Source organism: Bradyrhizobium sp. 1(2017) (genome assembly GCF_011602485.2).
GTDB lineage: Bacteria > Pseudomonadota > Alphaproteobacteria > Rhizobiales > Xanthobacteraceae > Bradyrhizobium.
On record NZ_CP050022.2, the window covers coordinates 2383123 to 2440793 of the forward strand.

The window sequence follows — 57671 nt, forward strand, 5'->3', positions numbered from 1 at the left end:
CTCGTCAGCATGGCGGGAGCAGTCTGATGGCGATGACCGCGACCGCCGGCCACGCGCACGCCGATCCCCATCACATCGGGCTCGTCATCGAGCATCCCGGACCCGCGTCGAAGCGGACCGTGACCGCCTACGGCTTCTGGATCTTCCTGCTCTCCGACATCGTGATGTTCTCCTGCTTCTTTGCAGCCTATGCGGTGCTGGTCGGCCAGACCGCCGGCGGTCCGAAGGCAGCGGAGATCTTCGAGCCGAGATACGTCGCGATCGAGACGGTCTGCTTGTTGCTGTCGAGCTTCACCTGCGGGATGGCCAGCATCGCGGCCGATGTGCGCAACCGGTTCTGGTTCTATCTCGGCATGACCGTGACTTGCGTGCTCGGGCTTATATTCCTCGTCCTCGAGTTCCGCGAATTCGCCAATCTCGTCGCGCGCGGCTACGGCCCGACGCGCAGCGCGTTCCTGACCGCGTTCTTCTCGCTGGTCGGTTGCCACGGTCTGCATGTCTCCGCCGGCGTGCTGTGGCTCCTCACCATGATGGCCCAGGTCTACGCAAAGGGCTTTCGTGCCGATATCCTGCGCCGGATGCTGTGCTTTGCGCTGTTCTGGCACGCGCTCGACATCATCTGGGTCGCGGTGTTCTCCGTCGTCTATCTGCTTGGGAGTGCGGTATGAGCGATCAGACCCATGCGCGGACCGACCACGACCTCGCACCAGGCGAGGAAGAGCAGCACAGCGTCGGCAGCCGCATTCTCGGCTATGTCGTCGGCCTCGTCCTGGCGCTACTGCTCACGGCGACGTCGTTCTTCATCGCCGGAACGGATCTGGTCTGGCAGCCATCGATCCCCGTTGCGTTGATCGTGCTGGCGATCGCGCAGATGGGCGTGCATCTGGTGTTTTTCCTGCACATCACGACCGGCCCTGACAACACCAACAACGTGCTGGCGCTCGCCTTCGGCCTCCTGGTGGTGTTCCTCGTGGTCGGTGGCACGGTCTGGATCATGGCGCACCTGAACGCCAACATGCCGCCGATGGACCACATCATGCGGATGCAGTGATAGGACCCGCACAAAAAAGAAGAGCCGCTTGTGGTGACAAGCGGCCCAAGTCTAGGGAGGAAACGCCCGAGCAAGGCAATCGGGCCGAAGCCGGATTGCTGCCAAGGAACACGCTCGCGCAAGACGCTTGCGTATGTTCATTAGGTGCAGCAACTCCCGATTCGGTTCAATTCCGGATCAATACGGTCTCGGTCTACCACTCACGGGTGTGTGAACGATTTTTTCACTTTGGCCGGCGGCAGTTATAGGCCTTGCGGAAGCCGGCGGCCTGGGCGTCGTCCTCCGAGCAGAACCAGCGGTCCGGCTTGGTGGTCGCCGGATAGCTTGGGCAGCCCCTGAGATGATAGATGCCGATATTGCCGGTGACGCGCGCGCGCACCGCGAGCTTGCCCTTGATGCTGCAACTCGGCGGCATGGTCAGTTCTTCCGGAAACAGCACGGCGCGGATTTCCTTGTCGCGGTCCGGGCGGCAGGCGGCGCCCAGAAGCGCGCCGTCCTTCTTGCCGCTACGGAAATCTTGCGGTGCAACAAAGCAACCCTTCCAGATTCCGGCCGCCGCCGTCTTGGCCTCAGTGGCCGCCGGCTTGAGGTTGGCCTTGACCGGCTCGCGCGCGAGGGCAAAGCCGAGCCTGATCAGCTGCTCGTTCAAGCTGGCCTTGTCGCCCTCGGCCGTGCAGATGGCGCGATGCCGCTTGCCAAAACTCTTCTCCGGCCCGACATCGTCGCAGCGCACCGTCCGTTTGCCGATCAGCTTCGTGAGCTGGTCGCGGGCGTCGATGCCGCAAGCCCAGGAATCGGCGTGATCGTCGATGCAGACCTGGTCCAGCTCCGGCGCGTCGACGCCGTCGAGCCGGTAGGTGACGTCGCCAACCTGGATGGCGTTGCCGTCACGGACCGTCGCGGCGCCGGTCAGCGCGGAGACCGGCCCGGACGAGGCCAGAAATCCGGACGACGCAAACAACGAAACGAGCGCAAAAGCGCGGGCGGCGGCAAAGAAATTCTGGAAGGACATACGGTCTCGCTATCGATGGCTCGTGCGCCCTGTTCCTAGCACCCGGATGTGGCAGATACCAATGGTCTGCGCCCTGCGAAGTGGGACATTCCGGCCTCGCGGCTTTACTCAGCCGTTGCTCTGATCCTATCGTTCACCGGCCTCGGCGGACCGCGAAAGGCCGAATCGCCCGGAAAGCGGCGAGGGGGAGGAAAAGGTTTGCGATGAAAGACCCCGTGGACGTCCTGATCATCGGCGCCGGCGCTTCTGGCGCGGCGGTGGCGTGGTCGCTGGCCGAAACCAAGATGCACATTCTCTGCCTTGAGCAGGGCGGCTGGATGAACCCGGCGGAATATCCCAGCACCGGCCGCGACTGGGAGGCCAAGTTCTACGGCGAGTGGTCGTCGAGCCCCAACGTTCGCGGACGTCCCGAGGACTACCCGATCAACGACGACAACTCGCCGATCAAGGTGGTCAATTACAATGCGGTCGGCGGCTCGACGGTGATGTACACCGCGCACTGGCCGCGGCTGCATCCCTCCGATTTCAAGGTGAAGACGCTCGACGGCGTCGCCGACGACTGGCCGATCGACTACGACGCGCTGACTCCGTTTTTCGAAGAGAACGACCGGATGATGGGCACCTCAGGCCTGTCAGGCGATCCGCTCTCGCCGCTGACGCATCCGCCGATGCCGCAGCAGCCGCTCGGATTGTCCGGCGCCATCATCGCCAAGGCGATGAACACGCTCGGCTGGCATTGGTGGCCGTCGGACACGACGGTCGCGACCATGGACTATGAAGGCCGGGCGCGCTGCATCAATCTCGGCCATTGCACGCCGGCCTGCGCGCAAGGCGCAAAGTCCTCGACCGACATCACCTATTGGCCGCATGCGGTGCGCGCCGGTGTCGAACTGCGCACCCATTGCCGGGTGCGCGAGATCACCACCGACGAGAACGGCATGGCCTCGGGCGTGGTCTATTACGACAGGGACGGCGTCGAGCAGTTTCAGCCGGCGCATGTCGTCATCATCGCCTGCAATGGCGTCGGCACGCCGCGGCTGCTGCTGAATTCGGCGTCCTCGCGCTTTCCGAACGGGCTTGCCAATTCGTCCGGCCTCGTCGGCAAGAACCTGATGTTCCACCCCTATGCGCAGATCTACGGCTACGTGAAGGAGCCGACTGACAGCAACCGCGCGCCGCCGACCTGCCTGTGGAGCAAGGAGTGGTACGACACGGACCTATCGCGCGGGTTTGTACGCGGCTTCGGGGTCCAGTTCGTGCGCGGGGCAGGGCCGGTGTTCGAGGCCGTCGTCAGCGAGCAGAAAGGCATTCTGCCGTGGGGAGAAGATCATCACCGCGCCTTCCGCAAGCTCAACGGCCATCGGCTCGGATTCTCCGCGATCTGCGAGGACCTGCCGGAGGAGCACAATCGCGTCACGCTTGATCCCGTGCTGAAGGACAGCCACGGCATTCCCGCGCCGAAGATCAACTATACGATCAGCGAGAATAGCCAGAGGATGATGGATTATGCGCTGGCGCGCGGCCGAGAGATTCTGGAGACCGCCGGCGCGACCGACATCTGCGTCAACTCGCCGATCCCCTGGGGCGGCTGGCATCTGCTCGGCACCGCGCGGATGGGCACCGATCCCGAACGCTCCGTCGTCAACGAATGGGGCCGTACCCACGACGTGAAGAACCTCTTCATCGTCGACGGCAGCATCTTCGTCACCTCCGGCGGGGTGAACCCGACCTCCACCATCCAGGCCCTCGCGCTCTACATCGCCGATCAGATGAAGCAGCGCCTCGCCAATTTGTTCGATTGAGGCCGTGATGTCCGCAGACACTCAACTGACGCGCGTGCAGCGCGACGATCTCCGCACCATCGCCGCGATGATCGTTCCCGCCAGCGACGAGTACAAGGTGCCCGGCGCCGACGATCCCGCGATCCAGGCCGACATGCTGGCAACGCTCGGCCGCGATACCAAACTGGTCGCGGCGGCGCTGGATCATCTGGCGCGGCTCGCCGGAGCGCCGCTCGCCGAGCTCGATGCCGTCAGGCGCGAAGCGGTTGCGCTGGAGTTTCGCAAGCACGGCGGTGCAGCTGCCGTAACGCTCGTCCGCGTCGTGCTGCAATGCTACTACCGCGACGACCGCGTGCTGGGCTCGCTGGGGATCGAGCTGCGCGCGCCATTCCCGAAGGGCCATGTGCTGCCGGACGGCGATTGGTCGCTGCTGGATCCGGTGAAGGCAAGGGCAGGCACGCTGCGGCGGGCGCCCTAACCACTTGGGCAGTTCAATACCCGGTAGTCCAGCCCTGCGCCCCAAGCGGGCCACTTGCGCCGGCAGGAACAGGCCACCATCTGTGTGAGCCTCAAGGACTCTTGCCATGCTGGACCTCACTTCAGATATCGCCGATGACGCGTCGTCATCGCGAACGACGGCGTCTGTCCCGGCCGATGACCGGGCCCTGCTGGATGCCTATTCCAATGCCGTGATCGGCGTGACCGACCGCGTCGGACCTGCGGTTGTGCGCGTCGAGACCGGGCCGAAAGTGCCGAACGGCCGCGAGCGCGGCGGGCTCGGCTCCGGCATCGTGATCTCGCCGGATGGACTCGTGCTCACCAACAGCCATGTGGTCGGCTCCTCCAGGGAGATCCGGCTGCGCGACGTCGAGGGCCATGTCGGCGACGCCCAGGTGCTCGGCGTCGATCCCGACACGGACCTTGCGCTGCTGCGCGCCAACGGCGTTCGCCATCTGCCCTATGCCGCGCTCGGCAATTCCAAAACTTTAAGGCGCGGCCAACTCGTGATCGCGATCGGCAATCCGCTCGGCTTCGAGTCGACTGTGACCGCCGGCGTGGTCTCGGCACTCGGGCGCTCGATCCGCTCGGTCAGCGGGCGCACCATTGAGGACGTGATCCAGACCGATGCCGCGCTCAATCCCGGCAATTCCGGCGGCCCGCTGGTGTCGTCGAATGCCGAGGTGATCGGCATCAACACTGCCATCATCAACGGCGCGCAGGGCATCTGCTTTGCCGTCGCCAGCAACACTGCGCAATTCGTGCTGGCGGAGATCATCCGCCACGGTTATGTCCGCCGCGCCTATATCGGCGTCGCCGGACAGACCGCACCGGTTCCGCGGCGGCATGCCGTGCTGGCCGGGGTCGAGAACAAGATGGGCGCGCTTCTGATGCAGATCGAGCCGGATGGGCCGGCGGCCAAGGCCGGCCTGCTGCCCGGCGACGTCGTGATCAGGCTCGACGGCATCGAGATCAACGGTGTCGATGATTTGATCCGCGTGCTCGACCGCGACCGGATCGGCCGGCGGCTCGCCATGGACGTGCTCCGGCTCGGCCGCCTCCGAGCGATCGACATCGACCCGGTCGAGCGCAAGCCACAGCGCTAGCGCTCGACGGTCGCGGCGGGGTATGACGGTGTCATGCCTCGCCTTCGAAAGCCTGCCGCATGATGCCGGCGCACGAGACCTACGACGTCATTGTCATCGGCGCCGGTGCCGGTGGCATGACGGCGGCGGCTGTGGCCGCCGCCGAAGGTCTGCGCGTGCTGATGATCGAGAAGACCGCTTTCGTCGGCGGCACCACCGCATGGTCGGGCGGCATGGTCTGGATCCCCGCCAATGCCAAAATGAAAGAGGCGGGGCTGTCCGACAGCATCACGGATGCCGTGCAATATCTGTCGAGCACGGTCCCCGAGCCCGCCAATGCAGGCCTTCGTGCCGCCTTCCTCGCGCGCGGGCCGGAGGCGATCTCGTATCTCGAGGCCAACACCGAGTTACGGCTCCAGCCGGTGAGGGCCTATCCGGATTATTATCCGGAGCGGCTTGGTGCGACGGCCGGCGGCCGCGTGCTGGAGCCGGTGGCGTATGATGGCAAGCGGCTGCGCAAGGCCTTTGGGCGTCTGCGGCCCCCACTGCCTGAATTCACGCTGTTCGGCGGGATGATGGTCAATCGTCTTGACATCCCGCACTTGCGCCGGGCCGGAAAATCGCTGCGATCGACGTTGCGAACCGCGCGTCTCATGTCCGCCTATGCATGGCAGCGCCTGCGTGCGCCGCGCGGCACGACGCTGCATCTCGGCAATGCGCTCGCTGCGCGGCTCTATGCCTCGCTGCTGGCGCGGCAGGTCGAGATCCTCTTCAGCGCCGATGTCGAGGACTTGTCGATGCGAGGCGATCGCGTCGCCGGTGTGGTGATCCGCCATGGCTCCCGCGACCGCCTGATCGCGTCGCGGCGCGGCGTGGTGCTCGCCACCGGCGGCTTCTCGCACGATGCGAGCCTGCGCAAACGCTACTTCCCGGCCGGCGCCGGGCTTATCTCGGCGACCAGCACATCTGGCACGGGCGACGGGCTCCGGCTCGCCGCGACGGCCGGTGCTGCGCTCGATACGGACGCGACGAGCCCGGCCTATTGGGTGCCTGCCTCGCTGTTTCGCCGCGCCGACGGCAGCCGTGGCGTGTTCCCGCACACGGTGACGGACCGCGCCAAGCCAGGGGTGATCGCCGTCAATAAAGCGGGCCGGCGCTTCGTCAACGAAGCGCTATCCTACCATGAGTTCGTGCTGGCGATGTTGCGCGACGGCAATGGCGAGCCGGACCGGCCGTTCTACCTGATCTGCGACCGCGCGTTCCTCTGGTGCTATGGCCTCGGCCGCATCAAGCCGTTCACGCGCAACTATCGGCGCTATGTCGCGAGTGGTGAGCTGGTCGAGGCGCCCGACATTGCGCAGCTTGCGGCGAGGATCGGCGTCAAGCCGTCCACACTCGCGGCGACGGTCGCGACCTACAATGTCGATGCCAAAGAGGGCCGCGATGGCGAATTCGGCCGCGGCAGCACCGTCTACCAGTGCCACCTCGGTGATGCCGCTCACAAGCCCAATCCCTGTGTTGCGCCGATCCTTCGCGCGCCGTTCTTCGCCATGCGCATCCATCCGGCCGATCTTGGCACGGCGATCGGCATGAAGGTCGATGCCCAGGCGCGTGTGCTGCGCGCGGACGGCACGCCGATCGCAGGCCTCTATGCCTGCGGCAACGATATGGTCTCGATCATGAACGGCAATTACCCGGGGCCGGGCATCACGCTCGGGCCGGCGCTGACGTTCGGGTACATCGCGGGAAGGCATCTGGCGGAGGGGAGCGCGGCGACGACGACGAGCGCTGCGGAGGTCTCCGCCTAACCGTAGTCTCCGCTACATCCACGTCATTGCGAGCGCAGCGAAGCAATCCAGAAGTCCCTCCGCGGAGATGGTCTGGATTGCTTCGTCGCTTTGCTCCTCGCAATGACGAGTGGTGAGAGCCTTGCGTCCCTAACGGTTATTCCGCAGCCGCCGCAAAACGGCTGTTCTCGAGCTCCGCTTCCAGCCGCGCCGTTTCGGCGGATGCCAGCTTGATATTGGTTTCCTTGACATGGCCGAAGCCACGGATGGTCTCCGGCACGCGCGCCAGCCTTGCCAGCAGCGGGATCTGCTCGGCTTTCAGCCCGGCCATCCGCTGATCGATCATGCCGAGATAATCCTGGATCAGCTTGCGCTCGGTCCGGCGCTCCTCGGTGCGGCCGAACGGATCGAGCGCGCTGCCGCGCAGGAATTTGAGCCTGGCGAGAACGCGGAAGGCGTGGATCATCCAGCCGCCAAACTCCTGCTTCTGGAGCCGGCCCGTCGCCTTGTCGCGCTTCGCGAAGATCGGCGGCGCGAGGTGGTACTTCAGCGTGAAGTCGCCGTCGAACTTCTCCGACACTTTTGTCGCAAAGCTGCCGTCGGTATAGAGCCGTGCGACCTCGTACTCATCCTTGTAGGACATCAGCTTGAACAGGTTCTTCGCGATCGCCTCGGTCAGCTCCGTGGACGTGGGCGAAACTGCGCTCTCCGCCTTGCGCACCCTGGCGATGGCTGCGAGGTAGCGGTCGGCGTAGGCCTTGTCCTGATAGCCGGTCAGGAATTCCGCGCGGGTCGCGATGACGTCGTCGAGCGACTTGGTCGGCGCGGCAGCCCTGGTCTTGAACTGGAGCACGCTGCGCACCCGCGACATGTCGTGGGCGGCAAGGCGGCCCCAGGTGAAGGCGAGCTTGTTCATCTCGATCGCGGCGCCGTTGATCTCGATGGCGCGGAGCAGAGCTTCGAGCGACAGCGGGATCGCGCCCTTCTGGAAGGCAAAGCCGAGCATGAAGGGATTGGTGGCGATGCTGTCGCCCATCAGCGCCGCGGCAATGCCCGTGGCGTCGATGATGTCGAGGTTCTTGTCGCCGATGGCGTCGCGCAGCACGGTCTGCATCGTGCCCATCTCGAAATCGAGATCGGGATTTTGCACGAAGCTCGCGGTCGGCTGCAGATCGGCGTTGATATAGGCCCTGGTCACGCCGCGTTCGGCGCGGCTGAGCGCGGTCGGGCCGACCGAGACGATCATGTCGCAGCCGAGGATGACATCGGCGCCGCCGGTGGTAATGCGGACCGCGGAGATGTCCTCCGGCTTCGGAGCGATGCGGACATGGCTCATCACCGCGCCGTTCTTCTGCGACAGGCCGGTGAAATCGAGCGCCGAGCAGCCGCGGCCGTCGACATGGGCGGCCATGCCGAGCAGGGCGCCGATGGTGATGACGCCGGTGCCGCCGATGCCGGTGACGAGGATGTTGTAAGGGCCCTCAAGCTCGCGCGCCGGGGGCAGCGGCAGGTCGGCGAAGAGTTGGCCTGAATCCACCGCCGACGTCTTCATACGCTTCAGTGAACCGCCATGGACGGTCACAAAACTCGGGCAAAACCCTTCGACGCAGGAAAAGTCCTTGTTGCAGTTCGACTGGTCGATCTGGCGCTTGCGGCCGAACTCGGTCTCCAGTGGCTGCACCGAGACGCAGTTCGAGGCCTGCGAGCAATCGCCGCAGCCTTCGCAGACGAGCTCGTTGATGAAGGCGCGCTTGGCGGGATCCGGATAGAGCCCGCGCTTGCGCCGGCGGCGCTTTTCCGCAGCGCAGGTCTGGTCATAGATGACGACGGTGAGGCCCTTGATCTCGCGCAGCTCGCGCTGCACGGCGTCGAGCTCGCGGCGGTGATGGATCGTGGCGCCTTGCGGGAAGTAGTTGCCTTGCGGGTACTTGCTCGGATCGTCCGAGACAATCGCGAGCCGCTTGACGCCCTCGGCCCAGACCTGATGCGCGATCTGCGCGACGTTGAAGGCGCCTTCGGCCGGCTGGCCGCCGGTCATGGCGACGGCGTCGTTGTAGAGGATCTTGTAGGTGATGTTGATGCCGGCGGCGGAAGCGGCGCGGAGCGCCAGAAGCCCGGAGTGGGTGTAGGTGCCGTCGCCGAGATTCTGGAAGATGTGGGTCTCGCTGGTGAAGGGCGACTGGCCGATCCAGTTCACGCCCTCGGCGCCCATATGCGAGATCAAATCGGTGCGGCGGGTCGGCATGCTCAGGGCCATGCCGTGACAGCCGATACCGGCCATGGCGCGGCTGCCCTCGGGCACCCGCGTCGAGGTGTTGTGCGGGCAGCCGGAGCAGAAGAACGGCGTGCGCGCCAGCTTGATCGGTGCGCTGGCGGTGGCGGGTTGGTCGAAGGCCTCGAGCCGCGCCAGCCGCTGCTCCAGCACCGGACTGTGATGGCCGAGCTTGCGCAGTCGTGCCACCAGGGCGGAGGCGACGATGGTCGGCGTCAACTCGCCCTCGCTCGGCAAGAGCGGCGCGCCGCGCTCGTCGCGCTTGCCGGTGACGGTCGGGCGCCTCGAGGCATCGATGTTGTAGAGAATGCGCATCAGCTGGTCTTCGATGAAGCCGCGCTTCTCCTCGACCACCAGCACGTCCTGAAGACCTTCGGCGAACCGTTTCGCCCCGCTTTCCTCCAGCGGCCAGGTCATCGCGACCTTGTAGATGCGCAGGCCGAGGTCCTGCGCGTCCTTGTCGGTGATGCCCAAATCGGCCAGCGCCTGGCGCAGGTCGAGATAGGCTTTGCCGGTCGCGACGATGCCGAGCCGCGCTGGCTTTGAATCGAGCACGATGCGGTCGAGCTGGTTGGCGCGGGCGAAGGCCTGCACCGCGTCCATCTTCGGCCCGAACAGGCGCCTTTCGGCCTCCAGCGGTGGATCCGGCCAGCGGATGTTGAGGCCGCCGGGCGGCATCTCGAAATCGTCGGGCAGCCTGATCTGGATGCGTTCGGGATCGCTGTAGATCGATGCCGAGCTCTCCACGGTCTCGCTGATGGCCTTGAAGCCTACCCAGCAGCCGGAGAAGCGCGACAGCGCAAAGCCGTAAAGGCCCAGGTCGAGATAGTCCTGCAGCGTCGCCGGATTGATCACCGGGATCAGCGCCGCCGCGAACACCTGCTCGCTCTGATGCGCCAGCGTCGAGGACTGGCAGCCATGGTCGTCGCCGGCCAGCGCCAGCACGCCGCCATTGAGCGAGGTTCCGGCCGCATTGGCATGCTTGAGCGCATCGACCGAACGATCGACGCCGGGACCCTTGCCGTACCAGATGCCGAATACGCCATCGACCTTGGCGCCGGGAAACAGGCCGACCTGCTGGCTGCCCCAGACGGCGGTCGCAGCCAGATCCTCGTTGAGGCCGGGGACGAAGGCGATGTCGTGCTGCTGGAGATGCGACTTCGCGCGCCACAACGCGTGATCGTACATGCCGAGCGGGGAACCGCGATAGCCCGAGATGAAGCCGCCTGTGTTGAGTCCCTGGAGCCGGTCGCGTTCGCGCTGCAACATGGGCAGTCGAACCAGAGCCTGGGTGCCGGACAGGAAGATCCGCTTCGATTCGAGCCGGTATTTGTCGTCCAGCTCGACCTGCATCAGCGTCATTTCGGAAGTCCTTGGCTCTCGGGGTTTGCGCGGCGGAAAGGGATTGCGGCTGCGCGACGCGAATTGTGACAGTCAAAAGCATGCACCGGCGAAGTCAATATCGCTGGCCGCATCCGTGGCGCTCCTGCTAGTCATGGCTTCCAGTGGAGAACATCATGGCTGCAAGCGCATTCGACACCGAGATCACGGAGACGGCCGAGGCCCTGATCGGCCCGTGGCGCCAACCGCGTCAGATGCTGCAGGCGCAAACCTACGACGCGCACGCCTCGATCCATGACGATGCCACCGCGCAGAAGCTCGGCTTCAAGGGCGGCACCATCGAGGGTCCCACGCATTTCAGCCAGTTCGCACCGCTCGGCGAACGGCTGTGGGGGCGCGCCTGGTTCGAGACGGGGTGTCTCTCCGCGCATTACCGCAGCGTCTGTTATGAGGGAGAGGAGGTGCAGGCGATCCTGTCGAAGCCTCTGCCCGGCACGAGCCAGTGCCAGATCCAGATGGTGAAGCGCGACGGCACCGAGGTGCTGCGCGGCACCGCCTCGGTCGGCGAGCCGCACGCAGCGACGGCGCTCGAAACGCGCCTCGGCGAGCTCAAGCCGCTCACTGACCCCGTGATCCTGCGCGATGTGAAGGTGGCGCAGACGAGCAAGCGGCAGCCGGTGCGGATGGCGTTCGACCAGACCATGGGCGATCTCTATCCGTTCTCCCTCCGGCAGAAGCTTACCGTGATCACCGAAAACTCGCCGTACTATTCCGGCGCCGACAATCCCTGGCACAAGCCCATCATCCCGACGGAAATGCTGAGCGTGCTGTTCCAGTATCGCTCCAAGGACGATCCGCTGCCGGCCAGGGGCCCGGCAGTCGGCCTGTTCGCCGACCAGGAGATCAGGCTGGTGAAGGGGCCGCTCTTGGTCGACGAAGACTACGAGGTCGAGCGCGAGGTGGTCGCGCTTTCCGGCAGCCGCCGTACCGAAAGCGCCTGGGTCAAGACGCGCGTGTTCGACAAGGCGAATACGGTGGTCGCGACCATGCTGCTCAACATGGCGACGCTGAAGGAGTCGTACGCGCCGTATGAAGAGGAGTATCGGCGGTTGTATGGGGCGGGACGGTAGCGGCGAGCAGGACAGAGCATTGTCCTGAATGGCACGGCGCTTGCAGACATTCCGGCCACAGAGTTTCTCGCGGGGGGCATCATGCTGAACTCAGCCAAGCCGGCATCGGGCGTCATCAGCGCCGAGCCCGAGCCGATCAGGCTCGATTGGTCCGCCACGGCCCTTCTCATCATCGACATGCAGCGCGACTTCATGGAGCCCGGCGGTTTCGGTGAGACGCTGGGCAACGACGTCAGCCAGCTCGCGCGTGCGGTGAAGCCGATCGGCGCGGTGCTGAAGGTGGCGCGCGACACCGGCATGCTGGTGATCCACACCCGCGAAGGTCATCTACCCGATCTCTCCGACGCGCCGCCGGCGAAGGTCGAGCGCGGCGCGCCGTCCTTGCGCATCGGCGATCCCGGCCCGATGGGCCGTATCCTCATTCGCGGCGAGGCCGGCCACGACATCATTCCCGAGCTCTATCCGCTCGACAGCGAGGTCGTCATCGACAAGCCGGGCAAGGGCGCGTTCTACGCCACCGAGCTCGGCGACGTCCTGGAGAAATATGGCATCGAGAACCTGCTGGTGTGCGGCGTCACCACGGAGGTCTGCGTCAACACCACCGTGCGCGAGGCCAATGACCGCGGCTATCGTTGCGTCGTCATCGCCGATGGCTGCGCATCCTACTTCCCCGAATTCCACGAGATGGGCCTGAGAATGATCAAGGCGCAGGGCGGCATCTTCGGCTGGGTCGCCGACTCGGCCGCAGTCCTGGACGCAATGACCACTTCGACGGGTTAGACGACAGCCGGCCCAAGCCGTGATCGTTACGGGCGCACCGCCGGCGTCTCCATCGGCAGGCCGCGCGCCCGCGACATTAAATAGAGCTCGAGCGCGACCAGCTCGGGCGAACCGTAGTCATAGGCCTGGGCGCGCACGCCGGTCATGCAGCTGCGCAGCCGCCGCTCCAGCGATCCCAGCGTCTGCCATTCCAGCCGATAGAGCGGATAGCCGGTCGGCTGTCCCTGCGTGATCGGCGCGCCCGCGAGGCGCTTGTCGAAATTGTCGTCGTGGCAATTGGTGCAGGCAAGATTGAGCTGCCCCTCGCGCTGCATGAACAGGTCGCGCCCCTGCTCGACGAAGGGTCTTAGCTGCGGATCGTTGCCGGCGCTGATCGGAACGCCGCGCGATTGATGGGCGACGAAAGCGGACAGCGCCAGGAGGTCGCGGCTCTCATAGGGCAGCGGCGTTGCCTGCTGATGATCGGCGCGGCAGAGATTGATGCGCTGGTCGAGCGTGACAGGGCGCGCAAGCGGCTTGTCGAAGGCGGGATAGCGCGCCGCGACGCCCTTCATGCTGCTGCTTGCATCGCCATGGCAGTCGGCGCAGGACTTCTCCGCACTGCCGGTCTTCGTCCCCCACAGCGCCGCGCCGTCGAGCACGAACAGCATGCCCGGATTGGACGTGTCGTCATCCTGCATCGCGCGCGTGTCAGGCCCCATGAAGGAATAGCCGGACCGACGTGCATCGGGCGGGATTTCACCGGCGAGCAGGGCAGGGGCAGCGGCGATGACTGTTGCCGCCGCTATCGCGCGCCAAAAACTCATTCGACAATGATCGATGCCGACGCGGTGGACGAATAGCCGTTGTCGCCGATCCATTCGAACTCGAACTTGCCGCTCTCCTTGGCCACCGTGAAGAAGGAGAGATAAGGATTGGCCGCAATTGCCGGAAACAGGTCGACGCGAAACACCTCGGCGCCGTTGTAGCGACAGGTGAAACTCGTGATGATGTCGCGCGGCACCAGCTTGCCGTCCGCGGTGTGGCGGAAGCCGGTCTCCATGATGTGCGATGTCAGTGTGCGGATCTCGATGACGTCGCCGCGTTTGGCCCTCGCTGGAACGTTGATCAGCGCGGCCATCAGTTCATTTCCTCGGTGCAGGCGGCCAGCGTCACGACCACGTCGGCGGCAACCTGCCAGAACGTGTCGTCGGACAGGCGTGCGATCGCGACCACCTTCTGGGTGTCGGCGAGGCGGATCCGGGTCGAGACCTGGGCGCGGCCGGCGGCGGGACCGAGGTGGAAATTGCCGATGTTCGGCTGCGGGTTCTTCTCGTTGAAGACGTAGATGGACTTGACGTAGTCGTTCGCCGTCATCGGGCTTGCGACGCTTACCGTCATCGGCACGGTGTTTCCGTTTTCGACCAGCGGCGGAATGTCGAGCTTGACCTTGCCGGTGCGAATCTGTGCTTCGCCGACGACGTTGCGGATCGCGGTGGTGAGCATCGCCGGTGTCGCCTCGAGCGGTCGCAGCGTGATGATCGGGATCGTCCCGGCGGCCGTCACGCTCCCGGCAAGGCTCAAGAATTGTCGTCGCGTCGTAGGCATGAGCAGTCCTAGTCCCGAAGCGTTGCAAGATAGGCCACGATGTCCTCGATCTCCGCAGCCGACAAGATCGGCTTGCCGGCGAAATTGCGCCCGACGCGCACGAGGCCGTCGTTGCGATAATAGGACGGCATGATGGTCTCCGGGTTGAAGCGTGAGGCATCGACCAGACGAAGCCGCAACTGGCTCATCGACCACCGGTTCCCGGCGCCGGTGAGATCGGGCGCAAGGTCGCCCTGGAACCGTGTTTCCGGGAACGGGCCGGAATGGCAGAGGATGCAGGTCGTCGTGCGCGCCAGCACCAGTGCGCGTCCGCGCGCGGCATCGCCGGGCGAGCCCGTGAGCGAGTCCGTGATGCCGTCGCCGGTGACCTTGTACGGCACAAGCTCGTCCGCATTCGCGGCGCAGGCAAGACTTGCGGCGATCAGCGCTGCGATATGGAGGGACGCGTTAGCCAAAGGTGGCCGCCGTGATGGTTTGAAACCAGCGCTCGGCCTCGGCGGCCTCGCGGACGCGCAGCTCGCGCGGCGCATCGACCGGGCTGGTCGCGCCGCCTTCGACCTCCGCGAAGATGTCGCCCCTGGGCTGGTAGTTGCCGGCGAGCGAAAAGCCGTAGCCGGGCGCGACAATGTTGTAGCAGACGCCTGTCAACCGCGGCGCCTCCGGCGTGCGGCCCGCGAGCAAGGCGAGGATCGCGGCGCCGCAGGCCTTGCCTTGCGCGGCTGCAGCGGAGGCCGATTTGGGAATGCCGCCGCCGAGGCAGGCGTCGCCTATGACGTGGATGTTCTTGACGAGCTTCGATTCGAAGGTGACGGGATCGATCGGGCACCAGCCGGTCGCGTCCGTAGCGCCCGCGACCTCGGCGATGCGCCCGGCGCGCTGGGGCGGGATGACGTTGGCGACGTCAGGGGTATAGTTGCCGAACTCGGTGACGATGGTCCTGGTCGCGGGATCGACCGAAGTGACGCGGCCGCCTTGCGAGAGAGCGACGCGTTCGATCATGTCGCCATAGAGCTCCTTCCAGGCCTTCTCGAACAGCCGCTGCTGGGAGAAACTGTCCTTGGCATCGAGCATCAGGACCTTCGAGCGTGGCTTGTTGGCCTTGAGATAATGCGCGATCAGGCTGGCGCGCTCGTAGGGCGCGGGCGGGCAGCGCGAGGGATTGGCCGGAATTGCAATGGCGACCGTGCCGCCATCCGCCATGGCTTCCAGCTGCCTGCGCAGCAAAAGGGTTTGCGCGCCGGCCTTCCAGGCGTGTGGCATCTTTTCCGATGCGGCGTCGTCATAGCCGGGTAGGGCTTCAAAGTGAAAGTCGATGCCGGGCGACAGTACGAGACGGTCGTAGCCCAGCGTGACGCCGCCAACGGTTGTCACGCTGCGCTTTTGCGTGTCGATGCCCGTCGCAGCCTGAGTGACGATGCTGATGCCGTCGGCGGCGAGCTTGTCGTAGCCGAACTGCTGCGCCTCCATCTCGCGCAGGCCCGCGATCACCTCGTTGCTGAAGGGGCAGGAGATGAAGGTCTTGTTCGGCTCGATCAGGACGACCTGCAATGTCGCATCGGCGCGCCTGAGCGCGCGGGCGCAGGCCGCGCCGCCAAAGCCGCCGCCGACCACGACGACGCGGCCCGCCGATTGCGCGCGCAGGATCGAAGGCGCGGCGAGCGATGTGGCCACGACGGTGATGCCGAAGACGGCGTTCCGCCGCGTCACCGGCGCATTCATGAGACTTGTCCGCAAAAATGCCGCGGCGGCCTCGTGGCCGCCGCGGTGTTGTTATCTGAGCATGATCCTTTCGAAGAACCGCTTCGCACTTTTTCGGATCACGCTTTACGCGAAGGTGATGTTCTGGTCGCGCAGCGGCACCGAGCGGATGCGCTTTCCGGTCGCGGCGAAATAGGCGTTGAGAACCGCCGGCGCCGCGACGCCGATGGTCGGCTCGCCGACGCCGCCCCAGAACCCGCCACTCGGCACCATCACCGATTCCACCTTCGGCATTTCGTTGATGCGCATCGAGTTGTAGGTGTCGAAGTTGGTCTGCTCGATCTTGCCGTCCTTCACGGTGCAGCCGCCGTAGAACAGCGCCGAGAGGCCATAGACGAAGGAGCCTGCAATCTGCCGCTCCACCTGCGCCGGATTGACGATGTAGCCAGGATCGGTGGAGGCGACGATGCGATGCACCTTGATCTTGCTGCCGTCGGTCACCGAGATCTCGGCAGCACCGGCGACATAGCTGCCGTAGCCCATGACCTGGGCGATGCCGCGATAGATTCCTTGCGGCGCCGGCGTGGTCCAGCCGATCTTCTCGGCCACGGCGTTGAGCACCGCCAGATGCTTGGGGTGATGACCCATCAGCTTGCGGCGGAATTCGAGCGGGTCCTGGCCTGCGGCCTGGGCCAGCTCGTCCATGAAGCACTCCATGTAGATCGCGTTGTGATTGACGTTGACGCCGCGCCAGAAGCCGGGCGGAACGTGCGGGTTGCGCATCGCATGCTCGACCAGCAGGTTGGGCACCGAATAGCCGAACGCGGCCTCGCCGGATTGGGCGACGCCCTGGAATGCCGCCGGATCCATGCCGTTCTGCAGCGCCTCGGGACGCAGCGAGAACAAGATCGATTGCCCGGAGAGGCGGTAGTGCAGCGCGACCAGATTGTTGTCGGCATCGAACGCGCCGGTCATCTTGCACTGGGTGATCGGGTGATACCGGCCGTGCGCCATGTCCTCTTCGCGCGACCACAGCAGCTTGATCGGCGTGCCCGGCATCTGCTTGGCGATCGTGACGGCCTGGCGGACGTAGTCGGTCTGGCCGCGCCGGCCGAAGCCGCCGCCGGGCATCACCTTGTGCACGTCGCACTTCTCCGCCGGCAGGCCCGAAGCCTCCAGCACGGCGGCGAAGGCGGCTTCGCCGTTCTGCGTGCCGCACCAGACCTCGCATTTGTCCGCCGTGTAGAGCGCGGTGGCGTTCATCGGCTCCATGGTGGCGTGGTTCTGGTAGGGATAGCTGTAGACGGCTTCGATCGTCTTGGCGGCGCCGGCGATGGCGGCCTTGGCGTCGCCGTTCTTGTTGCCGACATAGGCCGGCTGCGCGTTGTCGAGGCCTTCGGCCAGCCATTTCGCAATCGACGCGCTGGAGACCTTGGCGTTGTCCCCTTCGTCCCAGACGATCGGCAGCGCCTCCAGCGCGGTCTTGGCGTGCCACCAGGTGTCGGCCACGACCGCGACCGCGGTGTCGCCGACCTTGACTACCTTCTTGACGCCTTTCATGCCGGCGATCTTGGCTTCGTCGAAGCTCTTCAGCTTGCCGCCGAACACCGGGCAGTCCTTGATCGCGGCGTTCAGCATGCCGGGCAGCTTGATGTCGGCGCCGTAGATCATGGTGCCGTTGGTCTTGTCGACGGTGTCGAGCCGCTTCACGCCCTTGCCGATCAGCTTCCAGTCCTTCGGATCCTTCAGTTTGACGTCGGCCGGCGGCGTCAGCTTGGCCGCAGCCTCGGCGACCTTGCCGTAGGTCGTGGTTCTGCCTGTTAGCCCATGGGTGATGACGCTGTTGGCAGCCGTGCACTCGGATGCCGGCACTTTCCACGCATCGGCGGCGGCCTGGATCAGCATCACGCGCGCGGTGGCGCCGCCCTTGCGGACATAGTCCTGCGAGGAGCGGATGCCGCGGCTGCCGCCGGTCGAGAAATCACCCCAGACGCGCTTGCGGGCGACGCTCTGGCCGGGAGTCGGATATTCGGTCGTGACCTTGTTCCAGTCGCATTCGAGCTCCTCGGCGACGAGCTGGGCGAGGCCGGTGAGCGAGCCCTGGCCCATCTCGGAGCGGGCGATGCGGATCACGACGGTGTCGTCGGGCCTGACCACGACCCAGGCGCCGATCTCGGGCGAGCCGTCGGCGGCGCGGACCACGGCGGGGCCGCCGAACGGGATGTCGAAGCCGATGGCAAGGCCGGTGCCGACCGCGGCCGTGCCGATGACGAAGGCACGACGGTTCATCTTGGGAGAAACGTGCTTGTTCATGGGCCGCTCCTTACGCGCTTGCGATCGTGTGGATCGCCTCGCGCACCTGCGCGAAGGTGCCGCAGCGGCAGATATTCGTGATGGCCTCGTCGATGTCGGCGTCGGTCGGCTTGGGCTTCTCGTTCAGCAGCGCCGCCACCGCCATGATCATGCCGCTCTGGCAATAGCCACATTGCGGCACGTCCTGGGCGATCCAGGCCTCCTGCACCTTGTGCAGCGAATCCCCGGATGCGAGCCCTTCGATCGTGGTGATCTTCTTGCCCTCGGCCTCGCTGACCGTAACGCCGCAGGAGCGCATCGCCACGCCATCCATGTGGATCGTGCAGGCACCGCATTGTGCAATGCCGCAACCATATTTGGTGCCGGTCAGGCCGGCATTCTCACGGATCGCCCAGAGCAGCGGCGTGTCCGGCTCGACGTCGAGTTTGAAGGTTTTTCCGTTGATTGTTAGGTCTGCCATCGCAAGTCCCCTGGATTGGCCCAATCCACCGATTGAACTCAGGGGCGCACTCTGTCCGGCAAGCTGGAACCGTTCAAATCAACAGTCCGAGGGCTATCCTTTATGCATGGGCCTACTGCGTAAGGGTATGGACGCGGGCGATGTTTTGCCTCATCCCTTGTCGATCGATTCGGGTTGCTGTCTTCTCCGGGAGCGCCAATCCGCGGCTTCAGGCGACGGCCGGCGGTGGTGCCGGTTCCGGACCCGAGGCGCAGCGGCAAGCGGCGACAGTTTGTCCCTTTTGCCGAGGTGCAAGAGGCGGGTGGTTTGGTACACTGCGCCGACGCCACAAGGAGTTCCATGAACTTGCCAAGCCCCTGCAAAGTGCTGATGCTCTATCCGCTGTTCTCGGCGGAGTCCTTCTGGACCTTTGGCGAATCCTGCAAGGTGATGGGCGTCAAGCGCCCCGCAGCCCCTCTGGGCCTGATCACCGTGGCCGCGATGTTGCCCAAGAGCTGGACAGTCCGGCTGATCGACTGCAACACGGCGCCCCTCGGCGACGACGACCTCGCCTGGGCCGACGTCGTCTTCACCGGCGGCATGATGCCCCAGCAGGCCGATACGCTGCGCCTGATCGAGCTCTGCCGCGCGGCCGGCAAGCCGGTGGTCGTCGGCGGTCCCGATCCCACCTCGAGCCCCCACCTCTATGAACGGGCCGACTTCCGGGTGCTCGGCGAGGCCGAGAGCGTCATCGACGACTTCATCGCGGCCTGGGAGGGCGGCGCACGGTCCGGCACCTTCACAGCGCCGAAATTCCAGGCCGACGTCACCAAGACGCCGGTGCCGCGTTTCGACCTGCTCAAGTTCGAGGACTACCTCTATCTCGGTGTGCAGTATTCCCGCGGATGTCCGTTCACCTGCGAGTTCTGCGACATCATCGAGCTGTACGGACGCGTGCCCCGGACCAAGACGGTCGAGCAGATGTTCATCGAGCTCGAGACGCTCTTTAACATGGGCTACCGCGGCCATCTCGACTTCGTCGATGACAATTTCATCGGCAACAAGAAGTCGCTGCGGCAGTTCCTGCCCAAGCTCGCCGAATGGCAGCGGACCCACGGCTATCCCTTCGAGTTCTCCACCGAAGCCTCGGTCAACCTCGCCGACGATCCGGAGCTTCTGGAGCTGATGGGGGCGGCCAATTTCTTCGGCATCTTCGTCGGCATCGAAAGTCCGGATCCAGAGACGCTGATCGCGATGCGGAAGAAGCAGAACACCCGGCGCAACATCGCCGAGAGCATCCACAAGATCTACGCCGCCGGCATCCTGGTCACCGCCGGCTTCATCGTCGGCTTCGACAACGAGAAGGTCTCGATGGCGGAGTCCATGATCGACTTCATCGAGGAGGCGGCGATCCCCGTCGCAATGGTCGGACTGCTCTATGCCTTGCCGAACACGCAGCTGACGCGCCGCCTGGAGCGCGAAGGCCGGCTCCATCCGGGCCACGACGTGGCGCCGACCATCGGCGCCGATCAGTGCACGGCCGGGATCAACTTCGATCCGGTGCGCCCGCTGCGCGACATCCTGACGGACTACAAGCGCGTGCTGGAGCGCGTCTACAGTCCGGCCGCCTATGCAGCACGCGTCGACCGCCTGATGACGCTGCTCGACCGTTCGCGGCAGCGCCACGAGCTCGCGGAAGGGGACATTCGCGCCAAGCTCGGCGCGATGGAGACCGTGCACCGTGTCGTCTCCGCGCTTCCCGAAGCGCGCGGCCCGCTGTGGCAGACCTTCATGAACTGCGCCAAGCGCGACACGTCATCGGCGCGCATCGCCGTGCAGATGATCGCGGCCTATGCGCATCTCGGGCCGTTCTCGCGCAAGGTCATCGCTGCCATCGATGAGCGCCTGGCGGCGCTGGACGAGCACGTGCCCAATCCCGTCGTGGCCGCGGGCGCGAGCGAGGCTCGACATCTGGCCTGACACCGGAGAGCCGATGGGGACCGCCGGCGACGCCCTGGTGCGCCGCGGGCGGGCCATGCGGCAATCAAAGTGGCCGTCTTGTGAGATCCCGGCTTGACAGCCGGACAACCTCAAGCTGATCGTCATCAAAGCGACACCGGGCCTGCCGTGATTTCGGCACCTGGAAAGTTCCGCGCGGGGTATTTGAACCAACCCGCGAGGCCCTGTGTGTCCGTGCGACATCGCGACTGACGTCATTGCCGGATTAGCTTTTGCGGGGTTGAGCCATGTCCAGGAAGGTGGTCGTCTGGTCGATTGCATTGTTGGCCGCGGCGGTGCTGGTCCTCATGTATCTGCCTTCCTTCATCACCGATTCCATCTACAAGAACGTCGACGACATTACCGACGGCGAGATGCCCGCCACCGTCACCGCATTTCAATCGGGGCCGGACGTCGTCAGCACCATCGGCGGCAGCGGCGACGGCTTGAACTGCAGCCTGCCACGCTGGGCCAACATCTTGTTCGACGGCGGAAGGGATTCCGACCAGAAGCGCCATCTCATCCTGCAGCGCTTCAGGCAGGCCTGCGTCTTTCACGACCTGTGCTATCGCCACGGCCTTGCCACCTATGGCTATAACCAGAACGATTGCGATCGCATTCTTCAAAACGCGGCGTTTCGGCTCTGCGTCTACATTCGCAACGGCATTCAGGAGAGCAGCGCGGCCCGCTGTCAATCCGACTCCAAGATGGTTCTGGCCGGTGTGGGCCTCGGAGGCTACGAGGCCTATCGCGGCTGGGACCGGTCGACCTATTTCGAGTTCGATTCCGACCCGTCGCGGTCGAACGGGTTCCAGGTCAGCCGTGTGGTCAGTCATCCATTCAAGGCGATTGCACCAGCGAAATACGCCAGTGACCCCGATCAGGTCATTCTCATGTTCGAGAACCTTCGCTCCAATCTTGCGGTGACCTGCATCACCTGCGCGAATGTTCCCGTCCTCGAATGGACCACCGATCCCAATGCCGTCAGCGCCGAACTGCGTTCGGTCGGGGTGACGCGGTTGCCGGACGTGCTGCTCAGGCGCGTGCCCATGCTGACCGAAACAATGCCGGTCTGGTTGCCGCCGCGCCGGCGGCACGCGGCGCCGCATCTCCTGGTCGATGGAGCGGGCAAGGATCATCTGATCTGGATGAGCCGGAACAACCCGGAGAACAGCGTATCCTGCATCGTCGGCGCCGATGCGGCGCGACTCCTCACCAACACCTTGCCGACCCGCGATCTGTGCTCGGTCGATGCGGGCCCGTCGCTCACCCGCGTGGAGATCGACATGTTCGCGAGTTCTCCGCTTCCGATGGAAGTGCCCGGAAGTCCCGACATCATCTATGCGACGTCGATCAGCCCACAGAAGACGACAGAGCATCATCTGAGCTTCTGTTCGCGCTCTGCGTCCAGGAAGGTCGAGGAAACCGGCCATGACGACCAGTCCAAATGCATCACCTTCCCCGAAACGGAGGTCCGCAAGGGCGCGGCGCTCGGCGCATTTCAGAACTTTCCGCTGGTTCGTCCCGGACAGCAGATCTACTTCGCGCGGGACATCGCGCAGCGGACGGATTCGCCGCTGACCGCGGCCTGGCAGCGCGCCTTCGGCAATGCCTTTTCACCCGAAGGCGCGCTGCTCGTGATCGACGTTGCACCGCCGCTCGCCGCCAAAGGCCCTCTCGCGGCCAAGCTGAAGAAGATCGTCCGGTTCGACATTGACGACCGCTTCGACCCGATGATGCCGATGACGCGCAAGGTGGACGATTTGCGATTCCTGAGCCTCGAGGCGACGAAGACGAGCGTGCACCTTCGCATGATCGATTTCGCCAAGCACAACCCCTCCGTCGGCAATGTGCAGCTGATGATGAGCAACGGCGAGGTGGACCTGGATCGCTCCTGGGCGGAAAGGCCCATGGTGGTGCTGGAGACCCGGGACACGCGACCGAGGACCAAGCTGGTGTTCTCGCGTGGGGAGATCGCGGTGGAAGCAAGCAAGCCCGTCACCTCCGCCGCGACGACGGAAGCATTGACGCTGCAGACGCTGGTCTTCGAACGCGATGCCGCGGCGCCTTCGAACACGCCGTTCGTGAAATCGGCTGGAGCGGCGTGCCGGATCGTCTATGAATTCGAACCGGACCGCACCGATTGGCCGTGCTACCGCGCGTTCGACCCCGACCGCACGATGCGGGCATCGCCGGCGACGCGGCTGCAGGCATCCCAGATGCTGGTCGGGCGATTCACCCAGGCCGGCGGCCATGGCATCGCATTCCCCGATCTCTGCCTGAAATCGGAGCCGATCATCCTGGCACCGCAAGGGACCACGTTTGTGCCCGTGAGCGAGACCGCGGGCTGGCAGGGACCGCCCAGGTTTCAACGGACGGTCAAATGCGAGCCGCTCGATGCCGCGGCAGCCGTGAGCCGTCCCATCGCGCAGAAGGCTCCGTGAACGCCGCCGGAAAGCGCGTGAAATGCGCTCGGTCTATTTCACCGCCAGCCGCAGGAAGCTCATCACGCTGCCGAGCGCGGCAAAGCCTGCGCCGAGCGCCAGCGCCAGTGTCGCGCCGTCGTGACCTGCGAGCGCGAAGCAGGCCGCGGCGAGCGCCGCGCCCGTGGTCTGTCCGATCAGGCGCGCCGTGGCGACGATGCCGGAGGCGCTGCCGCTGCGATGCGGCGGCGCGCTTCCCATCACCGCCTTCATGTTCGGCGCCTGGAAGAAGCCGAACCCCATGCCGCAGATCACCATCCGCCAGATGATGTCGGCTATGGCGGGATTGGGCGGCAGCATCGCGAGCAGCGCCATGCCGAGGCCGAGCAGCACGAGGCCGATGCCGCCGAGCAGGCCGACCGCGTAGCGGTCGGACAGGCGCCCGGCGATCGGCGCCATGATGCCGACCACCAGCGGCCATGGTGTCATGAAGAAGCCGGTCTCGACCTGCGAGCGCCCGAGCACGCCCTCGAAGTAGAACGGCAGCGAGACGAAGGCGAGGCCTTGGACTGCGAAGGAGCACACCGCGGTTGCGGCCGACAGCGCGAACATCGGCCGGCTGAACAGGTCGATCGGCAGCATCGGCGCCGGATGATCGGCATGGCGGCGCGTCAGGATGAATCCGAGCGCGAGCGCCGAGACCAGCTCGATGCCGACGACCACCGGCGACAGATTGTGCGCGGCGCTGCCGATGCCGGTGATGAACAGGCCAAGGCAAGCCGCAGCGAGAGTTGCGCCGAGAAAGTCGAAACCGTGATCCGCCCGCGGCGTCTTCGGCAGCATCGCAAAGCCGATGCCGATCGCGACGAGGCCAAACGGGATGTTGACGGCGAACAGCCACGGCCACGGGCCGAGCGCGAGGATCGCCGACGCAATGGACGGCCCGAAGGTGAAGGCGGTCGCGACCACCAGCGCGTTGTGGCCGAAGCCGCGGCCCTGCATCCGGCCTGGATAGACGAAGCGCACCAGCGCCGTATTGACGCTCATGATGCCGCTCGCGCCCAGGCCCTGCAGCGTGCGCGCGACGAGCAGGCTGTCCAGCGACCACGCCACCGCGCAGAACAGCGAGGCGATGGTGAACAGGATCAAGCCGCCGAGATAGATGCGCTGGTGCCCGACGATTTCGCCGAGGGCTCCGAGCGGCAGCAGCGTCGCCACCAGCGCGATCTGGTAGACGTTGACGACCCAGACCGACTGCTCCGGCGTGACGTGCAGGTCGGCGGCGATGGCGGGCAGGGCGATGTTGGCGATCGCGGTGTCGAGCGAGGCCATCGCCAGCGCGGTGAAGATGGCGGCGATGGCCCAGCGCCGCTGCGCGGCCGGCAAGCCATCGGACATGGAGTGATCGGGCTCGCGCGCGGCGGCGGGTAACGTGATTGTCATTGCCTTATCGTCATCACCTTGCGCGTTGCGGCGTGTGGGCCGAGGGGCCCGTCGGCATGTACTACGGCCGGGCGGCCTGCCACAGGCACAAGCGCGCATGCTGTGTATGCGCGAAGGCGGGGCGATCATGCCGCCGACCAGCGTATGATCGCGGCAGTTGCTGCAATCCCAGGAGAACCCCATGCATATCGTCGTCTTGCCCGGTGACGGCATCGGGCCGGAGATCACGACCGCGACTTCAGGCGTGCTGCGCGCGGCGTCCGAACGTTTCCAGCTCAATCTGCGCCTGGAGGAGCACGCGGTCGGCCATGCAAGCCTGAGGCTATCGGGCACGACGGTGCGCCCCGAATTGCTCGACATCGTCCGCGCCGCCGACGGGCTGATCCTGGGGCCGACCGCGACCTTCGACTTCAAGGACGAGGCGCATGGCGAGATCAATCCGTCCAGGCATTTCCGCAAGAGCCTCGACCTCTACGCCAATGTCAGGCCGGCGCGCACCTATGCCGGCAGGCCCGCGCGATGCGGGCATTTCGACCTCGTCGTGGTGCGAGAGAACACGGAAGGGTTTTACGCCGACCGCAACATGGAACAGGGCAACGGCGAGATGCTGGTGACGCCCGACGTTGCGATCTCGCTGCGCCGGATCACGCGGGCGTGCTGCGAGCGCATCGCACACGCCGCCTGCCGCCTGGCGATGAAGCGGCGCCGGCATCTCACCATCGTGCACAAGGCCAATGTGCTCAAGATCGGCGACGGCATGTTCCTCGGCGTCTGCCGCGAGGCGGCGAAGGCGTATCCCGGTCTCACCGTCGACGACATCCTCGTCGACGCCATGATGGCGCATGTGGTGCGCAACCCCGATCGCTTCGACGTCATCGTCGCCACCAACATGTTCGGCGACATCCTGTCCGATCTCACCGCCGAGCTCTCCGGCAGCCTCGGCCTCGGCGGCTCGCTGAACGTCGGCGACCGCTATGCCATGGCGCAGGCCGCCCACGGCTCGGCGCCAGACATCGCGGGACAGGACATTGCCAATCCGGTCTCGCTGATCCTGTCGGCCGCCCTGCTGCTCGCCTGGCACGGCGAGCGGAGCGGGACTGCGCGTTATGAGGAGGCTGCACGTGCGATCGAAGCGGCAGCGGCGAAGGCGATCGCCGGGGGCAGGGCAACGCGCGACGTCGGCGGCAAGCTCGGCACCATCGCGGCAGGGGCGGCGGTTGCGGAGATCTTGCAGGCGGGGTGATTGCCGCCGAGTGCATATTCTTTGGGTTTCGAAACAAAAAGTCGAAAAACAACCCCATGCACAGTAGACGACCCATTGATCGATAAGGGTTTTTCGAATTGCCCATACTTCGTGTGGGATCGTCGATGCGTTTCGCCGCGCTCTACATCCTGCGGGCTTGTTCTGCCTTTGCTCCCAAGCCGACGGCCGCACCGCCCTTCGATTATCGTCCCGCCTTCACGGCAGAAGGGTCATGAGCTCATAGACGACGACGGCCGCGCCGAGACAGCGCCGCCAGGGATTCACGCCGCGAGCGATCTCGTCGGCGCCCCAGATGATGAGTCCGCCTTTCGCGACGATCGTCAAGCCGACGCTGGCCTTGCCGGCGGAAGGCCAGAGCCAGAGCAGAACGGCCGCGACGATCACGATCCATAGAACGAGATTCGGCCACTGGGCGATGGTGATGGCGCCTGTTTCGCGGCTCCGGAAGAACCACTCAAGAAACCGCCGCACGATCGCCTAGCCGATCAGAGCTCGACCTCACCCTCTTCGCGACCTTTCCAATAGGTCACGCGGTTGGCTTTGACCTTGATCAGGACGATGCCTGGCGTATCGATGCCCTCGTCGAACCATTTGTCGAGATCGCTCGTCCAGTGCTGTTGGAAGGCCGCCTTGTCCCGGATCAGTTCGGCAGTCCCTTCGACGGCCACGTAAATCCCCTTCGAGAACAGGCCCGCTTCCGACGAAAATCCGAGCGCGACTTTGGGATTCCGTTGGATATCCGATACGGTCCGCGCCTGTTCGTAGGTGAAGTAATACGAGGTGCCGTCATAGGTGACGTCGCCATTGTTGCTCATGGGACGGTTGGCGATCTGGCCGTTCTCGGTATGCGTCGACAAAATGGCGATGTCGATGTCGGCCATTTCCTTCGCGATCTCGGCGAGCGATGTCTTGGGCATGAACTTTCCTCCAGTACGGCCGGAGCAACGACCGGATGAGGGCTATGTTCCTCGAAGAAAGGGTGGAGTGCACGGCTGTGCGTTCAGCGGCGACATCGCCGACCGCTATCGGCAGGTCTGGCGGTTGGCGTCCACGTTTGCAGGAATGGCCGCCGGCGCGGGTCGATCCTCCGGGAAACGGTCAGGCAGGCCCGCCCGCGACCGCACATTCGACGATCAATCGGCACATCGGCGCTCACGCATATGTGTGCGGCGATGCCGCCGTTCGAGAACGCCGGCTCATTGAATTACGACCGTAATTTAATATGATGACCATCATGAAAACGGCGTCAATGTCGTGCGCGGCACGGATTGCGCTTCTCCGCTCTTTCGAGGATCCCATGGCCGACACGACCGCCACTTCACCCACCGCGGCATCGCGAAAAACCACTGATCTCAGCTCGCTTGGACTCGCAATTGCAGCCGAAGCTATTCGGAACGGCGACATCACGTCCGAAGGCTATGCCAGGGCACTTCTGCAGCGCGCGGGAATGCTCGCAGAGCTCAACACCTTCATCACGATCGACGAGGCCGCCGTGCTGGCAGCCGCGAGGGATGCGGACAAGGCACGCGCGGCCGGATCGGCGGCACTCCTGCTAGGCGTGCCGCTCGGCGTGAAGGACAGCTATTTGACCCAAGGGCTGCCGACGAGCCTGGGTCTCGACAGCCTCGCCCATTTCGTGCCGCGCGAAGATGCGGACGCGGTCAGCGCGATCAAGGGGGCGGGCGCGCTGGTGTTCGGCAAGAACAACCTCGTCGAGATGTCCTATGGTTTGACGGGGCACAACGCACGTTATGGCCAGGTGAGGAATCCGCACGCGTGGGATCGCGTCTCGGGCGGCTCCTCCAGCGGCTCGGCCGCATCGGTTGCCGCCGGCATCGTTCCCGCCGCGTTGGGCGGTGACACCGTCGGGTCGATCCGGGTGCCCGCATCATTCTGCGGTGTCGTGGGATTCAAGCCAACCACCGGACGCTGGCCGCGCAAAGGCGTTGCTCCGATCTCACATACGCTCGACACTACGGGCGTATTCGCCCGCAATGTCGAGGACTGCCTTCTGGTGGATCAGATCGTGACGGGTGAGCAGGATGCGAAGTCGTCGGGTCGCGATGACCTGAGGGGAGTGCGACTGGCCTTCGCGCCGCGACAATTCCTGGATTTGGTGGATGCGGACGTCGAGACCGGTTTCCGCAACGTCGTTCGGCAGCTGCAGGATGCCGGCGCCGAGATCGTCGAGGTCGATCTCGGCGATGATTTCAATGCCCTCATTCAAACCGCGACATGGGGCATCTTCGCTCATGAGACAATGGGTGCAATCTCGGACTTCCTGCGCCGCCACGACATTCCCACCACATTCGAGGCGATCCATGAGGGCCTCAAGCCCCAGCTTCGGCAGGCATGGGGGCACATCGTATTGCCCGACGGTGCAGGCGCGACCTCGGCAGAGGCGTACCAGACGGCGCTCAGCGTGACGCGGCCGGAAATCCAGCAGCGCCTCAATGCGGCGTTCGTCTCTGAGGGCGCACTTGCGCTCTTGCAGCCGACGACACCTTGCACGGCGCCCTTGATCGAGGAGCAGGCGACCGTCCGCATCGCGGGACAGGAAGTCAGCTACCTCGCTCTGGCGAACCACACGGTGTCCGCGAGCAGCGTGGGGCTGCCGGGCATCAGCCTTCCCTGTGGCTTGTCTCGCGCCGGGCTGCCGATCGGCCTCGAGCTGGACGCCGCCCTGGGCAGCGACCGGGCACTTCTGAATCTTGCCCGCAGGATCGAAGGCGTCCTGGGTGCCAATTCGACTGCGAGCTGACCACAATGCCGGAACCCGGCAGCCTGACCGCCACCTGTCGCCGTGCTGCCGGCGCCCGCGAGAAATAAGAAGGTCGAGAGACAATGCGGTTTGAGAAGGGCCACAAGGCCGCAACGCGGCGGCACATCGTCGATGTGGCATCGAACTGCGTGCGCCGAGACGGCATCTCCGCGGCCGGGATTGGCGGGATCATGAGCGAGGCCGGCCTGACCAAAGGGGCATTCACTCCGCACTTCGAATCCAAGCACCAGCTGGTTCGTGAGGCGATGGCAAGTGCTCTCGGCGATCAGCAACATCGGTTCGACGAAGACCGGCAAAACGGCCTGGACCTCGAAGGGGCGATCCGGCGCTATCTGAACCGCGCTCACCTCGAAGACCCCGCGAGCGGTTGCCCTTCGGCGGCGCTGCTTCCGGAAATCGCCCGCCAGCCCCTGTCCATCCGTCAGGACTACGAAAAGGCACTGCAAGGCTACGTTTCAAGTCTCGCCGCATTGCTTCCGGAGGCCGGTTCTGCGGTGAGGCGCAGCCGCGCGATGGCCATCTTCGGCCTCATGGTGGGCACTCTGCAGTTCGCGCGGGCCGTGCCCGACCGCGCGAGGGCGAAGCAAATCCTCGAGGGCGGCGTGCAAGCCGCGCTGCAGCTGGCGCAGGCTCCTTCGTCCTGAAGATGACCTTCCTGAAGATAACATGGCGTGAATCCCCATTGCGCTTCAGCCCAGTTATTGCTTCCGATCTGCGGCGGCGGGTCTAGCCCGCCCTCGTTGAGCCAGATCAAGACTCGCCCTGCCAACGCGCCGGACCCTTCCATCAGTGCATCGATGGAAAGGCAGGCCGCATGCAGACTCTGTTCAGGGACATCCGGAATACCCCCTTGCTCTGGATGCTGGTCTTCGTACCCATCGTGCTGGTGGGCGAGGCGATGGTGCCGCATTCCCACACGCTCCTGTTCGTGCTGGCCGTGCTTGCCATCGTGCCGCTGGCGGCCCTGCTCAGCCACGCCACCGAGGCGGTCGCCGCGAAGACCGGCGATGCCGTGGGCGGCCTGCTCAATGCCACGCTCGGCAATCTGACGGAGTTAATCATCGCCATCACGGCGCTGCGGGCGGGCCAGTACATGCTGGTGAAGGCTTCGATCGCGGGCGCGATCGTCACCAATGCGGTGTTCATGCTCGGGGCCTGCCTGCTCCTCGGCGGTCTGCGCTACCACGTGCAGGAGTACAATCGCGCCGGCGCGCGGCTTTCGTCCGGCCTGTTGCTGATGGCAACCGTCGCCCTGCTTGCGCCGTCGGCGGTCGCCGATCTCGATCATCTGCCCCAGGACGGGACCGTCATTCACAAGCTCAGCGTCGGCATTTCAGTGCTGCTCATCGTTGCCTACGCGCTGGGCCTGGTGTTCTCGCTCCGGACGCACAAGGAGTTGTTTGCAAGCGCCGATCATGGCGATGGCGGGGAGGAGCACTGGCCGATCGGAACCGCGGTCGCGACATTGCTGGTCGTCACCGTGCTGGTGGCGCTGGTGAGCGAGATCTTCGTGGAATCGGTCCAGAAGGCGGCGGAAACCTTCGGGATGAGCCCCGCTTTTGTCGGCTTCATCGTCGTCTCGCTCGTCGGCGCCGCCGCCGAATTCGCGGTTGCCTTTGCCGCGGCGCGCAAGAACCGGCTCGACATGAGCGTCAGCATTGCGCTCGGCAGCGCCTCGCAGATCGCGCTGTTCGTTGCGCCTGCGCTGGTGCTGCTCAGCTATGTCGTGGGGCCGAAGCCGATGGACCTGCAGTTCTGGCCGGGCGCCGTCACAATGGTGATGATCGCAACGGTCACGTCGGCCTTCATCACCGCGAGCGGCCGCTCGGCATGGTTCGTTGGCGCGCTGATGATCTTCATCTACGCGATCTTTGCACTGACGCTGTATGTCATCCCGCCGGCGGAGCAGGGATGACGTTCGCACGGCTGAAGGGATGCGGCTCGCGTTAGCAGAGGATGGCGGCAGGCCGTGCTCTCGGTCTCAGGCCGTGCTCTCGGTCTGTCGATGGAACGGTCGACGTCGCAAGACGGCGCGGCGTTCGAGGGGCAGTTCCGTCCGGACGGATCGGGATGACGCCGATGATTGAGTGCCCGTGGTGCTGCAAAGCATGATTTAATTTGACTTTGTAGATGGTTAAAATTATGTTTTTTCTATATTAAATAAACTATTTAATTTGGGGCGCTCATAGCGCCAACCTTATTCGATCTATGCGTGTTCTCGTCGAGTATTGAAATCATGCGAACAGGCTGGGCCATCAGTTTCATCGGGGGGGTTGTCGAAAAAGGCGTGATACATGCGCCGACCCATTGAGACTGCACCGAAGAACGGACAAGACATCTGGCTGCAAGATGCGACAGGTGCCGTTGAGGTGGGCCACTGGTCACCAGAGGCGGACAAATGGGTCTGGCAGGACGGCTCTCCAATCAACGGTGCGCCCACCCATTGGTACCTCGCAGCCGAGGATGCCGATCCAGAGGATGAACGATCGGGCGGTTCATTCGTGGCGGCTGCAATTCTGATCCCCGGCATCCTCGTTGGGGCTTCCCTGCTCGGTGTGTTCGGGCCGTTCGAGGCGCGACCCTTTCCGGAAACGACGCGCGTCGGCGTCCAGAACGTCCTTCTCGATCAGCCGTCGGTCATGATCGGATCGCCAGTACCTCTTCGGCGCGACGGCACCGAATCCTTGACGGAGGAGGAAGCAGCCAGCTTGGTACGAGCCAGGCAGTGGCTGGACGAAGACACTCCGCGCAGCGTGGCACTCGCCAATGAGCTGGCCGCGGCGCACAGAGAGCGTGACGAGGCGGTCCAGCGTACGCACACGGCGGAACTCGCCGTGGAGGAGGCGCGGAAATCTCTGCAACAGGAGCAGGCCCGCAGCGTCGAGCTTGCGAACGACCTTGCCGGAGCCCGCGGCGAGATCGACAACCGTATCGCACAATCGCGCAAGGTGGACGATGTAGCCGCGCAGCAGCGAGATGCGGCAGCGGGGGAGATCGCAGAACTTCAGCGGTCTCTGCAGCAAGAGCAACAAAGGAACGCCCTCTTCGTGAGGCAGGCGAACGCCGCGCAGGCCGCATCCGAGAGCGCCGAGCAACAACGCCGCGAGGCACAATCACGTGCCGCCGCGCTCGCGAGCGAGCTCGCCGGAAGACCGCGCGGATCGGAAGCTGCGGCCGCGGATCAGATCGAGGCGGCGGAGCGGGAGATCGCGGAGCTGCGGCAATCCTTGCAGAATGCGCGGCAGAAGAACGCCGATCTCGTCGCCGAGACCAAGGCAGCGCAAGCCGCGGCGACCAATGCCGAACGACAACGCCACGCTCTCGAAGGAGTCCAGGCAAATGCGGCCGCGCTCGCGAAGCAGCTTGCCGAAGCGCGCCGCGAGGCCGAGACCCGGAACGAGCGATTGCGTGAGGCGAACGATGCGGCCTCGCAGCAGAGAGAAGCGGCGAACCGGGAGATCGTCGAATTGCGGCAGTCGCTGCAACGGGAACGGAACGAAGCTCGGGAGCGCGCCCTCGCATCGGCGTGGAGCCTTGCCGGCGTCCGCCTCCTGATGGAGCAAACAAACCGAGGCCCGAACCTGCCCACGCCGCCGCCATCAGCAAACCAGATCGAGGCGGAGGCGCGATTGATCCCGCGCGCCAGGGCGTTGCTCGATCAGGGAAATATTGGAGCTGCGCGCATAGTACTCGAGCTCGCGTCCGAGAAGGACATCGCGCAGGCAAGCTTCATGCTCGCGGAGACATATGATCCCACCGTTCTGTCCGCATGGGGGACCTATGGAACGCGCGGCGAAGAAGCCAAGGCGCGGGAGCTCTACGCCAAGGCGCAAAGGGGCGGAATTCGCGAAGCCAAGGAACGGCTCGATGCGCTGCATCGCTGACAACGGGTGTCTGGCCGTCCCAAGGGTTGCGCAAGGATTGCGCTGGCTGTCCAGAAAGGGATGACATGAACAAGGCGCCAAAGTCACTCTCGTCGCTGCTGCTCGCCGGCCTGGTGCCGGTCGCGATGCTGCTTCAGACCGCTTGCCTGGAAGCCCAAACCCCGAGGAATGCCAAAGCCGATACGGGGGGCGTCCGACAGCCTCTCCCGCAGGAGCGCGAAAAGAACCGGATGAACGCCTGGACGGTCGGGCTCGCCGGCGGCCTGCTCGAGGGCGCGCCGATCCGCCTCGCCGCGGAGATGGCCCGCGTCGTGGACGACGGAGCAGATCTGCATCTCCTGCCCATCGTCACGCGGGGGGCCACCGACAACCTGAATGCGCTGCTCTATTTGCGGGGGGTCGATACCGCGATCATCAATTCCGATGCGCTTGAAGAGTACAAGATCCAGGTTCCGCAGATCCAAAGTCGGATCACCTATTTGCTGAATCTCTTTCCGTCCGAGCTGCACATTTTCGTGCGGCCCGAGATCACAAGCCTGCAGGACCTTGCCGGCAAGAAGGTGAACTTCAACACCCAGGGCACCGCAGCCGCCTATTCAGGACCGCTGATCCTGAGCCGTCTTGGTATCGATGTCGAAAAGACGTTCATTCCGCATCAGCTTGCCCTGGAACAGATGCGCAAAGGCGAGATGTCGGCCGTCGTATTCATCACGTCGAAGCCCGTCGACGCCTTTGTACGCGGCCGCTGGGAAGCTGGATTCAAGTTTCTCCCGGTTCAGTACGACAGAAGGTTCGAGGACTATTATCTGCCCGCGACCCTGGACTCCAAAGAGTATCCCAATCTCATCAAGCAAGGTGAGCGGGTCTCGACCATCGCGGTGCCAACGGCTCTCGTCTCGTTCAATTGGCCGCCGCGTTCGAATCGCTACCAGCGCGTGGCGCGCCTTGTCGACTACCTGTTCGCGCGGATTGACCGGCTGCAGGCGCCAGGCTTTGATCCGAAGTGGCAGTCGATCAACCTGGCCGCGACCGTCCCCGGGCTCGCCCGCTTCCAGGCCGCCCAGGAATGGCTGGATCACAAGGCGCGCAGCGCGCAGGCGCGGCCATGAGGGCTGCGGCTCCTCCCCTTGCCGTCGTCTTCAATGTCGCCTGCGGAATCGCCTACGCGCAAAGCACGAATGATCCCATGGAAACGCTTCGGGCTTGTTCGGCGATGAAGGGATCGGCCCGGCTGGAATGTCTGCAAGGTCTGTCGCATAAGATTCCACCGCCCAGTGGGCGAGTGGCAGGTGATAGCTGGATCGTCAGCGAAACGACCTCGCCAGTGGATTATCTGCCGGTCGTCGTCGCCATCGTCTTTTCTGTCGGCAGTTCGGATGGCGCTGCAATGCAACTCGCGATCCACTGCCGCAAAGGTCGCACGGAAGTCGTCGTTGCAGGACCGACGGTGACACGCAGTGCCAACGAATATGCCATCTCCTTTCGGCTCAATGCCGAGCCGCCGCGGCAACTCGTGGCGGCTTCGCCATCGTTCGGCTCCGGGGTGGCATTCGGCGGCGACGTCGTGCCGTTGCTGACCTCGCTACCCGACGATGGTCACATCGTCGTTCGTCTTTCCAGCCGTACTGGCGCGGTGCAGGAGGGGCAATTCCCGCTCGGCGGGTTCAAGAACGTGCGCGAAAAAGTGGGGGCTGCATGCAAATGGCCACATGCCGTCGCCAGACCGGAAAGGTGATGGTCAGGGATAGGGAGACACGAGATGATCAATCGGAAGTCGGCGATGGCAGTCATAAGCGGCGTGGCGATGCTGATTCTGGTCGCACCAAACGCGCTGGCGCAGCAGGGCAACCAATTGTTCCCGCAGGCGAGCGAGAAGAGCCAGGCGAGCGACCAGAAGAATTCGGGTCGCCAGACGCAGGCGAACAAGTCGGCGCAGAAACGCACGAGCAAGCAGGACCTTGCGAGCAGGGCGGCAATGGCTCAGGCGACGAGCCCCGGGATCGCCAAGAAGCCGCATCAGCTGATACTGCAGGTCAATTCCAACGAGCCGGCGATGATGAACCTCGCACTCAACAACGCGACCAACGTCGCCCAATATTACCGCGACCTCGGCGAGCCGGTGTCGATCGAGGTCGTCACCTTTGGCCCCGGCCTTCACATGCTGCGCGAAGACACGTCGCCGGTGAAGCCGCGCATCGAGATGCTGGCGATGAGCAACCCCGAAATTTCCTTCAAGGCCTGCGGCAACACCCAGGACAACATGCGCAAGGCAGAGAACAAGGACATCAACCTGATCGCACAGGCGACGGTGGTTAAGTCCGGTGTCGTCCGCGTCATGGAGCTGCAGGAACAGGGCTGGAGCTACGTCAAACCGTGAGGCCCGCGGCAAGGCGGCCGCGGGATGCCTCTGTCAGACCATGTCGAGCCCGTAAGCAAAACGCCCGACGTCATGCCCGTCCGGCAAGCCGCACGAGCATGCGCTTCGTGGGGCCGCCCGGATCCGCAGGCGCCCCCTAAAACTGATACCGCCGCAAGCCCCCGTCCACCGGGATCACCGTGCCCGTGATGTAGCGCGCCACCGGGGACGCCAGGAACACGGCGAGGGCCGCGAGGTCTTCCGGCTCGCCCCAATAGCCGACCGGGATTTCCTCTTCCGCGAAGCGCTCGCGATAATCCGGCGGGTAGTTGCGGCGAATCTGCTCGCTCATGATGCGGCCGGGCGGGATGCAGTTGATGGTGATGCCGTGCTCGCCGATCTCGCGCGACAGGCCCTTGGCCCAGGCGTGCACCGCGGCTTTCGCGGCGAAGGCGGCGTTGAGGCCTTCCGGCTCGGACTTGCCGGTGATGTTGACGATGCGGCCCCATTTGCGCTCGATCATCTGCGGCAGCAGGGCATGGGCGATGCGGCGATAGCTGGTGAAGTTGAGCGCGATCGCCTCGTCCCACTTGCTGTCGGGCGCATCGACGGGGAGGGGACGGCTGCCGCCGGCATTGTTGACGAGGATATCGACATGGCCGAGCTCCTTCATCGCGAAGGCCGCGATCTTCTCGGCGGCCTCCTCGGCCATCACGTCCTGCTCGAACGGCGTGATCAATCCGCCACCGACTTCCTTCACCAACTCGGCAAGCAGATTGGTGCGCCGCGCCACGCCGACGACGCGCACGCCTTCGGCAGCCAGCCCTCTGGCGATGGCACGGCCGATGCCGATGCTCGCGCCGGTGACGACAGCAGTTTTCGATTTGAGCCCGAGGTCCATGGTCGCACGCTCTCTTGTTTGCTTTTTTGCTTGTTGCGGTTCGCTTCCTGCCCTGTCCCTGCCCAGGATGAATTGCTCGGCGGGGACGAGCAGTGGTAACCAAGAGCCTCAGTGAAGGAAACACGAAAAAGAAAAGGCGCGAGCGATGGTTTGGGATCCGCAGCAATATCTGAAGTTCTCCGGCCACCGCCTGCGGCCTGCCGTCGACCTGTTGATGCGAATTCCGGATTTCGCGCCGCGCGCGATCGCGGATCTCGGGGCGGGCGCCGGAAATGTGACGAAACTGATCAAGGAGCGCTGGCCCGATGCAAGCGTGACCGGCGTCGAGGGCTCGGCCGAGATGGTCGCGGCAGGCCGCAAGGCCGCGCCCGACGTGGAATGGTCACATGAAGACCTCGGCCATTGGCGTCCCGCAAAGCGGTATGACTTGATCTATTCCAATGCCGCACTGCACTGGCTGCCCAATCATGCGGCACTGTTCCCGTCGGTCATGAAGGAGGTGACGCCTGGCGGCATGCTCGCGGTGCAGATGCCGCGCAACTTCACCGCGCCCTCGCATGTGTTGATCGGCGAGACGGCCCTGGACGGTCCCTGGCGATCCAAGGTCGAGCACCTCGTCACCCCGCCGCCGGTCGAGGGGCCGGCCTTCTATCACGAGCTTCTTTCGCCGCTGTCACAAAACATCGACATCTGGGAGACCGAATATCTGCAGGTGCTCGAAGGCGAGAACCCCGTGAAGGAATGGACCAAGGGGACCTGGCTGACGCGCTATCTCGATGTCCTGCAGGGTGACGAGAAGGCCGCGTTCGAAGCGGCCTATGGGGCGCGCGTCGCAAGGTCCTATCCGAAGAATGCCGCGGGGCAGACCCTGTTCCCGTTCCGGCGCCTCTTCATGGTCGCTCAGCGCAAAGGCTGATGGCCCTGCCGCAATGCGATATGAGCGCTATTCCCTTGGACGAGCGCGGTGCCGGGTTGCGCATCCGGCGGTCGTCAAGCTAGCTTGGCTGCGGCAAGTTGGGCTTAGGTCTAGTTGTTCGGGTGGTGGCTAGCAGCCAATACAGACTGCGAGACTGGACGGCAAAACAAAAATAACCCGGTTTAGAGGTTGTTGGGAGGTTACTTCATGCGCAAGCTGCTGCTTCTTGCGGTTGCCGCTACGGCTGTTCTCATCGCTCCTGTCGCCCAAGCCCAGAGTCCGATCGTCATCAAATTCAGCCATGTCGTGGCGAACGACACCCCGAAGGGCAAGGGCGCGCTGAAGTTCAAGGAACTCGCCGAGAAGTACACCGACGGCAAGGTCAAGGTCGAAGTCTACCCGAACTCCACGCTCTACAAGGACAAGGAGGAGATCGAGGCGCTCCAGCTCGGCTCGGTGCACATGCTGGCGCCCTCGACTGCGAAATTCGCGCCGCTCGGCATCAAGGAGTTCGAGGCCCTCGACTTGCCCTGGCTGTTCAAGGACGACCAGACCTATTCCAACGCGATGAAGGGCACCGTCGGCAAATGGCTGTTCCAGAAGCTCGAGGCCAAGGGCATCACCGGGCTCGCTTATTGGGACAACGGCTTCCACATGCTCTCGGCCAACCGCGCCCTGGTGAAGCCGACCGATTTCCAGGGCCTGAAATTCCGCATCTCCGGATCGAAGGTCGCGGACCAGTATTTCCGGCTGCTCGGGACGATCCCGCAAATCATGGCGTTCTCCGAGGTCTACCAGGCGCTTCAAACCGGCGTCGTCGACGGTTGCGAGAACACGCCGTCCAATTATCTGACGCAGAAGTTCTACGAGGTGCAGAAGGACATCACCGTGTCCTATCACGCGCATCTGCAATATGCTGTCATCGTCAACGCGAAGTTCTGGTCGGGCCTGCCGCCCGACATCCGCACCCAGCTCGACAAGGCGATGGCGGACGCGACCGACTACACCAACTCGATCGCGCGCCAGGAGAACGAGGACGCGCTGGCCGAGATCAAGAAGACAGGCAAGACCACGCTGCATTACCTCACCGACGCCGATCGCAAGGCGTGGCAGGAGGCGATGCAGCCGACCTACAAATGGGCGAAGGGCCGGGTCGGGCAGGAGGTGCTCGATCTCGTCGCCAAGGAACTCGACGTCAAGATGAACTGACGGCCGCGCCTTACTGAGAACAATAACGACGGTCGGGAGTGATCGCACTCCCGGCCGTTTCGCTCTTGAATGGACGAGCCAATGCTGGGGGGACGAAGTTGCTGCGTGCGCTGAACCGGGTGCTCAATCATCTCGAGGAATGGCTGATTGCGACGATGATCGCGGCGGCGACCTCGCTGATCTTTGTCGCGGTGCTGCACCGTTACGGTGCAGGCCTTTCCATCGACATCGCCAAATGGGCGGAAGCCCGCAATCTGGCCTTCCTCGCCGTGCCCGCGCGGGCGGCGTTCGTCTGGCTCGCCGCGCTCGACCTGTCCTGGGCGCAGGAGCTCTGCATCTACATGTTCATCTGGATGGCGAAGTTCGGCGCGGCCTACGGCGTGCGCACCGGCATCCATGTCGGCGTCGACGTGCTCGTCAACATCCTGCCGGGCGGATCGCGCCGCCGCGTCATCACGTTCGGACTGCTGTGCGGCGCGTTGTTCACCGCCATCGTCGGCTATTTCGGGGCGGCGTTCGTCAGCCAGATGTGGCAGACCGGCCAGCAGTCCAACGACCTCGAAGCGCCGATGTGGATGGTGTATCTCACCATCCCGCTCGGCTCCGCCCTGATGTGCTTCCGCTTCCTGCAGGTGGCCTGGTCGTTCCACCGCACCGGCGAGCTGCCGCATCACGACATGGCCGGCGTCGAAGGCGTCGAGGCGGATCCGGTGCATCCGGCGCCGGTCACGCCCACTCAGGTCGTGCGGGACGAGCGCAGCCCGCTTGGCTGGATCCTGATGCTCCTGCCGGTCCTGATCGTCGCCCTGTGTTTTGCGCATGCCGGCCACGTCATCACGCTGCCGCAAGGCGTGCGCGTCCTCATCGTGTTCGCGCTCCTGCTGTCGTTGATGCTGACGGGCATGCCGATCTCGATCGCGCTCGGTCTGACCGTGCTCAGCTTCATGTTCACGCTGACCGACGTGCGAACGGAATCGGTGGCGCTGAAGCTGTTCACCGGCATCGAGAATTTCGAGATCATGGCGATCCCGTTCTTCATCCTCGCCGGCAACTTCCTGACCCATGGCGGCGTGGCGCGCCGGATGATCACGTTCGCGACCTCGCTGGTCGGCCATTGGTATGGCGGTCTCGCGTTGTCGGGCGTGGTGGCCTGCGCGCTGTTCGCGGCGATCTCCGGCTCCTCGCCGGCGACCGTGGTGGCGATCGGCTCGGTGATTTTGCCGGCAATGGTCGCGCAAGGGTTTCCGAAGCGGTTCGGGGCGGGCGTGATCACGACGTCGGGCTCGCTCGGCATTCTCATTCCGCCGTCGATCCCGATGGTGCTCTACGCCGTCTCCACCAATAGCTCGGTCGGCAAGCTGTTCATCGCCGGCATCGTGCCGGGTCTCGTGTTGGCCACGCTGCTCGGCATGACGACGTTCTATCGCGCCTGGCGCAACGACTATCCGCGGATGCCGAAGGCGACGCTGTACGAGCGCTTCGATGCATTCCGCAAGTCGATCTGGGGCATCCTGCTGATCGTGATCGTGATCGGCGGCATCTATAGCGGCCTGTTCACGCCGACGGAGGCTGCCGCGGTCAGCGCGGTCTACGCCTTCATCGTCGCGGTGTTCATCTACAAGGACCTCAAGCTGCGCGACGTGCCGCGGGTGCTGCTGTCGTCGGCGAATCTTTCGGCGATGCTGCTCTACATCATCACCAACGCCGTGCTGTTCTCGTTCCTGATGACCTATGAGAACGTGCCGCAGGCGCTGGCACAGTGGATGATCGACCAGGGCCTGGGGTGGATCGGCTTCCTGCTGCTCGTCAATCTGCTGCTGCTGCTGGCGGGCAACGTGATGGAGCCGTCCTCCATCATCCTGATCATGGCGCCGATCCTGTTCCCGGTCGCGGTCAAGCTCGGCATCGACCCCATCCATTTCGGTATCCTGATGACGGTCAACATGGAGGTCGGGCTGTGTCATCCGCCCGTCGGCCTCAACCTCTATGTCGCCTCAGGCATCGCCAAGATGGGCATCACCGAGCTCACGGTGGCGGTGTGGCCGTGGCTGCTGACGATGCTGGGATTCTTGGTGGTCGTGACGTACTGGCCGGGCCTGTCGTTGTGGCTGCCGAGGCTACTGGGGATGTAGCCGAAGAAAACGTCGTAGCCCGGATTGCGCTTCCCTTCATCCGGGCTACGCATCCTCCGTTGCCAATGGCCATCGACCGCCGGATGCGGTTAGATGCCGCGCGACAAGCCGGGAGGAAAGAGCATGACAGAACCCAGCAGCAGCGAGCCGAAAGACGCAACACCCTCCGTCATCGCGCAGCATGACGCCATGTTGAACGCGCTGCCGTTCTCCGACACGCGGGATTTCGACGACGCTGCGCGCGGCTTTCTCGGCACGATCGAGAATGCAGAGATCACCAATCCGCAAGGGCGTACGGTCTGGAGCCTGAAGCCCTACGGCTTCCTCTCGGCCGAGGACGCGCCGCCGACCGTCAATCCGAGCCTGTGGCGACAATCGCGCCTCAACATGCATCACGGGCTATTCGAGGTCGTGCCGGGCGTCTATCAGGTGCGCGGGCTCGACATCGCCAACATGACGCTGATTGAGGGTGACAGCGGCGTCATCGTCGTGGACACGCTGACCTCGATCGAGGGCGCGCGGGCCGCACTCGAGCTCTATTTCAGGCATCGCGGACGGAAGCCGGTCGCGGCCGTCATCTTCACCCATACCCATACCGATCATTGGGGCGGCGCGCGCGGCGTGCTGGAGGAGGATGCGCCCATCATCGCGCCGAACCTGTTCATGGAGCATGCCGTCTCCGAGAACATCATCGCGGGACCGGCGATGTTGCGGCGTGCGCAATACCAGTTCGGCCCGCTGCTCGCCAAGGGCGTGCGCGGCCAGGTCGATTGCGGTCTCGGCAAGTCGATGGCGGCAGGATCGGTTGCGCTGCTGCGGCCGACCGATTTGATCATGGCGACCGGCGATACGCGCGTGATCGACGGTGTCGCGTTCGAATTCCAGATGGCGCCGAACAGCGAAGCGCCGGCAGAGATGCACTTCTTCGTCCCGCGCTATCGGCTGTTGAACCTCGCGGAGAACTGCACGCACAATTTCCACAATCTGCTGCCGTTCCGGGGCGCCGACGTGCGCGACGCGCTGGCCTGGTCGAAATACCTGAACGAGGCCCTGCTGCTCTGGGACGGCAAGGCGGAGGCGATGTGCGGCCAGCATCACTGGCCGGTGTGGGGGCGCGAGCGCATAGGCACGATGATCCGGCAGCAACGCGACCTCTACAAGTTCGCGCATGACCAGACCATCCGCCTGATGAACCACGGTCTCACCGCCGCCGAGATCGCCGAGACGATCCAGCTGCCGAAGAGCCTGGAGGCCGCCTGGCACGGCCGCGGCTATTACGGCCACATCCGGCATAATGTGAAGGCGATCTACCAGAAATATCTCGGCTGGTACGATGCCAACCCGGTCAATCTCGATCCGCTGCCGCCGGTGGAGTCAGGCAAGAAGTATGTCGAGTATATGGGCGGCGCGGACGCCATCCTTGAGCGGGCGCGGACGGATTTCGACAAGGGCGAGTTTCGCTTCGTTGCGCAAGCGCTCGGCCATCTCGTCTTCGCCGAGCCGGACAATCAGGCCGCGCGCAAATTGCTGGCGGATACGCTGGAGCAGCTCGGCTATGCCGCGGAGAGCGCGACCTGGCGCAATGCCTATCTGTTCGGTGCGCAGGAATTGCGCCAGGGCATGCCGAAAGTGCCGGCGCGCCCGCCGATGCCGCGCGAGACGCTCGCAGCATTGCGCACCTCCCAGCTCTGGGACGTGCTCGGTATCCGCCTCAATGGTCCGAAGGCGGAAGGCAAGCACATCGTCTTGAACTGGAGCTTCTCCGACACCGGCGAGACCTTTGTGCTCAACCTGGAGAACTCTGCGCTCACCTATAGCGAAGGCGTGCGGGCGGAGGGCGCCGATGCCAGCTTCGCGCTGGCACGGTCGACGCTAGACGAGGTCATCGCGAAGCTGACGAGCTTTCCGGAGGCCGTCGCCGCGGGGAAGGTCAAGATGTCGGGCAACCCGATGAAGCTCGCCGAGCTGATGGGGCTGATGGACGAATTCCCGAGGATGTTCGAGATCGTCGAGCCAAAGCGGGCGGGGGTGGTGTAGGGCGGCGCTTGCTTCTTCCCTTCTCCCCTTGCGGGAGAAGGTGGCGCGCTCTGTCCAGCGGATGGATGGGTAACACAATAGACCGGATGGATAGGTGACAGTCGTTCATGATTTGATCAGCTGCGGCGCTGCGCTAGCGCAGCGCCGCAGCTTGCGTGTTTGCTGGTCGATGATGCCGATCGGCACGTCGAAGAAGCGCACTTGCCAGGCTCCGTCCTCGGTTTCCTCGACAGCGACTGCTTCACCGCCGAGAGCGCTGCAGATGTGGATGAGGTCGCCACGCCATTTGATCTCGCCGTTGGAGCGAACCTGGCGAACCGCGGCTTCGGATGGATAATCAGGCTTGGGAAGCCGCCTTGGCATCTCACGGGGCGAAGGCTGATAGCAGCTGGCAGGCGGGCGCTGGCCAAGCGCTTCGTGCGGCCGCTCTTCATTGTAGTCGCGTGCAAATGCCGAGAACCGACGAGCCTGCGCCGCCCGGGTTGGCGGCGGTGGCCGCATGGCTTCCAGAAGCGTGAGGTGAAAGCGCTCGTGCCGGCCGTTCTGCTGCGGGTGGCCAGGATCGATCCGTTCATGACGGATACCAAGCTTGATCCACCATACCGACAGCGCCGTCAGGCCGGTGGTTCCGGTCGAGGCGAATGGCGAGCCGTTGTCGGAGCGGATGATCTGCGGCAAGCCGTACTCGCGAAACGCCCGCTCCAGCAGTGGTTGGCATTCGCCATATTGCGTGCTGCCCGTCGCCGCCAAACTAATCAAATAGCGGCTGAAGCCGTCGGTCACTGTGAAGGGTTCAACCCGAGAGCCGTCGCCCAGTCGAATCCAGCCCTTGTGATCGAGAGCCCATACATGGTTGGCATGCCGAGGTACCGTCAGCTGCCCCATGCGCGGCGGCGCTCGTCGCCGCACCCGGCGACTGCTGACCAATCCCGCCCGTTTAAGAATCTCGCCTGCCGTCGAGGCCGACGGCCAATCGACGTCCCCTTGCCGAGCCTCGAGCCTGCTCACGATCTTGCGCGGTCCCCAGCTCGGCCGCTCAAGCCGCAGCCCCACGATCGCATCCACGATGTGCCGTGGTGTCGCGCGCCCATGCACCCGCGCGGCGTGGGAGCGTTCCGCAAGCCCCCCAGGCCCCTCCAGCCGGTAGCGTTCCAACCATTTGTAACCGGTCTTGCGACTGATCTCGTAGCGGTCGCAAAGCTCCGTCATCGTCCACAATCCGCTTCGCTGATCCGCGATGAACTTAATCCGTTGGTCCATTGCGCAGCTCTCTCGCCAAGGCATCGGCTGTTCCTCCCAGCCGACAGAGAACTGTCACCTATCCATCCGGTCTATTGTGTTACCTATCTATCCGGTCTGGACATCTCGGAGCCCTCTCCCGCAAGGGGAGAGGGCACTGCGACTGGCAACGGCGTGGAAGAGCTACTCCGCGCTGCTCACCAGCTTGATCCGCGGCGCTTGCGCCTCGGTCAGGCTGCGATAGGCCGCCAGATAGTCCAGGGCCATGCGCCGCGCTGTGAAGCGCGTCTCGAACTGCTTGCGGATCGCGGTGCGGTCGAGTTGCGAAAGGCGGTTCACCACCCCGGCGGCGCTGATGATGTCCTCGACCACGAATCCGGTGAGGCCCTCGTCGATGATCTCCGGCACCGAGCCGCGGTTGAAAGCGACGACCGGCGTTCCGCAGGCCATGGCTTCGATCATCACAAGGCCGAACGGCTCCGGCCAGTCGATCGGCAACAGAAGCCCGAGCGCGCCGCTCAGGAAGTCCGACTTCTCGTGATCGCCGATCTCGCCGATGAAGTCGATCAGCGGATTGTTCTCGATCATCGGCCGGATCAGTTCGTCATAGTAATCCTGGTCGGCGCGATCGACCTTGGCCGCAATCTTTAGCGGAATACCGCAATGAGTCGCGATCTTGATGGCGCGGTCGACGCCCTTCTCGGGCGCGATGCGGCCGAGCACGGCGAGATATTCCTGTTTCGCCGGCTTCGGCGTCAGCAGGTTCTCCGGAAGACCGTGATGGATCGTCGTCACCCAATTCGCCTGCGGCACCGGCCGGCGCTGCGCATTCGAGATCGAGATGACAGGCATCTTTGAGAAGGTGTTGAAGACCGGCTGATGCTCCGGCAGGTCGAGCCGGCCATGCAGCGTGGTCACGAATGGCGTCGGCTGCCGGTGGAACAGCGACCACGGATAATAATCGAGATGGAAGTGGAGGAAGTCGAACTCCTCGTCGTCACATTTTTGCCGCACCCGCTCCAGCAGCACCATGTGCAGTGCATTGGGATCGCGCACGGAACCGTCGAGACGGAGCGCCCGTGGCCACAGCGCATCCAGCTTGGCCGAGGTGTGGGAATCGCCGCTGGCGAATAATGTCACATCGTGCCCGAGGGCCACCAACTCTTCCGTCAACCAATGCACCACCCGCTCGGTGCCGCCATACAGCTTGGGTGGAACAGCCTCCGTCAACGGAGCTACCTGCGCGATGCGCATCTCACCATCTCCTTTGTGCGATCATGAACGTAAAAAGCCCCCGCCAGTACGGCACCGGCATGCCAGACAGGGGAACGTTCCCGCACTTGCGAAGTTCCTTCTCCTGAACGTTACATCTTCGACACGTCCGCGGACCGTCTCGATGCTGCCACTACATCTTCTCAGATCGTCCGCATCCGCATGTCGTGATCGCCCGGCCCGGGAACCGAGGCGAAGAGGTCGATGTTCAGTCGATCAGTAACAAAATGAAAATCAGCATAACGGGGCGATAGCCATATGGATCATCTTTCTGGATACGCGCGCAGGCCATTTGCCTTTGTCTTGCGCTATCTTCGGATGCGAATGGCGTCGCATCTGGTGATCCTAGCTGCGGTCGTTGGAGCGGTTGCCTGTTCCGTGGGCACGCAATATGGCGTCAAATCCCTCGTCGATGCCTTGTCCGCGGGACCTTCGCAAGGCGGCGGCGTATGGCTGGCATTCATTCTGCTCATGTCGCTGATCGCCGCCGACAATTTCCTGTGGCGGATCGCAAGCTGGACAGCGAGCTTCACCTTTGTTCGGGTCACGGGTGATTTACGCCGTGACATATTTCGTCATCTGACCGGGCACGCGCCGAGCTATTTCTCCGACCGCATGCCGGGCATGCTGACGAGCCGTATCACCGCCACCTCGAACGCGGTGTTCACGGTCGAGAACATGTTCGTCTGGAATGTGTTGCCGCCGTGCATCGCCACAGTTGCGGCAATCGCGCTGATTGGAACCGTCAGCCCGTATATGGCGCTCGGCCTGATCGTGATCGCCGGCGGCATGGTGGTTGCGATGTTCCACCTCGCCGCCGCCGGCAAGCCGCTGCATGACGATTTCGCCGACAAGGCCGCCGCGGTGGACGGCGAGATGATCGACGTCATCAGCAACATGCCGCTGGTCCGTGCCTTCTGCGGCATCGGCCACGAGCATGAGCGGTTCGACGCAACCGTGAACCGGGAGCTGACCGCGCGAAGCCGCAGCCTGCGTTATCTGGAAAAGCTGCGGCTATTGCATGCCGCGGTGACCGTGCTTTTGACGATCGCGCTGATGGCCTGGGCAATCACGCTCTGGCAGAAGGGCCAGGCGACCACCGGCGACGTCGTGCTGGTCTGTACGCTCGGCATCTCGATCCTGAGCGCCACGCGCGATCTCGCGGTGGCTCTGGTCGACGTCACCCAGCACGTCGCGCGGCTGACCGAGGCGATCGCCACGCTGCTGGTGCCGCACGATCTGCGCGATCACCCCGAGGCCGAGCCTCTCGTCAAGAGCGGCGCGGCAATCGCGTACAACAACGTCACCTTCGGCTATCCCGGCGGCGACAAGATCTTCGAGCGGTTCAGCCTTCGCCTGCAGCCCGGCCAGCGCGTCGGCCTGGTCGGCCAGTCCGGTGGCGGAAAGTCAACGTTGTTCACGCTGCTTCAGCGCTTCTACGACACCGACGTCGGCAGCATCACCATCGACGGCCAGGACATCTCCATGGTCACGCAGCAGAGTCTCCGCGAGGCGATCTCCGTCGTGCCGCAGGACATCTCCCTGTTTCATCGCTCCATACGCGAGAACATCCGTTACGGCCGCCCGAACGCGACCGACGACGAGGTGCTGCGTGCGGCGATCGCGGCGCGCTGCGATTTCATCGACGGCCTGCCCGAAGGCCTCGACACCATGGTTGGCGACCGCGGCGTGAAGATGTCGGGCGGCCAGCGCCAGCGGATCGCGATCGCGCGCGCCTTCCTCAAGGACGCGCCGATCCTGCTGCTGGACGAAGCCACCGCGGCGCTCGACAGCGAGTCCGAAGAGGCCATCCGCGAGGCGCTGTCGCGGCTGATGCGCGGCCGCACGGTGATCGCGATCGCGCATCGTCTGGCGACGCTGCGCAATTTCGACCGCGTAGTGGTGCTGAAGAATGGTAAGATCATCGAGGACGGCTCGCCTGATCGTTTGATGCAAGGCCACGGACCCTATCGTGAGCTGGTCACGCAGGAAATGAGCCGGCTCGCGCAAGCCGCCGCGTAAAGCCTCGAAGCATGATCCGGAAAGTGTGCGGCAGTTTTCCGAAAGAATCATGCTCATACAACAACCTGAAGCGCGATGACGATTTATCCTGATCTCATCGCGCTTTATAGTCGCGTTCGAGTCGGTCGCGTTTCGAAACAAGCGCAGGGGAGCTGCCCATGTCGGCCGAAGCCGTAACCCAGTTCATTGCCGTATCGCAGACGGTGGAGACCGTCGCGGAGCAGACGTTCTACATTCCGATGACGGGACCCGCCGCCCGGCCGCGGCGGTCGCTCAAGCACGACGACACATTCATCGTGCTCGACAGCCATGGCGACATCGGCGCGTCGGCGGGCGGGCCAGACGGCCTGTTTCACTACGACACGCGTTATCTCGCGCGGCTGGAGCTCGTGCTCGACGATCTGCAGCCGCTGCTGCTCGGCTCGAACCTGCGCGACGACAATTCGGCGTTGACGGTCGACCTCACCAATCCCGACATCTTCCGTCAGGGCCGCCTCGTGTTTCAGAAGGATCTGCTGCACATCGTGCGCACGATCTTCCTGTGGCGCGGCAGCGCCTATCAGCGCATCGGCGTGCAGAACCACGGCGACGCGCGTGCCAGCTTCGAGCTGACGCTGCTGTTCGACAACGACTTCGCCGATTTGTTCGAGGTTCGCGGCGAGCGGCGGCCGCGGCGCGGGACCGGCACGAGCCGGCTGCTGGGGCCGACCGACGTGTTGTTCGAGTATCGCGGCCTCGACGACACCGAGCGCACCACCGGCCTGCATTTCGACCCGCGTCCGACCCGGCTGTCGGTCAATGCCGCGACCTGGGAGCTCGATCTTGACCCGCACAAGACCAAATCGCTGTTTGTCGCCGTCTCCTGCAACCGGCCGGTGACGCAGAAGCCGGCGCGGTTCTTCCCCAGCCTTCTGGCCCATCGCCGCGAGATGCGGCGGCATGCGGTGGGTGCGGCCAGCATCGAGACCTCCAACAACATCTTCAACGAGGTGCTGTGCCAGGCCATGGCCGACCTCAACATGCTGACGACGGAGACGCCGCAGGGACGATACCCCTACGCCGGCATTCCCTGGTACTCGACGACGTTCGGCCGCGACGGGCTGATCACCGCGCTCCAGATGCTCTGGGTCGATCCGCGCGTCGCCAAGGGCGTGCTGCGGCGTCTTGCGCATTTCCAGGCCAAGGCGGTCGATCCGCTCGCCGACGCTGCGCCCGGAAAAATCCTGCACGAGATGCGCGGCGGCGAGATGGCGGCGCTGGGCGAGGTGCCGTTCTCGCAATATTACGGCAGCGTCGATTCGACCGCGCTGTTCGTCTTGCTGGCGGGCAGCTATTTCGAGCGCACCGGCGATGAGGCCACGTTGATCGAGCTGTGGCCGGCGATCGAGGCGGGACTGGCCTGGATCGACGGTCCCGGCGATCCCGACCAGGACGGCTTCGTCGAATACCAGCGCGCGACGGAGAAGGGGCTCGCCAACCAGGGCTGGAAGGATTCCTTCGACGCGATCTTCCATGCCGACGGCAAACTCGCGGAAGGCAACATCGCGCTCGCCGAAGTTCAGGGCTACGTCTACGCCGCCAAGCAGCTCGCCGCGCGTTGCGCGCTGCGGCTCGGCAAGCCGGACCGCGTGCGCAAACTCGAGGCCGAAGCCAAGGCGCTGGCCGAGCGCTTCGAGAAGGCGTTCTGGTGCGAAGAGCTCGGCACCTATGCGCTCGCACTCGACGGCAAGAAACGCCCCTGCAAGGTGCGGACCTCGAATGCCGGCCAGGTGCTGTTCAGCGGCATGATCCGCGAAGACCGCGCCCGTCTCGTCGCCGCCGATCTGATGCAGCCGCATTTCTTCTCGGGCTGGGGTATCCGCACCGTCGCGCAAGGCGAGGTGCGCTACAACCCGATGTCCTATCATGACGGGTCGATCTGGCCGCACGACAACGCGCTGATCGCGCTCGGGCTTGCGCGCTACGGCCTCAAGCATTCGGTGGCGCACGTCTTCAAGGGGCTGTTCGACGCGGCGACCTACATGGATCTGCGCCGGCTGCCCGAACTGTTCTGCGGCTTCCGGCGCGAGAAGCGGCGCGGTCCGACGCTGTATCCGGTCGCCTGCGCACCGCAGGCCTGGGCCAGCGCGACGCCGTTCACGCTGCTGGAGGCGGCTCTCGGCATCGAGTTCGACGTGGCGCGCGGCGAGATTCGGCTGCGCAATCCGCATCTGCCGGCGTTCCTGAACGAGGTGATCCTGCGCGATCTCAGGCTCGGCGAATCCAGCGTGGATCTGCGGGTCAGCCGTCACGGCGACGATGTGGCGCTGGAAGTGTTGCGCACGCGCGGCCAGATTCAGGTCTCGATCGTGCTGGCGCGCTAGCGGCGCGCCGTGAGGAGGGTGTGATGCGTGCGATCCGAACGCTGATCCTGGGCATGGCCATCGTCGCGGGCCTGGCGGTCGCGACCTCGCGCGCCGCGGAGGATCCACCCGCGGGCCAGAACGAGGCGAATGCACCGGCAACGGTGCAGCCGCCGGCCTCGACGGTTCCGGTCACCCCCAAGGACGCCGCGCCGCCACCGTCGGTCACCATCATCGGCGCGAGCGAGGCGCATGGCGTCCTCGGCCGCGACGTGCGCAGCGCCGCCGGCGAGGACATGGGACGTATCGTCGACGTCATCGTCGATCGCACCGGCCATGTGCGCGCCGCGGCGATCGATTTCGGCGGCTTCCTCGGCGTCGGCAGCCGCAAGATCGTGGTGGACTGGAACGCGCTGCGCTTCGGCAAGATTGCCAACAAGAAGGACAGCATCACGCTGGAATTGACCAAGGCGCAGGTCGCGGCCGCGCCGGAATACAAGGAAGACACGCCGATCGTCGTGCTCGGCGCATCCGGCAGCCTTCAACCGCTGCGAGCGATTCAGTGAGGTGCCGGGAGGGCTGACCGCCTGTGCTGCTGTTGTCGAGGAAGCCGAAACACGAAGATCGCGACGGCGGCGTCGAACAGGACAACGTTGTCGCGCCGCCGGCCGCGGGCCTTCCGGCGCCCTCGCGCCAGAGCCTGCGCGGCCTCGACTGGTTCATCTTCTTCCTCGCCGACGTGCAGACCGGATTCGGTCCCTTCATCGCGGTCTACCTGACGACGCAGAAATGGACTCAGGTCGAGATCGGCCTCGTGCTGTCGATCGGCGGCATCGTCGCCCTGATCGGCCAGATGCCCGGCGGCGCGATCATCGATGCGGCGAAATCGGAGCGGCTGGTCGCCGCCCTCGCGATCGCGACCATCGGCTGCTGCGCGCTGGCATATGCCGCGATGCCGATCTTCGCAGTCGTGGTGACCGCCGCCATCCTGCATGCGATGGCGAGCTGCGTGCTGGGCCCGGCGATCGCCGCGATCAGCCTCGGCCTCGTCGGCCCGTTCGCGATCGGCGAGCGTCTCGGACGTAACGCGCGCTTTGCCTCGCTGGGCAGCGGCATCGCGGCGGCCGTGATGGGGACCGTCGGCTATCTCCTGTCGAGCCGGGCGGTCTTCCTCGTGACCTTCCTGCTCGTGATCCCGACCCTGATCGCGCTCTCGCGCATCCGCGAGCATGAGGTCGATATCGCGCGCTGTCACGGCGAGATGCCGCGCGATTCGGCAGATCGCGGCGACACCAACGTCTGGCACCTGATCCGGCAGCGCCCGCTCATTGTCTTCGCGTTCAGCGTGCTGTTGCTGCAGCTCGCGAACGCCTCGATGATGCCGCTGATCGCAAGCGCCGTGACGGCGCGGTCGGCCCAGTGGGCGACGGTGCTGGTCGCCTTCTGCATCGTCGTTCCGCAAGCGATCGTGGCGCTGTTGTCGCCGACGGTCGGGCGCAAGGCGCAGCTCTGGGGCCGGCGGCCGCTGCTGCTGATCGGCTTCGGCGCGCTGGCGATTCGCGGCCTGTTGTTTGCAACCGTGCGCGATCCGTATCTCCTGGTGCTCGTGCAAGTGTTTGACGGCATTACCGCTGCCGTATTCGCGGTGATGGTCCCGCTGATCGTCGCCGACGTCGCCTTCGGCAGCGGCCATTTCAATCTGGCGCAGGGCATCGTCGGCACCGCAACGGGCATCGGCGCGTCGCTGAGTACGGTGCTTGGCGGCTATGTCAGCGACAAGTTCGGCAATGCGACCGCGTTCATCGGGCTGTCCGGCGTTGCCGCGGCGGGGCTCTTGCTCGTTCTCCTCGTGATGCCGGAAACACGGCGCACGGGTCTGGTTGCCACGAAGGAAATGGCCGGCTGAACGAATTCAGCCGGCCAAGTCGAATGGGTGGGGAGGAGGTCGAAGAGATCTCAGGCGTCGAGATTGTGCAGGCGCTGGCGGTTGCGCAGCACGATCTGGCGGGCGCCGGAAAAGCCCAGGATGCCCTGGGTGTGCAGTTGCGACAGCGCCCGCGACACGGTCTCGAGCGTGAGGCCGAGATAGTCGCCGATGTCGCGGCGGCACATCGGCAGCGCCATCATGCCGGCAACGGCGAGGCGACGGTCCATTTCGAGCAGGAAGGTTGCAACGCGCTCCATTGCGGTCTTGCGGCCCAGAAGCAGCATGTGGTCCTCGGCGTGGCGCAACTCGCCGGCGGTCATCGCCCAGAGCCTGCGGGCGACCTGCACGTCGACGCTGGCGGCCTTCTCGAGGCTGGCGCGCTTCACGAGACGCACGGTGGTGTCGATGATGGCTTCGGCGGCGAGGCGGTGGCTGGGGCCGGATTCGAGGCCGAACACGTCGCCCGGAAGATGGAAGGCGCCGATCTGGCGGCGGCCGTCGGAGAGAAGCTTGTAGCTGCGCACTGCGCCTGACACGACCTGGTAGACATATTCGGCCGGCTCGTCCTCGCCGTAGATTTCCTCGTCCTTGCGGTAGGAGAACTCGGTGGCGACGAGGCCGACATGGCCCGTGATCGCGCCGAACTGGTCGGTGACGGGATGGGCAGGGACAATCTTGTCGCGAACTTGCGTGTTGATCGCCGGGGTGTTGATCGTCTGGGTCAGCATCTGCGCCATCTCCGTTGTGATGGCGCTTTCGTACGCGGTACCGGGGGTTTCGAAAATTTCGAGCGATATCTTAAGGGGAATGCCTTACGTAGAATCCCGTAGGTCAGGCGCGGGGATGGTCCTGGATGGCGCGGCGGATGCGTTTGACAAGATTTTCGTCGAGAAGCGGCTTCAAAACCACGTCTTTCACGCCCGCTGCCGCCGCCCGGGTCGAGATGTTCTCGTCCGGATAGCCGGTGATCAGGATCACCGGGGTCTCGCCATCGGACTGGCGCAGGCGGCCGGCGAGCTCAATGCCGTTGATGTCGGGCATCTTGTAGTCGATCACGTAGCAGTCCGCCCCCGGTGCGCCGCTCGCGTTGAGCAGCGCCGTGCCATTCCGGAAGGTCCGCACGGCAAAGCCGTCGGTCTCCAGCAGGAACCGCAAGGATCCCAAAACGGCGGCATCGTCGTCGACCACGTAGACGGTAGGCTTTGCCGGTGACGCCATTGGGAGCCGCTGATGGTGCGAGCCAATCTCGATCATCCCATCTGGCTAGCACAGCCAGAGTGACCCAGATTGACTTGCCTCAAACCGGTTGCCTCAATCCTTCAGCATGCCGGCGCGCATGGCCATGCGGACCAGCTCCGACAGGCTGTTGGCCTGCATCTTGGTCATCACATTGGCCCGGTACACCTCGATGGTCCGCGGGCTGATGTCGTATTCGCGGGCGATCAGCTTGTTGGAGAGGCCGGCAATCAGCCCCTCCATGACCTGGCGCTCGCGCGGGCTCAAGGAGGCGACGCGGGCGGCGATGTCCTGCGAAACGGCCTCGCTCCTGGCTGCCGGTTCGGCCCGGCGGATCGCCGTTTCGATCATGGTGATGAGACGATCGTCCTCGAACGGCTTCTCCAGGAAGTCGACGGCCCCGAGCTTCATCGCCTCGACCGCGAGCGGCACGTCGCCATGACCGGTCATGATCAGGATCGGAAACAGACTGTTCTGCGCCTTCATGCGCTTGAGAAGCTCGATCCCGTCGATACCGGGCATGCGCACGTCGGAAACGACGCAGCCGAAAGCGAGGCCGGGCAGGGTGTCGATGAAATCTTTCGCGTTGTCGAACAGCGTGACGTCGAAGCCGGAGGACTCCAGCAGGAAATTCAGCGAGTCCCGCATCGCAGCGTCGTCGTCGATGACGTAGACATGTCCCTTGGTGGCCATCAATCAATTCTCGTCGGTTGCCGGCAAGGTGAAGCGGAATGTCGCCCCGCCCGATGCGTTGCTCTCGGCCCACATGCGGCCGCCGTGAGCTTCGATGATCGAGCGGCTGATGGACAGTCCGACGCCCATGCCGGTTTCCTTGGTGGTGAAGAAGGTCTGAAACAGGTTTGGAACGACGTCACCCTGGAAGCCCGAGCCGGTGTCGGAAACCTCGACCTCGATCATGTCGTCGGCGACGCGGGTGTTGGCGACCACGAGCTCGCGCCGCGGCGACTGCGCCATCGCCTCCAGCGCGTTGCGGAACAGATTGACCAGCACCTGCTGGATCTGCACCCGGTCGGCGAGCACGAGATCGGCGGCGGGATCGAGGCTGAAGCGGAGCCGCACGTTCTGCTCGCGCGCGCCGGCGAGCCCGAGTGCGCCGGCTTCCTCGATCAGCTTGGACAGGCTCTCGACCCGCTTCTCCGACTCGCCGCGGGAGACGAAGTCGCGCAGGCGCCGGATGATCTGGCCGGCGCGCAAGGCCTGCTCCGAGGCGCGGTCCAGCGCGCTCTCGATCTTCGGCGTGTTGGGATCGCTGCTGCCGGCGAGCAGGCGCCGCGATCCCTTCATGTAATTGCTGATGGCCGCCAGCGGCTGGTTGAGCTCGTGGGCGAGCGCGGAAGCCATTTCGCCCATTGCGGTCAGCCGCGAGACGTGGACGAGCTCGGACTGCAGCTCCTGGAGCCGGGCCTGGGTCTGCTGGTGCTCGGTGAGGTCGCGGACGAAGCCGGTGAAATAGGGCTCGCCGCCGGACTGCATCTCGCCGATCGACAGGTGCATCGGAAAGGTCGTGCCGTCGCGACGCTTGCCGGTCACGATGCGGCCGATGCCGATGATGTGCGGATCGTTGGTCGAGCGGTAACGGGCGATGTAGCCGTCGTGGCGGGTGCGGTCGGGCTCCGGCATCAGGATGCTGACGTTCTGGCCGATCGCCTCGTGCTCGGACCAGCCGAACAGGCGCTCCGCAGCCGTGCTGAAGAGCTGCATGATGCCACGGCCGTCGATGACGATCATGGCATCGGGAATGGTGTGGAGGATGGAGCGGAGATGACTCTCGCGCGTGCGCAGCGCTTCCTCGACCTGCTTCTCCTCGTCGATGTCGAGAAAGATGCCGCTGAGATGACGGGCGGCGCCGGCTTCGTCCCGAATGACTCCCGCCCGGGCGCGGATCCATTGCCCGCCTCCGGAAGCCGCGGCGATCTTGAACGAGACGTCGAAGCCGCCGCCGCGCTCGGAGACGCGCTTGATCGCGCTCTCCACGCGGTCGCGGTCCCTGAGGGAGAGGCGTGACAGGAAAAGCTCATAGCTCGCCGGCTGCCCCTGATCGATGCCGAGCAGGCTCCTCGCGGTGTCCGACCAGTCCAATTCCCGCGTCGTGAGGTCGAGGTCGAAGGTGCCGACACCGAACCCCTCGATCCGTACCCGGAAATGCTCACCTCGACTGTCGTCTGGTGGCTGCGTGACACGGGTCGGCGACAAATGTGGACTCCCATTCCCGTACCGGCGGCACGCCGGCGCGAACATGGCGGTAATTTCGCGCAACGCCGCGCTGGAGGCAAGTTCGGATGTCTGGTGCAATTCCCGCGGCGCGGCGCCCGACGCTTTGATCTATCTCATCCTGCCCGGCGCCAACGCGACTAGATTTCGCGGCAGTTCACTGCTGTTCGGAGAATCCCGATGACATACGCGACCGTGATGGTCAGCCTGGCACTCAACCAGTCCAACGAGGCGCGCCTTCAGGTCGCAGGCGAGCTCGCCGAACGATTCGAGGCGGCCATTGTCGGGGTTGCCGCGGCACAGTTCGCACCGCCGCTCTATTTCACCGACGGTGCCGAGGCGCAAGCGCTGATCGACGAGGGCGAAGCCTCCGTCAAGCGGCGGCTTGCCGGTCTCGAGGCGCAATTCCGTGCCGCCATGAAGAATCGCGGTGGACATGCGGAATGGCGCAGCGCCGTGGATTTCCCTTCGCGATTCGTGCTGGCGCAGGCGCGCTGCGCCGACATCGTCGTGAGCGGCGGACACAGCCCGGCCTTCTCCGACGCCTTTGCGCTCGCAAGCCCCAAGGACCTGGTGATGCAGGCAGGCCGCCCGCTGCTCGTCGTCCCCGATCAGGCCAACTGGCTCGACCTGCGCAGCGTGCTGGTGGGGTGGAAGGACACGCCGGAGGCGCGCCGGGCGGTCGCCGACGCGCTGCCGATGCTGCGCAAGGCGAGGGACGTCACCATCGCCGCGATTCTGGAGCGGGATGACGACCGCGCGGTCGTGATGGCCGGCGTCACCGACGTTGCCGCCTGGCTCGCCCGTCACGGCATCACCGCGACGGCGCGCGTGTCGGAGGGCGCGCGGAACGAAACCGCCGCCGCGCAATTGGAGAAGGTTGCAGGCGATGTTGGCGCCGGCCTGATCGTTGCCGGCGCCTATGGTCATTCGAGGTTTCGTGAGCTGATCATGGGCGGCGTCACCCAGCATCTGGTCACTCGATCTGCCCGTCTGGTGCTGTTGTCACACTGACGGCCGGTCAAAAAAGCTACTCGAGGAGGACGCGCCGTGTACCGATTTCTTGAACAGACCGTCGACGGCTACATGACGCGCGACGTCCGGACCGTGCAGCGCGACCACGACCTGCTCGCGCTCAGCGAGATGTTCGAGGCCGACGATTTCAACTCCTATCCGGTCGTGGACGACGGACAGGTGGTCGGCATCGTCACCAAGTTCGACATCCTGAAATGCTTCGCCTTCACGCCGAGCCAGATGCTGCCGCGCTATCACGACCTGATGAGCCGCAAGATCGGCGACGTCATGACGCCCGAGTTCATCTATGTCAGCCCCGACACGCGGCTGACGCGCGTGCTCCAGATCATGGTCGAGCACCGCATCAGGAGCATCATTGTGCTCGACGGCACCCAGAAGCTGGCCGGAATCATCGCCCGCGAGGACGTCATCGCGGCACTCAAGGCGACGGCGGGGGAGTGATCTCGCCGTCCTCTCCCGCAGGGGGAGAGGGCGCTTTGATGTCCAGACCGGATAGATAGGTAACACAATAGACCGGATGGATAGGTGACAGTTCTCTGTCGGCTGGGAGGAACAGCCGATGCCTTGGCGAGAGAGCTGCGCAATGGACCAACGGATTAAGTTCATCGCGGATCAGCGAAGCGGATTGTGGACGATGACGGAGCTTTGCGACCGCTACGAGATCAGTCGCAAGACCGGTTACAAATGGTTGGAACGCTACCGGCTGGAGGGGCCTGGGGGGCTTGCGGAACGCTCCCACGCCGCGCGGGTGCATGGGCGCGCGACACCACGGCACATCGTGGATGCGATCGTGGGGCTGCGGCTTGAGCGGCCGAGCTGGGGACCGCGCAAGATCGTGAGCAGGCTCGAGGCTCGGCAAGGGGACGTCGATTGGCCGTCGGCCTCGACGGCAGGCGAGATTCTTAAACGGGCGGGATTGGTCAGCAGTCGCCGGGTGCGGCGACGAGCGCCGCCGCGCATGGGGCAGCTGACGGTACCTCGGCATGCCAACCATGTATGGGCTCTCGATCACAAGGGCTGGATTCGACTGGGCGACGGCTCTCGGGTTGAACCCTTCACAGTGACCGACGGCTTCAGCCGCTATTTGATTAGTTTGGCGGCGACGGGCAGCACGCAATATGGCGAATGCCAACCACTGCTGGAGCGGGCGTTTCGCGAGTACGGCTTGCCGCAGATCATCCGCTCCGACAACGGCTCGCCATTCGCCTCGACCGGAACCACCGGCCTGACGGCGCTGTCGGTATGGTGGATCAAGCTTGGTATCCGTCATGAACGGATTGATCCTGGCCACCCGCAGCAGAACGGCCGGCACGAGCGCTTTCACCTCACGCTTCTGGAAGCCATGCGGCCACCGCCGCCAACCCGGGCGGCGCAGGCTCGTCGGTTCTCGGCATTTGCACGCGACTACAATGAAGAGCGGCCGCACGAAGCGCTTGGCCAGCGCCCGCCTGCCAGCTGCTATCAGCCTTCGCCCCGTGAGATGCCAAGGCGGCTTCCCAAGCCTGATTATCCATCCGAAGCCGCGGTTCGCCAGGTTCGCTCCAACGGCGAGATCAAATGGCGTGGCGACCTCATCCACATCTGCAGCGCTCTCGGCGGTGAAGCAGTCGCTGTCGAGGAAACCGAGGACGGAGCCTGGCAAGTGCGCTTCTTCGACGTGCCGATCGGCATCATCGACCAGCAAACACGCAAGCTGCGGCGCTGCGCTAGCGCAGCGCCGCAGCTGATCAAATCATGAACGACTGTCACCTATCCATCCGGTCTATTGTGTTACCCATCCATCCGCTGGACATTGACTGGCTCCGCAGAACTACGGGCACCCTCAAAAAAAGCCCGCCCGGTAGTTAGAACTCCAACCCCTCCCTTGATTTCAATCAATTCCCCGCGAGGGTGAATATGGTTTCTGGCGGCGTGTTCTTTCGAAAGAGAATCCGCGATGAGCCAGCCCTCCATCTCCAAATCCATGACGCCAGGTGAAAGCGGCCTGGCTATCGTGTTTGCAGTCACCGCCTTCCTCTGCGTGATCGCCTCGGCCAAGGCGCTCGATGCGCCCTTCGCCTTCCATGCGGCGCTGAGCGCGGCGGCGAGCCTGGTTGTGGTGTTCGGCATCATCAACCGTTACTTCGATCGGCCGGCGGAGCTGCCGCCGGCGGAGCTCAACGGGCGGCCCAACTACAATATGGGCCCGATCAAGTTCACCGCCGTCATGGCGATGTTCTGGGGCATTGCGGGCTTCCTCGTCGGTCT

The 57671-nt window shown here is 64.7% G+C and carries 50 protein-coding genes and 1 pseudogene (2 of these 51 only partly in view); 32 read left to right on the top strand and 19 right to left on the bottom strand.

Features of this window, described 5'->3' with window-relative positions; genetic code table 11:
- The 3 genes in view from cyoB to cyoD are tightly spaced (each overlapping or abutting the next) and all read left to right on the top strand, a layout consistent with a single transcriptional unit that may run on beyond the window.
- Positions 1 to 27, top strand: partial view of a cytochrome o ubiquinol oxidase subunit I gene (cyoB, locus tag HAP40_RS11410; RefSeq protein ID WP_166819546.1) — the 3' portion only. 1974 nt of this gene lie to the left of the window's left edge; only the last 27 of its 2001 coding nucleotides appear in the window; its start codon lies off the left edge, out of view; the stop codon is at positions 25 to 27.
- Positions 27 to 668, top strand: a complete 642-nt coding sequence (locus HAP40_RS11415; protein WP_166817709.1) for a cytochrome (ubi)quinol oxidase subunit III — start codon at positions 27 to 29, stop codon at positions 666 to 668. Before cyoB ends, HAP40_RS11415 begins: the two co-directional genes overlap by 1 nt.
- Positions 665 to 1051, top strand: a complete 387-nt coding sequence (cyoD, locus tag HAP40_RS11420; RefSeq protein WP_166817708.1) for a cytochrome o ubiquinol oxidase subunit IV — start codon at positions 665 to 667, stop codon at positions 1049 to 1051. The genes HAP40_RS11415 and cyoD overlap by 4 nt, the downstream gene beginning before the upstream one ends.
- 223 nt (positions 1052 to 1274) lie before the next feature.
- Here the strand turns inward: cyoD and HAP40_RS11425 are convergent, their stop codons facing one another.
- Positions 1275 to 2063 carry a thermonuclease family protein gene (locus tag HAP40_RS11425; protein ID WP_166817707.1) on the bottom strand — a complete coding sequence of 263 codons (789 nt, stop codon included), beginning with the start codon at positions 2061 to 2063 and terminating at the stop codon, positions 1275 to 1277.
- Between the two features lie 203 nt (positions 2064 to 2266).
- Between HAP40_RS11425 and HAP40_RS11430 the strand changes: the two genes are divergently transcribed.
- From HAP40_RS11430 to HAP40_RS11445, 4 genes are all read left to right on the top strand, one after another.
- On the top strand, positions 2267 to 3865 hold the full coding sequence (locus HAP40_RS11430; RefSeq protein WP_166817706.1) for a GMC family oxidoreductase: 1599 nt from the start codon (positions 2267 to 2269) through the stop codon (positions 3863 to 3865).
- A gap of 7 nt (positions 3866 to 3872) precedes the next feature.
- Positions 3873 to 4322, top strand: coding sequence for a hypothetical protein (locus HAP40_RS11435; protein WP_166817705.1), 450 nt, complete (start codon positions 3873 to 3875; stop codon positions 4320 to 4322).
- 106 nt (positions 4323 to 4428) lie between these two features.
- A complete protein-coding gene (locus HAP40_RS11440; RefSeq protein WP_166817704.1) occupies positions 4429 to 5448 on the top strand; it encodes a S1C family serine protease in 1020 nt (339 codons plus the stop codon).
- Between the two features lie 59 nt (positions 5449 to 5507).
- Positions 5508 to 7235: an FAD-dependent oxidoreductase gene (locus HAP40_RS11445; RefSeq protein WP_166817703.1), complete on the top strand. Its 1728-nt coding sequence runs from the start codon at positions 5508 to 5510 to the stop codon at positions 7233 to 7235.
- Positions 7236 to 7371: 136 nt separating this feature from the next.
- Here the strand turns inward: HAP40_RS11445 and HAP40_RS11450 are convergent, their stop codons facing one another.
- Complete coding sequence (locus HAP40_RS11450) at positions 7372 to 10848, bottom strand: indolepyruvate ferredoxin oxidoreductase family protein (protein WP_166817702.1); 3477 nt, start codon at positions 10846 to 10848, stop codon at positions 7372 to 7374.
- A 155-nt stretch (positions 10849 to 11003) separates the two neighbouring features.
- On the opposite strand from HAP40_RS11450, the gene HAP40_RS11455 reads away from it, so the two are divergent.
- Positions 11004 to 11957 (top strand): hypothetical protein, encoded by a 954-nt coding sequence (locus tag HAP40_RS11455; protein WP_166817701.1) that lies wholly within the window; start codon positions 11004 to 11006, stop codon positions 11955 to 11957.
- Between the two features lie 81 nt (positions 11958 to 12038).
- On the top strand, positions 12039 to 12737 hold the full coding sequence (locus HAP40_RS11460; RefSeq protein ID WP_166817700.1) for a cysteine hydrolase family protein: 699 nt from the start codon (positions 12039 to 12041) through the stop codon (positions 12735 to 12737).
- 26 nt (positions 12738 to 12763) lie between these two features.
- Here the strand turns inward: HAP40_RS11460 and soxA are convergent, their stop codons facing one another.
- From soxA to HAP40_RS11495, 7 genes are all read right to left on the bottom strand, one after another.
- The gene (gene soxA, locus HAP40_RS11465; protein ID WP_166817699.1) at positions 12764 to 13543 is read right to left on the bottom strand and encodes a sulfur oxidation c-type cytochrome SoxA; all 780 of its coding nucleotides are present in this window, start codon (positions 13541 to 13543) and stop codon (positions 12764 to 12766) included.
- Positions 13540 to 13857 (bottom strand): thiosulfate oxidation carrier complex protein SoxZ, encoded by a 318-nt coding sequence (gene soxZ, locus HAP40_RS11470; RefSeq protein ID WP_166817698.1) that lies wholly within the window; start codon positions 13855 to 13857, stop codon positions 13540 to 13542. Before soxZ ends, soxA begins: the two co-directional genes overlap by 4 nt.
- Positions 13857 to 14324, bottom strand: coding sequence for a SoxY-related AACIE arm protein (locus HAP40_RS11475; RefSeq protein ID WP_166817697.1), 468 nt, complete (start codon positions 14322 to 14324; stop codon positions 13857 to 13859). Before HAP40_RS11475 ends, soxZ begins: the two co-directional genes overlap by 1 nt.
- A gap of 8 nt (positions 14325 to 14332) precedes the next feature.
- Positions 14333 to 14779 carry a sulfur oxidation c-type cytochrome SoxX gene (soxX, locus tag HAP40_RS11480; protein WP_166817696.1) on the bottom strand — a complete coding sequence of 149 codons (447 nt, stop codon included), beginning with the start codon at positions 14777 to 14779 and terminating at the stop codon, positions 14333 to 14335.
- Positions 14772 to 16043 carry an NAD(P)/FAD-dependent oxidoreductase gene (locus tag HAP40_RS11485; protein ID WP_166817695.1) on the bottom strand — a complete coding sequence of 424 codons (1272 nt, stop codon included), beginning with the start codon at positions 16041 to 16043 and terminating at the stop codon, positions 14772 to 14774. Before HAP40_RS11485 ends, soxX begins: the two co-directional genes overlap by 8 nt.
- Positions 16044 to 16148: 105 nt before the next feature.
- A complete protein-coding gene (locus HAP40_RS11490) occupies positions 16149 to 18335 on the bottom strand; it encodes a xanthine dehydrogenase family protein molybdopterin-binding subunit (protein WP_166817694.1) in 2187 nt (728 codons plus the stop codon).
- A 10-nt stretch (positions 18336 to 18345) separates the two neighbouring features.
- Positions 18346 to 18795 (bottom strand): (2Fe-2S)-binding protein, encoded by a 450-nt coding sequence (locus HAP40_RS11495; protein ID WP_166817693.1) that lies wholly within the window; start codon positions 18793 to 18795, stop codon positions 18346 to 18348.
- A 339-nt stretch (positions 18796 to 19134) separates the two neighbouring features.
- On the opposite strand from HAP40_RS11495, the gene HAP40_RS11500 reads away from it, so the two are divergent.
- A complete protein-coding gene (locus tag HAP40_RS11500) occupies positions 19135 to 20754 on the top strand; it encodes a B12-binding domain-containing radical SAM protein (RefSeq protein WP_166817692.1) in 1620 nt (539 codons plus the stop codon).
- Between the two features lie 266 nt (positions 20755 to 21020).
- Complete coding sequence (locus HAP40_RS11505; protein WP_166817691.1) at positions 21021 to 23216, top strand: hypothetical protein; 2196 nt, start codon at positions 21021 to 21023, stop codon at positions 23214 to 23216.
- Between the two features lie 33 nt (positions 23217 to 23249).
- Here HAP40_RS11505 and HAP40_RS11510 read toward each other — a convergent pair whose 3' ends face one another.
- Positions 23250 to 24638 carry an MFS transporter gene (locus HAP40_RS11510; RefSeq protein ID WP_166817690.1) on the bottom strand — a complete coding sequence of 463 codons (1389 nt, stop codon included), beginning with the start codon at positions 24636 to 24638 and terminating at the stop codon, positions 23250 to 23252.
- 181 nt (positions 24639 to 24819) lie between these two features.
- Between HAP40_RS11510 and HAP40_RS11515 the strand changes: the two genes are divergently transcribed.
- Positions 24820 to 25881 carry an isocitrate/isopropylmalate dehydrogenase family protein gene (locus HAP40_RS11515; RefSeq protein ID WP_166817689.1) on the top strand — a complete coding sequence of 354 codons (1062 nt, stop codon included), beginning with the start codon at positions 24820 to 24822 and terminating at the stop codon, positions 25879 to 25881.
- 216 nt (positions 25882 to 26097) lie between these two features.
- Here the strand turns inward: HAP40_RS11515 and HAP40_RS11520 are convergent, their stop codons facing one another.
- Together HAP40_RS11520 and HAP40_RS11525 are read right to left on the bottom strand one after the other, a co-directional pair.
- On the bottom strand, positions 26098 to 26373 hold the full coding sequence (locus HAP40_RS11520; RefSeq protein ID WP_166817688.1) for a hypothetical protein: 276 nt from the start codon (positions 26371 to 26373) through the stop codon (positions 26098 to 26100).
- Between the two features lie 14 nt (positions 26374 to 26387).
- A complete protein-coding gene (locus HAP40_RS11525; RefSeq protein WP_166817687.1) occupies positions 26388 to 26819 on the bottom strand; it encodes a pyridoxamine 5'-phosphate oxidase family protein in 432 nt (143 codons plus the stop codon).
- 380 nt (positions 26820 to 27199) lie between these two features.
- On the opposite strand from HAP40_RS11525, the gene HAP40_RS11530 reads away from it, so the two are divergent.
- The 7 genes from HAP40_RS11530 (at position 27200) to HAP40_RS11560 (ending at position 34945) form a co-directional block, all read left to right on the top strand.
- Positions 27200 to 28663: an amidase family protein gene (locus HAP40_RS11530; protein ID WP_166817686.1), complete on the top strand. Its 1464-nt coding sequence runs from the start codon at positions 27200 to 27202 to the stop codon at positions 28661 to 28663.
- Positions 28664 to 28746: 83 nt separating this feature from the next.
- Positions 28747 to 29328 (top strand): TetR/AcrR family transcriptional regulator, encoded by a 582-nt coding sequence (locus HAP40_RS11535; RefSeq protein WP_166817685.1) that lies wholly within the window; start codon positions 28747 to 28749, stop codon positions 29326 to 29328.
- A gap of 170 nt (positions 29329 to 29498) precedes the next feature.
- Complete coding sequence (cax, locus tag HAP40_RS11540) at positions 29499 to 30599, top strand: calcium/proton exchanger (RefSeq protein ID WP_166817684.1); 1101 nt, start codon at positions 29499 to 29501, stop codon at positions 30597 to 30599.
- Positions 30600 to 30978: 379 nt separating this feature from the next.
- The gene (locus HAP40_RS11545; protein WP_166817683.1) at positions 30979 to 32568 is read left to right on the top strand and encodes a hypothetical protein; all 1590 of its coding nucleotides are present in this window, start codon (positions 30979 to 30981) and stop codon (positions 32566 to 32568) included.
- Between the two features lie 125 nt (positions 32569 to 32693).
- Positions 32694 to 33677, top strand: a complete 984-nt coding sequence (locus HAP40_RS11550; protein WP_246741122.1) for a TAXI family TRAP transporter solute-binding subunit — start codon at positions 32694 to 32696, stop codon at positions 33675 to 33677.
- On the top strand, positions 33674 to 34303 hold the full coding sequence (locus tag HAP40_RS11555; RefSeq protein WP_246741121.1) for a hypothetical protein: 630 nt from the start codon (positions 33674 to 33676) through the stop codon (positions 34301 to 34303). The genes HAP40_RS11550 and HAP40_RS11555 overlap by 4 nt, the downstream gene beginning before the upstream one ends.
- Positions 34304 to 34348: 45 nt before the next feature.
- A complete protein-coding gene (locus tag HAP40_RS11560; RefSeq protein WP_166817682.1) occupies positions 34349 to 34945 on the top strand; it encodes a DsrE family protein in 597 nt (198 codons plus the stop codon).
- Positions 34946 to 35081: 136 nt separating this feature from the next.
- Here the strand turns inward: HAP40_RS11560 and HAP40_RS11565 are convergent, their stop codons facing one another.
- Positions 35082 to 35825, bottom strand: coding sequence for an SDR family NAD(P)-dependent oxidoreductase (locus tag HAP40_RS11565; protein ID WP_166817681.1), 744 nt, complete (start codon positions 35823 to 35825; stop codon positions 35082 to 35084).
- Positions 35826 to 35970: 145 nt separating this feature from the next.
- Between HAP40_RS11565 and HAP40_RS11570 the strand changes: the two genes are divergently transcribed.
- The 5 genes and pseudogenes from HAP40_RS11570 (at position 35971) to HAP40_RS11590 (ending at position 42119) form a co-directional block, all read left to right on the top strand.
- Entirely contained in the window at positions 35971 to 36741 is a 771-nt protein-coding gene (locus HAP40_RS11570) for a methyltransferase domain-containing protein (RefSeq protein WP_166817680.1), read from the top strand.
- Between the two features lie 207 nt (positions 36742 to 36948).
- Entirely contained in the window at positions 36949 to 37950 is a 1002-nt protein-coding gene (locus HAP40_RS11575) for a DctP family TRAP transporter solute-binding subunit (RefSeq protein WP_166817679.1), read from the top strand.
- 353 nt (positions 37951 to 38303) lie between these two features.
- Positions 38304 to 38534 (top strand): annotated as a pseudogene (locus HAP40_RS11580) (TRAP transporter small permease); the annotation flags it as partial.
- Between the two features lie 306 nt (positions 38535 to 38840).
- A complete protein-coding gene (locus HAP40_RS11585) occupies positions 38841 to 40082 on the top strand; it encodes a TRAP transporter large permease (protein ID WP_414645397.1) in 1242 nt (413 codons plus the stop codon).
- A gap of 123 nt (positions 40083 to 40205) precedes the next feature.
- Positions 40206 to 42119, top strand: a complete 1914-nt coding sequence (locus HAP40_RS11590; RefSeq protein ID WP_166817677.1) for an alkyl/aryl-sulfatase — start codon at positions 40206 to 40208, stop codon at positions 42117 to 42119.
- A gap of 105 nt (positions 42120 to 42224) precedes the next feature.
- Here HAP40_RS11590 and HAP40_RS11595 read toward each other — a convergent pair whose 3' ends face one another.
- Positions 42225 to 43328, bottom strand: coding sequence for an integrase core domain-containing protein (locus HAP40_RS11595; protein WP_246741120.1), 1104 nt, complete (start codon positions 43326 to 43328; stop codon positions 42225 to 42227).
- 213 nt (positions 43329 to 43541) lie between these two features.
- Complete coding sequence (locus tag HAP40_RS11600; protein WP_166817676.1) at positions 43542 to 44612, bottom strand: glycosyltransferase family 4 protein; 1071 nt, start codon at positions 44610 to 44612, stop codon at positions 43542 to 43544.
- 276 nt (positions 44613 to 44888) lie between these two features.
- Between HAP40_RS11600 and HAP40_RS11605 the strand changes: the two genes are divergently transcribed.
- The 4 genes from HAP40_RS11605 to HAP40_RS11620 all read left to right on the top strand — a co-directional run bounded on the left by HAP40_RS11605 (position 44889) and on the right by HAP40_RS11620 (position 50900).
- Positions 44889 to 46652, top strand: coding sequence for an ABC transporter ATP-binding protein (locus HAP40_RS11605; RefSeq protein ID WP_166817675.1), 1764 nt, complete (start codon positions 44889 to 44891; stop codon positions 46650 to 46652).
- Positions 46653 to 46810: 158 nt separating this feature from the next.
- Positions 46811 to 49015 carry an amylo-alpha-1,6-glucosidase gene (locus tag HAP40_RS11610; RefSeq protein WP_166817674.1) on the top strand — a complete coding sequence of 735 codons (2205 nt, stop codon included), beginning with the start codon at positions 46811 to 46813 and terminating at the stop codon, positions 49013 to 49015.
- Between the two features lie 23 nt (positions 49016 to 49038).
- Positions 49039 to 49560 carry a PRC-barrel domain-containing protein gene (locus HAP40_RS11615; RefSeq protein WP_166817673.1) on the top strand — a complete coding sequence of 174 codons (522 nt, stop codon included), beginning with the start codon at positions 49039 to 49041 and terminating at the stop codon, positions 49558 to 49560.
- Between the two features lie 26 nt (positions 49561 to 49586).
- A complete protein-coding gene (locus HAP40_RS11620; protein ID WP_166819543.1) occupies positions 49587 to 50900 on the top strand; it encodes an MFS transporter in 1314 nt (437 codons plus the stop codon).
- Positions 50901 to 50950: 50 nt separating this feature from the next.
- On the opposite strand, the gene HAP40_RS11625 is transcribed toward HAP40_RS11620, so the two are convergent.
- The 4 genes from HAP40_RS11625 to fixL all read right to left on the bottom strand — a co-directional run bounded on the left by HAP40_RS11625 (position 50951) and on the right by fixL (position 54371).
- Positions 50951 to 51649 (bottom strand): helix-turn-helix domain-containing protein, encoded by a 699-nt coding sequence (locus HAP40_RS11625; protein ID WP_166817672.1) that lies wholly within the window; start codon positions 51647 to 51649, stop codon positions 50951 to 50953.
- 103 nt (positions 51650 to 51752) lie between these two features.
- Positions 51753 to 52175 carry a response regulator gene (locus HAP40_RS11630; protein WP_166817671.1) on the bottom strand — a complete coding sequence of 141 codons (423 nt, stop codon included), beginning with the start codon at positions 52173 to 52175 and terminating at the stop codon, positions 51753 to 51755.
- A 57-nt stretch (positions 52176 to 52232) separates the two neighbouring features.
- The gene (gene fixJ, locus HAP40_RS11635; RefSeq protein WP_166817670.1) at positions 52233 to 52850 is read right to left on the bottom strand and encodes a response regulator FixJ; all 618 of its coding nucleotides are present in this window, start codon (positions 52848 to 52850) and stop codon (positions 52233 to 52235) included.
- 3 nt (positions 52851 to 52853) lie between these two features.
- Entirely contained in the window at positions 52854 to 54371 is a 1518-nt protein-coding gene (gene fixL / locus HAP40_RS11640) for a sensor protein FixL (protein ID WP_166817669.1), read from the bottom strand.
- Positions 54372 to 54569: 198 nt separating this feature from the next.
- On the opposite strand from fixL, the gene HAP40_RS11645 reads away from it, so the two are divergent.
- The 4 genes from HAP40_RS11645 to ccoN all read left to right on the top strand — a co-directional run.
- Positions 54570 to 55403, top strand: coding sequence for a universal stress protein (locus tag HAP40_RS11645; protein ID WP_166817668.1), 834 nt, complete (start codon positions 54570 to 54572; stop codon positions 55401 to 55403).
- Positions 55404 to 55439: 36 nt separating this feature from the next.
- A complete protein-coding gene (locus tag HAP40_RS11650) occupies positions 55440 to 55865 on the top strand; it encodes an HPP family protein (protein WP_166817667.1) in 426 nt (141 codons plus the stop codon).
- Between the two features lie 142 nt (positions 55866 to 56007).
- Positions 56008 to 57162: an integrase core domain-containing protein gene (locus tag HAP40_RS11655; RefSeq protein ID WP_166811086.1), complete on the top strand. Its 1155-nt coding sequence runs from the start codon at positions 56008 to 56010 to the stop codon at positions 57160 to 57162.
- A gap of 198 nt (positions 57163 to 57360) precedes the next feature.
- On the top strand, positions 57361 to 57671 hold the beginning of the coding sequence (ccoN, locus tag HAP40_RS11660) for a cytochrome-c oxidase, cbb3-type subunit I (RefSeq protein WP_166817666.1). Its footprint extends 1339 nt past the window's final position; 311 of the gene's 1650 nt are visible here — the first part of the coding sequence; it begins with the start codon at positions 57361 to 57363; its stop codon lies off the right edge, out of view.

Bases quoted from the DNA above. Each gene is read 5' to 3' on its own strand.
- HAP40_RS11425 (WP_166817707.1), bottom strand. From the start codon at position 2,063: ATGTCCTTCCAGAATTTCTTTGCCGCCGCCCGCGCTTTTGCGCTCGTT.
- soxA (WP_166817699.1), bottom strand. From the start codon at position 13,543: ATGAGTTTTTGGCGCGCGATAGCGGCGGCAACAGTCATCGCCGCTGCC.
- cax (WP_166817684.1), top strand. From the start codon at position 29,499: ATGCAGACTCTGTTCAGGGACATCCGGAATACCCCCTTGCTCTGGATG.
- HAP40_RS11495 (WP_166817693.1), bottom strand. From the start codon at position 18,795: ATGGCAGACCTAACAATCAACGGAAAAACCTTCAAACTCGACGTCGAG.
- HAP40_RS11445 (WP_166817703.1), top strand. From the start codon at position 5,508: ATGATGCCGGCGCACGAGACCTACGACGTCATTGTCATCGGCGCCGGT.
- HAP40_RS11485 (WP_166817695.1), bottom strand. From the start codon at position 16,043: ATGAATGCGCCGGTGACGCGGCGGAACGCCGTCTTCGGCATCACCGTC.
- HAP40_RS11500 (WP_166817692.1), top strand. From the start codon at position 19,135: ATGAACTTGCCAAGCCCCTGCAAAGTGCTGATGCTCTATCCGCTGTTC.
- HAP40_RS11475 (WP_166817697.1), bottom strand. From the start codon at position 14,324: ATGCCTACGACGCGACGACAATTCTTGAGCCTTGCCGGGAGCGTGACG.
- HAP40_RS11510 (WP_166817690.1), bottom strand. From the start codon at position 24,638: ATGACAATCACGTTACCCGCCGCCGCGCGCGAGCCCGATCACTCCATG.
- fixJ (WP_166817670.1), bottom strand. From the start codon at position 52,850: ATGGCCACCAAGGGACATGTCTACGTCATCGACGACGACGCTGCGATG.
- HAP40_RS11595 (WP_246741120.1), bottom strand. From the start codon at position 43,328: ATGACGGAGCTTTGCGACCGCTACGAGATCAGTCGCAAGACCGGTTAC.
- HAP40_RS11415 (WP_166817709.1), top strand. From the start codon at position 27: ATGGCGATGACCGCGACCGCCGGCCACGCGCACGCCGATCCCCATCAC.
- HAP40_RS11585 (WP_414645397.1), top strand. From the start codon at position 38,841: ATGCTGACGGGCATGCCGATCTCGATCGCGCTCGGTCTGACCGTGCTC.
- cyoD (WP_166817708.1), top strand. From the start codon at position 665: ATGAGCGATCAGACCCATGCGCGGACCGACCACGACCTCGCACCAGGC.
- HAP40_RS11555 (WP_246741121.1), top strand. From the start codon at position 33,674: ATGAGGGCTGCGGCTCCTCCCCTTGCCGTCGTCTTCAATGTCGCCTGC.
- HAP40_RS11430 (WP_166817706.1), top strand. From the start codon at position 2,267: ATGAAAGACCCCGTGGACGTCCTGATCATCGGCGCCGGCGCTTCTGGC.
- HAP40_RS11505 (WP_166817691.1), top strand. From the start codon at position 21,021: ATGTCCAGGAAGGTGGTCGTCTGGTCGATTGCATTGTTGGCCGCGGCG.
- HAP40_RS11655 (WP_166811086.1), top strand. From the start codon at position 56,008: ATGGACCAACGGATTAAGTTCATCGCGGATCAGCGAAGCGGATTGTGG.
- HAP40_RS11550 (WP_246741122.1), top strand. From the start codon at position 32,694: ATGCTGCTTCAGACCGCTTGCCTGGAAGCCCAAACCCCGAGGAATGCC.
- HAP40_RS11625 (WP_166817672.1), bottom strand. From the start codon at position 51,649: ATGCTGACCCAGACGATCAACACCCCGGCGATCAACACGCAAGTTCGC.
- HAP40_RS11545 (WP_166817683.1), top strand. From the start codon at position 30,979: ATGCGCCGACCCATTGAGACTGCACCGAAGAACGGACAAGACATCTGG.
- soxZ (WP_166817698.1), bottom strand. From the start codon at position 13,857: ATGGCCGCGCTGATCAACGTTCCAGCGAGGGCCAAACGCGGCGACGTC.
- HAP40_RS11435 (WP_166817705.1), top strand. From the start codon at position 3,873: ATGTCCGCAGACACTCAACTGACGCGCGTGCAGCGCGACGATCTCCGC.
- HAP40_RS11440 (WP_166817704.1), top strand. From the start codon at position 4,429: ATGCTGGACCTCACTTCAGATATCGCCGATGACGCGTCGTCATCGCGA.
- HAP40_RS11645 (WP_166817668.1), top strand. From the start codon at position 54,570: ATGACATACGCGACCGTGATGGTCAGCCTGGCACTCAACCAGTCCAAC.
- HAP40_RS11615 (WP_166817673.1), top strand. From the start codon at position 49,039: ATGCGTGCGATCCGAACGCTGATCCTGGGCATGGCCATCGTCGCGGGC.
- HAP40_RS11630 (WP_166817671.1), bottom strand. From the start codon at position 52,175: ATGATCGAGATTGGCTCGCACCATCAGCGGCTCCCAATGGCGTCACCG.
- HAP40_RS11460 (WP_166817700.1), top strand. From the start codon at position 12,039: ATGCTGAACTCAGCCAAGCCGGCATCGGGCGTCATCAGCGCCGAGCCC.
- HAP40_RS11525 (WP_166817687.1), bottom strand. From the start codon at position 26,819: ATGCCCAAGACATCGCTCGCCGAGATCGCGAAGGAAATGGCCGACATC.
- HAP40_RS11530 (WP_166817686.1), top strand. From the start codon at position 27,200: ATGGCCGACACGACCGCCACTTCACCCACCGCGGCATCGCGAAAAACC.
- HAP40_RS11605 (WP_166817675.1), top strand. From the start codon at position 44,889: ATGGATCATCTTTCTGGATACGCGCGCAGGCCATTTGCCTTTGTCTTG.
- HAP40_RS11610 (WP_166817674.1), top strand. From the start codon at position 46,811: ATGTCGGCCGAAGCCGTAACCCAGTTCATTGCCGTATCGCAGACGGTG.
- HAP40_RS11600 (WP_166817676.1), bottom strand. From the start codon at position 44,612: ATGCGCATCGCGCAGGTAGCTCCGTTGACGGAGGCTGTTCCACCCAAG.
- HAP40_RS11565 (WP_166817681.1), bottom strand. From the start codon at position 35,825: ATGGACCTCGGGCTCAAATCGAAAACTGCTGTCGTCACCGGCGCGAGC.
- HAP40_RS11535 (WP_166817685.1), top strand. From the start codon at position 28,747: ATGCGGTTTGAGAAGGGCCACAAGGCCGCAACGCGGCGGCACATCGTC.
- HAP40_RS11455 (WP_166817701.1), top strand. From the start codon at position 11,004: ATGGCTGCAAGCGCATTCGACACCGAGATCACGGAGACGGCCGAGGCC.
- HAP40_RS11490 (WP_166817694.1), bottom strand. From the start codon at position 18,335: ATGAACAAGCACGTTTCTCCCAAGATGAACCGTCGTGCCTTCGTCATC.
- HAP40_RS11560 (WP_166817682.1), top strand. From the start codon at position 34,349: ATGGCAGTCATAAGCGGCGTGGCGATGCTGATTCTGGTCGCACCAAAC.
- HAP40_RS11590 (WP_166817677.1), top strand. From the start codon at position 40,206: ATGACAGAACCCAGCAGCAGCGAGCCGAAAGACGCAACACCCTCCGTC.
- HAP40_RS11575 (WP_166817679.1), top strand. From the start codon at position 36,949: ATGCGCAAGCTGCTGCTTCTTGCGGTTGCCGCTACGGCTGTTCTCATC.
- HAP40_RS11570 (WP_166817680.1), top strand. From the start codon at position 35,971: ATGGTTTGGGATCCGCAGCAATATCTGAAGTTCTCCGGCCACCGCCTG.
- HAP40_RS11515 (WP_166817689.1), top strand. From the start codon at position 24,820: ATGCATATCGTCGTCTTGCCCGGTGACGGCATCGGGCCGGAGATCACG.
- HAP40_RS11450 (WP_166817702.1), bottom strand. From the start codon at position 10,848: ATGACGCTGATGCAGGTCGAGCTGGACGACAAATACCGGCTCGAATCG.